The sequence below is a fragment of the Pseudomonas donghuensis genome (genome assembly GCF_000259195.1).
Taxonomy (GTDB): domain Bacteria; phylum Pseudomonadota; class Gammaproteobacteria; order Pseudomonadales; family Pseudomonadaceae; genus Aquipseudomonas; species Aquipseudomonas donghuensis.
This window is the reverse complement of the sequence record NZ_JH650772.1, coordinates 15,448-71,043: the sequence shown is the minus strand read 5'-3', so window position 1 is coordinate 71,043 and position 55,596 is coordinate 15,448. Positions and strand designations below refer to the sequence as shown.

The 55,596-nt window shown below is 61.5% G+C and carries 58 protein-coding genes and 1 pseudogene (1 of these 59 only partly in view); 49 read left to right on the top strand and 10 right to left on the bottom strand.

The genetic code is table 11. The features are described 5' to 3' along the window. From bamA to ispD, 15 genes are all read left to right on the top strand, one after another. Positions 1-2,192, top strand: partial view of an outer membrane protein assembly factor BamA gene (gene bamA, locus UW3_RS0119435; RefSeq protein ID WP_010224839.1) — the 3' portion only. Its footprint begins 157 nt before the window's first position; only the last 2,192 of its 2,349 coding nucleotides appear in the window; its start codon lies beyond the left edge, outside the window; the stop codon is at positions 2,190-2,192. A 44-nt stretch (positions 2,193-2,236) separates the two neighbouring features. Beyond that, on the top strand, positions 2,237-2,740 hold the full coding sequence (locus UW3_RS0119430; RefSeq protein WP_010224837.1) for an OmpH/Skp family outer membrane protein: 504 nt from the start codon (positions 2,237-2,239) through the stop codon (positions 2,738-2,740). Between the two features lie 2 nt (positions 2,741-2,742). Continuing rightward, complete coding sequence (lpxD, locus tag UW3_RS0119425) at positions 2,743-3,798, top strand: UDP-3-O-(3-hydroxymyristoyl)glucosamine N-acyltransferase (protein ID WP_010224835.1); 1,056 nt, start codon at positions 2,743-2,745, stop codon at positions 3,796-3,798. Between the two features lie 110 nt (positions 3,799-3,908). After that, positions 3,909-4,349 carry a 3-hydroxyacyl-ACP dehydratase FabZ gene (fabZ, locus tag UW3_RS0119420; RefSeq protein WP_010224833.1) on the top strand — a complete coding sequence of 147 codons (441 nt, stop codon included), beginning with the start codon at positions 3,909-3,911 and terminating at the stop codon, positions 4,347-4,349. Further along, positions 4,346-5,122 (top strand): acyl-ACP--UDP-N-acetylglucosamine O-acyltransferase, encoded by a 777-nt coding sequence (gene lpxA / locus UW3_RS0119415; protein ID WP_010224832.1) that lies wholly within the window; start codon positions 4,346-4,348, stop codon positions 5,120-5,122. Before fabZ ends, lpxA begins: the two co-directional genes overlap by 4 nt. A 1-nt stretch (position 5,123) precedes the next feature. Then, positions 5,124-6,248, top strand: coding sequence for a lipid-A-disaccharide synthase (gene lpxB, locus UW3_RS0119410; RefSeq protein ID WP_010224831.1), 1,125 nt, complete (start codon positions 5,124-5,126; stop codon positions 6,246-6,248). A 3-nt stretch (positions 6,249-6,251) separates the two neighbouring features. Continuing rightward, entirely contained in the window at positions 6,252-6,881 is a 630-nt protein-coding gene (gene rnhB / locus UW3_RS0119405; protein ID WP_010224830.1) for a ribonuclease HII, read from the top strand. 108 nt (positions 6,882-6,989) lie between these two features. Continuing rightward, positions 6,990-10,511, top strand: coding sequence for a DNA polymerase III subunit alpha (gene dnaE / locus UW3_RS0119400; protein ID WP_010224829.1), 3,522 nt, complete (start codon positions 6,990-6,992; stop codon positions 10,509-10,511). Between the two features lie 98 nt (positions 10,512-10,609). Further along, positions 10,610-11,557 (top strand): acetyl-CoA carboxylase carboxyltransferase subunit alpha, encoded by a 948-nt coding sequence (locus UW3_RS0119395; protein ID WP_010224828.1) that lies wholly within the window; start codon positions 10,610-10,612, stop codon positions 11,555-11,557. Positions 11,558-11,674: 117 nt separating this feature from the next. Further along, positions 11,675-12,970 carry a tRNA lysidine(34) synthetase TilS gene (gene tilS, locus UW3_RS0119390; protein WP_010224827.1) on the top strand — a complete coding sequence of 432 codons (1,296 nt, stop codon included), beginning with the start codon at positions 11,675-11,677 and terminating at the stop codon, positions 12,968-12,970. A gap of 271 nt (positions 12,971-13,241) precedes the next feature. Continuing rightward, entirely contained in the window at positions 13,242-14,870 is a 1,629-nt protein-coding gene (locus UW3_RS0119385) for a CTP synthase (RefSeq protein WP_010224826.1), read from the top strand. 3 nt (positions 14,871-14,873) lie between these two features. Further along, entirely contained in the window at positions 14,874-15,719 is an 846-nt protein-coding gene (gene kdsA, locus UW3_RS0119380; RefSeq protein ID WP_010224824.1) for a 3-deoxy-8-phosphooctulonate synthase, read from the top strand. A 153-nt stretch (positions 15,720-15,872) separates the two neighbouring features. Then, positions 15,873-17,162: a phosphopyruvate hydratase gene (gene eno / locus UW3_RS0119375; protein WP_010224822.1), complete on the top strand. Its 1,290-nt coding sequence runs from the start codon at positions 15,873-15,875 to the stop codon at positions 17,160-17,162. 161 nt (positions 17,163-17,323) lie between these two features. Next, positions 17,324-17,602 (top strand): cell division protein FtsB, encoded by a 279-nt coding sequence (ftsB, locus tag UW3_RS0119370; RefSeq protein ID WP_010224820.1) that lies wholly within the window; start codon positions 17,324-17,326, stop codon positions 17,600-17,602. Continuing rightward, complete coding sequence (gene ispD, locus UW3_RS0119365) at positions 17,599-18,306, top strand: 2-C-methyl-D-erythritol 4-phosphate cytidylyltransferase (protein ID WP_010224818.1); 708 nt, start codon at positions 17,599-17,601, stop codon at positions 18,304-18,306. Before ftsB ends, ispD begins: the two co-directional genes overlap by 4 nt. A 60-nt stretch (positions 18,307-18,366) precedes the next feature. Here ispD and UW3_RS0119360 read toward each other — a convergent pair whose 3' ends face one another. Next, entirely contained in the window at positions 18,367-19,263 is an 897-nt protein-coding gene (locus UW3_RS0119360) for a LysR substrate-binding domain-containing protein (protein ID WP_010224815.1), read from the bottom strand. A gap of 106 nt (positions 19,264-19,369) precedes the next feature. Between UW3_RS0119360 and UW3_RS0119355 the strand changes: the two genes are divergently transcribed. From UW3_RS0119355 to rpoS, 8 genes are all read left to right on the top strand, one after another. Then, positions 19,370-20,482, top strand: a complete 1,113-nt coding sequence (locus UW3_RS0119355; protein ID WP_010224814.1) for an S-(hydroxymethyl)glutathione dehydrogenase/class III alcohol dehydrogenase — start codon at positions 19,370-19,372, stop codon at positions 20,480-20,482. Positions 20,483-20,490: 8 nt separating this feature from the next. Beyond that, positions 20,491-21,345 carry an S-formylglutathione hydrolase gene (fghA, locus tag UW3_RS0119350; RefSeq protein ID WP_010224813.1) on the top strand — a complete coding sequence of 285 codons (855 nt, stop codon included), beginning with the start codon at positions 20,491-20,493 and terminating at the stop codon, positions 21,343-21,345. A gap of 71 nt (positions 21,346-21,416) precedes the next feature. Next, on the top strand, positions 21,417-21,890 hold the full coding sequence (gene ispF / locus UW3_RS0119345; RefSeq protein WP_010224812.1) for a 2-C-methyl-D-erythritol 2,4-cyclodiphosphate synthase: 474 nt from the start codon (positions 21,417-21,419) through the stop codon (positions 21,888-21,890). Continuing rightward, complete coding sequence (truD, locus tag UW3_RS0119340; RefSeq protein ID WP_010224811.1) at positions 21,887-22,945, top strand: tRNA pseudouridine(13) synthase TruD; 1,059 nt, start codon at positions 21,887-21,889, stop codon at positions 22,943-22,945. The genes ispF and truD overlap by 4 nt, the downstream gene beginning before the upstream one ends. Further along, complete coding sequence (surE, locus tag UW3_RS0119335; protein ID WP_010224810.1) at positions 22,933-23,682, top strand: 5'/3'-nucleotidase SurE; 750 nt, start codon at positions 22,933-22,935, stop codon at positions 23,680-23,682. The genes truD and surE overlap by 13 nt, the downstream gene beginning before the upstream one ends. After that, entirely contained in the window at positions 23,682-24,359 is a 678-nt protein-coding gene (locus UW3_RS0119330; protein ID WP_010224809.1) for a protein-L-isoaspartate(D-aspartate) O-methyltransferase, read from the top strand. The genes surE and UW3_RS0119330 overlap by 1 nt, the downstream gene beginning before the upstream one ends. A gap of 179 nt (positions 24,360-24,538) precedes the next feature. Then, a complete protein-coding gene (locus UW3_RS0119325) occupies positions 24,539-25,453 on the top strand; it encodes a peptidoglycan DD-metalloendopeptidase family protein (protein WP_010224808.1) in 915 nt (304 codons plus the stop codon). 106 nt (positions 25,454-25,559) lie between these two features. After that, positions 25,560-26,567 (top strand): RNA polymerase sigma factor RpoS, encoded by a 1,008-nt coding sequence (gene rpoS / locus UW3_RS0119320; RefSeq protein ID WP_010224806.1) that lies wholly within the window; start codon positions 25,560-25,562, stop codon positions 26,565-26,567. A gap of 535 nt (positions 26,568-27,102) precedes the next feature. Here rpoS and fdxA read toward each other — a convergent pair. Both fdxA and mutS read right to left on the bottom strand, forming a co-directional pair. Further along, positions 27,103-27,426, bottom strand: a complete 324-nt coding sequence (fdxA, locus tag UW3_RS0119315) for a ferredoxin FdxA (protein ID WP_010224804.1) — start codon at positions 27,424-27,426, stop codon at positions 27,103-27,105. 140 nt (positions 27,427-27,566) lie between these two features. Beyond that, positions 27,567-30,134, bottom strand: a complete 2,568-nt coding sequence (mutS, locus tag UW3_RS0119310; RefSeq protein WP_010224803.1) for a DNA mismatch repair protein MutS — start codon at positions 30,132-30,134, stop codon at positions 27,567-27,569. Between the two features lie 160 nt (positions 30,135-30,294). Here mutS and UW3_RS0119305 point away from each other — a divergent pair, with 160 nt between their 5' ends. The 21 genes from UW3_RS0119305 to recX all read left to right on the top strand — a co-directional run bounded on the left by UW3_RS0119305 (position 30,295) and on the right by recX (position 46,902). After that, positions 30,295-31,038 carry a LexA family transcriptional regulator gene (locus tag UW3_RS0119305; protein ID WP_026001408.1) on the top strand — a complete coding sequence of 248 codons (744 nt, stop codon included), beginning with the start codon at positions 30,295-30,297 and terminating at the stop codon, positions 31,036-31,038. 479 nt (positions 31,039-31,517) lie between these two features. Further along, positions 31,518-31,880: a phage holin family protein gene (locus UW3_RS0119300; protein WP_010224801.1), complete on the top strand. Its 363-nt coding sequence runs from the start codon at positions 31,518-31,520 to the stop codon at positions 31,878-31,880. Beyond that, positions 31,877-32,395: a hypothetical protein gene (locus UW3_RS0119295; protein WP_010224800.1), complete on the top strand. Its 519-nt coding sequence runs from the start codon at positions 31,877-31,879 to the stop codon at positions 32,393-32,395. The genes UW3_RS0119300 and UW3_RS0119295 overlap by 4 nt, the downstream gene beginning before the upstream one ends. Further along, positions 32,392-32,952 carry a phage baseplate assembly protein V gene (locus UW3_RS0119290; protein WP_010224799.1) on the top strand — a complete coding sequence of 187 codons (561 nt, stop codon included), beginning with the start codon at positions 32,392-32,394 and terminating at the stop codon, positions 32,950-32,952. The genes UW3_RS0119295 and UW3_RS0119290 overlap by 4 nt, the downstream gene beginning before the upstream one ends. 46 nt (positions 32,953-32,998) lie before the next feature. Continuing rightward, positions 32,999-33,325: a GPW/gp25 family protein gene (locus UW3_RS0119285; RefSeq protein ID WP_010224798.1), complete on the top strand. Its 327-nt coding sequence runs from the start codon at positions 32,999-33,001 to the stop codon at positions 33,323-33,325. Continuing rightward, the gene (locus UW3_RS0119280; protein ID WP_010224797.1) at positions 33,322-34,203 is read left to right on the top strand and encodes a baseplate J/gp47 family protein; all 882 of its coding nucleotides are present in this window, start codon (positions 33,322-33,324) and stop codon (positions 34,201-34,203) included. Before UW3_RS0119285 ends, UW3_RS0119280 begins: the two co-directional genes overlap by 4 nt. Before the next feature lies 1 nt (position 34,204). After that, positions 34,205-34,810: a phage tail protein I gene (locus tag UW3_RS0119275; protein ID WP_010224795.1), complete on the top strand. Its 606-nt coding sequence runs from the start codon at positions 34,205-34,207 to the stop codon at positions 34,808-34,810. Beyond that, positions 34,807-36,750, top strand: a complete 1,944-nt coding sequence (locus UW3_RS29140) for a phage tail protein (RefSeq protein WP_010224793.1) — start codon at positions 34,807-34,809, stop codon at positions 36,748-36,750. The genes UW3_RS0119275 and UW3_RS29140 overlap by 4 nt, the downstream gene beginning before the upstream one ends. Before the next feature lie 19 nt (positions 36,751-36,769). Further along, positions 36,770-37,219: a tail fiber assembly protein gene (locus UW3_RS28365; protein ID WP_010224791.1), complete on the top strand. Its 450-nt coding sequence runs from the start codon at positions 36,770-36,772 to the stop codon at positions 37,217-37,219. Positions 37,220-37,309: 90 nt separating this feature from the next. Further along, positions 37,310-38,476, top strand: a complete 1,167-nt coding sequence (locus UW3_RS0119265; RefSeq protein ID WP_010224789.1) for a phage tail sheath subtilisin-like domain-containing protein — start codon at positions 37,310-37,312, stop codon at positions 38,474-38,476. A 12-nt stretch (positions 38,477-38,488) separates the two neighbouring features. Then, the gene (locus UW3_RS0119260) at positions 38,489-38,998 is read left to right on the top strand and encodes a phage major tail tube protein (RefSeq protein WP_010224788.1); all 510 of its coding nucleotides are present in this window, start codon (positions 38,489-38,491) and stop codon (positions 38,996-38,998) included. Positions 38,999-39,007: 9 nt separating this feature from the next. Then, positions 39,008-39,310: a phage tail assembly protein gene (locus UW3_RS0119255; protein ID WP_010224786.1), complete on the top strand. Its 303-nt coding sequence runs from the start codon at positions 39,008-39,010 to the stop codon at positions 39,308-39,310. Positions 39,311-39,451: 141 nt separating this feature from the next. After that, entirely contained in the window at positions 39,452-41,500 is a 2,049-nt protein-coding gene (locus tag UW3_RS0119245; RefSeq protein WP_010224784.1) for a phage tail tape measure protein, read from the top strand. A 9-nt stretch (positions 41,501-41,509) separates the two neighbouring features. Continuing rightward, positions 41,510-42,355: a phage tail protein gene (locus UW3_RS0119240; protein ID WP_010224782.1), complete on the top strand. Its 846-nt coding sequence runs from the start codon at positions 41,510-41,512 to the stop codon at positions 42,353-42,355. Next, the gene (locus tag UW3_RS0119235; protein ID WP_026001407.1) at positions 42,330-42,536 is read left to right on the top strand and encodes a tail protein X; all 207 of its coding nucleotides are present in this window, start codon (positions 42,330-42,332) and stop codon (positions 42,534-42,536) included. The genes UW3_RS0119240 and UW3_RS0119235 overlap by 26 nt, the downstream gene beginning before the upstream one ends. 68 nt (positions 42,537-42,604) lie before the next feature. Continuing rightward, complete coding sequence (locus UW3_RS0119230; protein WP_010224778.1) at positions 42,605-43,636, top strand: phage late control D family protein; 1,032 nt, start codon at positions 42,605-42,607, stop codon at positions 43,634-43,636. A gap of 29 nt (positions 43,637-43,665) precedes the next feature. Next, a complete protein-coding gene (locus tag UW3_RS0119225; protein WP_010224777.1) occupies positions 43,666-44,217 on the top strand; it encodes a glycoside hydrolase family 19 protein in 552 nt (183 codons plus the stop codon). Continuing rightward, positions 44,214-44,714: a lysis system spanin subunit gene (locus UW3_RS0119220; protein WP_010224775.1), complete on the top strand. Its 501-nt coding sequence runs from the start codon at positions 44,214-44,216 to the stop codon at positions 44,712-44,714. Before UW3_RS0119225 ends, UW3_RS0119220 begins: the two co-directional genes overlap by 4 nt. A 59-nt stretch (positions 44,715-44,773) precedes the next feature. Beyond that, complete coding sequence (locus UW3_RS0119215; protein WP_010224772.1) at positions 44,774-45,256, top strand: CinA family protein; 483 nt, start codon at positions 44,774-44,776, stop codon at positions 45,254-45,256. Between the two features lie 102 nt (positions 45,257-45,358). Next, entirely contained in the window at positions 45,359-46,426 is a 1,068-nt protein-coding gene (gene recA / locus UW3_RS0119210; RefSeq protein WP_010224770.1) for a recombinase RecA, read from the top strand. 8 nt (positions 46,427-46,434) lie between these two features. Further along, positions 46,435-46,902, top strand: a complete 468-nt coding sequence (recX, locus tag UW3_RS0119205; RefSeq protein WP_010224769.1) for a recombination regulator RecX — start codon at positions 46,435-46,437, stop codon at positions 46,900-46,902. A 2-nt stretch (positions 46,903-46,904) separates the two neighbouring features. Here recX and UW3_RS0119200 read toward each other — a convergent pair whose 3' ends face one another. Further along, on the bottom strand, positions 46,905-48,023 hold the full coding sequence (locus UW3_RS0119200) for an LOG family protein (RefSeq protein WP_010224768.1): 1,119 nt from the start codon (positions 48,021-48,023) through the stop codon (positions 46,905-46,907). A 395-nt stretch (positions 48,024-48,418) separates the two neighbouring features. On the opposite strand from UW3_RS0119200, the gene UW3_RS0119195 reads away from it, so the two are divergent. After that, on the top strand, positions 48,419-48,619 hold the full coding sequence (locus UW3_RS0119195; protein ID WP_010224767.1) for a hypothetical protein: 201 nt from the start codon (positions 48,419-48,421) through the stop codon (positions 48,617-48,619). 5 nt (positions 48,620-48,624) lie between these two features. Here UW3_RS0119195 and UW3_RS0119190 read toward each other — a convergent pair whose 3' ends face one another. Beyond that, entirely contained in the window at positions 48,625-49,041 is a 417-nt protein-coding gene (locus UW3_RS0119190; protein ID WP_010224766.1) for a quorum-sensing-regulated virulence factor family protein, read from the bottom strand. 235 nt (positions 49,042-49,276) lie between these two features. On the opposite strand from UW3_RS0119190, the gene UW3_RS0119185 reads away from it, so the two are divergent. From UW3_RS0119185 to UW3_RS0119175, 3 genes are all read left to right on the top strand, one after another. Further along, positions 49,277-49,987 carry a tRNA-uridine aminocarboxypropyltransferase gene (locus UW3_RS0119185; protein WP_010224765.1) on the top strand — a complete coding sequence of 237 codons (711 nt, stop codon included), beginning with the start codon at positions 49,277-49,279 and terminating at the stop codon, positions 49,985-49,987. Positions 49,988-50,247: 260 nt separating this feature from the next. After that, entirely contained in the window at positions 50,248-50,898 is a 651-nt protein-coding gene (gene erdR, locus UW3_RS0119180) for a response regulator transcription factor ErdR (RefSeq protein ID WP_010224764.1), read from the top strand. 75 nt (positions 50,899-50,973) lie between these two features. Continuing rightward, positions 50,974-51,339 (top strand): diacylglycerol kinase, encoded by a 366-nt coding sequence (locus tag UW3_RS0119175; RefSeq protein WP_010224763.1) that lies wholly within the window; start codon positions 50,974-50,976, stop codon positions 51,337-51,339. Here UW3_RS0119175 and UW3_RS0119170 read toward each other — a convergent pair. Next, positions 51,336-52,262: a LysR family transcriptional regulator gene (locus tag UW3_RS0119170; RefSeq protein ID WP_010224761.1), complete on the bottom strand. Its 927-nt coding sequence runs from the start codon at positions 52,260-52,262 to the stop codon at positions 51,336-51,338. The two genes, UW3_RS0119175 and UW3_RS0119170, sit on opposite strands and share 4 nt — an antisense overlap. Before the next feature lie 119 nt (positions 52,263-52,381). Between UW3_RS0119170 and fpr the strand changes: the two genes are divergently transcribed. After that, positions 52,382-53,161 (top strand): ferredoxin-NADP reductase, encoded by a 780-nt coding sequence (gene fpr, locus UW3_RS0119165; protein ID WP_003222277.1) that lies wholly within the window; start codon positions 52,382-52,384, stop codon positions 53,159-53,161. Positions 53,162-53,384: 223 nt separating this feature from the next. On the opposite strand, the gene tsaA is transcribed toward fpr, so the two are convergent. From tsaA to UW3_RS30120, 4 genes and pseudogenes are all read right to left on the bottom strand, one after another. Then, positions 53,385-54,080 carry a tRNA (N6-threonylcarbamoyladenosine(37)-N6)-methyltransferase TrmO gene (gene tsaA, locus UW3_RS0119160; protein ID WP_010224757.1) on the bottom strand — a complete coding sequence of 232 codons (696 nt, stop codon included), beginning with the start codon at positions 54,078-54,080 and terminating at the stop codon, positions 53,385-53,387. 7 nt (positions 54,081-54,087) lie between these two features. Then, positions 54,088-54,549 (bottom strand): YehS family protein, encoded by a 462-nt coding sequence (locus tag UW3_RS0119155; RefSeq protein ID WP_010224755.1) that lies wholly within the window; start codon positions 54,547-54,549, stop codon positions 54,088-54,090. 49 nt (positions 54,550-54,598) lie between these two features. Next, complete coding sequence (locus UW3_RS0119150; RefSeq protein ID WP_010224753.1) at positions 54,599-55,309, bottom strand: rRNA pseudouridine synthase; 711 nt, start codon at positions 55,307-55,309, stop codon at positions 54,599-54,601. A 130-nt stretch (positions 55,310-55,439) separates the two neighbouring features. After that, a pseudogene (locus UW3_RS30120) lies at positions 55,440-55,596 on the bottom strand (GNAT family N-acetyltransferase); the annotation flags it as partial.

The following is a 55,596-nucleotide window of genomic DNA, read 5'->3' as shown; positions in this document are numbered from 1 at the left end:
CCGATGACCGGCGCCTGGTGGAATCCACCCGGTCCCTGTTCAAGACCGGTTTCTTCCAGGACATCCAACTGAGCCGGGACGGCAACGTCCTGATCATTACCGTGGTCGAGCGTCCTTCGGTGTCCAGCATCGAGATCGAAGGCAACAAGGCGATCAGCACTGAAGACCTGATGAAGGGGCTGAAGCAGTCCGGTCTGTCCGAAGGCGAGATCTTCCAGCGAGCCACCCTTGAGGGCGTGCGTAACGAACTGCAACGCCAGTACGTTGCCCAGGGCCGCTACTCGGCCGAGGTCGACACCGAAGTGGTGCCGCAGCCGCGCAACCGCGTGGGCCTGAAGATCAAGATCAACGAAGGCACCGTTGCTGCAATCCAGCACATCAACGTGGTCGGCAATACCGTCTTCCCTGACGAAGACCTGATCGGCCTGTTCGAGCTCAAGACCAGCAACTGGCTGTCGTTCTTCAAGAATGACGACAAGTACGCCCGGGAGAAACTCTCCGGTGACTTGGAGCGCCTGCGTTCCTACTACCTGGACCGTGGCTACATCAACATGGACATCGCTTCCACCCAGGTGTCGATCACCCCGGACAAGAAGCACGTCTACATCACCGTCAACGTCAACGAGGGCGAGAAGTACACCGTTCGTGACGTCAAGCTCTCCGGTGACCTCAAGGTGCCGGAAGACCAGGTCAAGTCGCTGCTGCTGGTGCAGCCAGGCCAGGTGTTCTCGCGCAAGGTGATGACCACCACGTCCGAGCTGATCACCCGTCGTCTGGGTAACGAAGGCTACACCTTCGCCAACGTCAACGGCGTGCCACAACCTCATGATGACGATCACACGGTCGACATCACCTTCGTGGTCGATCCGGGCAAGCGCGCCTATGTCAACCGCATCAACTTCCGTGGCAATACCAAGTCCGAAGACGAAGTGCTGCGTCGCGAAATGCGCCAGATGGAAGGTGGCTGGGCTTCGACCTACCTGATTGACCAGTCCAAGACCCGTCTGGAGCGCCTGGGCTTCTTCAAGGAAGTCAACGTCGAGACCCCGGCTGTCCCAGGTACCGACGACCAGGTCGACGTCAACTACAGCGTTGAAGAGCAAGCTTCCGGTTCGATTACCGCCAGCGTCGGTTTCGCCCAGAGCGCCGGTCTGATCCTCGGTGGTTCGATCAGCCAGACCAACTTCCTCGGTACTGGTAACAAGGTTTCCATCGGCCTGACCCGCAGCGAATACCAGAGCCGCTACAACTTCGGCTTCGTTGACCCCTACTGGACCGCCGACGGCGTCAGCCTGGGCTACAACGCTTTCTATCGCACCACCGACTACGATGACCTCGATGTCGACGTGGCCAGCTATGCGGTTGACAGCCTCGGTGCCGGTGTCAGTGTTGGCTACCCGATCAGCGAGACCTCGCGCCTGACCTTCGGCCTGACCGTACAGCAGGACGAGATCAAGACCGGCAAGTACACCGTTGACGAGATCTTCAAATTCGTCAACGAGGAAGGCGACAAGTACCTGAACTTCAAGGCCTCGGCCGGCTGGTCCGAGTCGACCCTGAACAAGGGCGTACTGGCCACCCGTGGTCACTCGCAAAGCCTGGTACTGGAAGCCACCACTCCGGGTAGCGACCTGTCGTTCTTCAAGCTGGACTACCGTGGCCAGATGTTCAAGCCGATCACCAACGACTACACCCTGCGCCTGCACACCGAGCTGGGCTATGGTGATGGTTTCGGCGGTACCTCGGGCCTGCCGTTCTACGAGAACTACTACGCCGGTGGTTTCAACTCGGTACGTGGCTTCAAGGACAGCAGCCTGGGGCCACGCAGCACCCCGAGTACCGGCAAGAACCCGGGTACCATCGCCGACCCGGATCAGGATCCACTGCCGTTCGGTGGTAATGTCCTCGTCCAGGGTGGTGTAGAGCTGCTGTTCCCGCTGCCGTTCGTCAAGGACCAACGCTCGTTGCGCACCTCGGTCTTCTGGGATGTGGGTAACGTTTTCGACACCAACTGCGGTTCCAAGCCCGATTGCGAAAAGGTCGGCCTGTCGGGCCTGGCCAGCTCCGTCGGCCTGGGCGTGACCTGGATTACCGCTCTCGGCCCGTTGAGCTTCAGCCTGGCAATGCCGGTGAAGAAACCGGACGAAGCCGATACCCAGGTGTTCCAATTCTCTCTGGGTCAGACCTTCTAAGGTCTGCCCCTTGCTAACGACAACGGATTCTGTAGGAGTGCATCGTGCGTAAGTTGACTCAACTGGCAGTACTGGCTGCGGCCCTGGTCGCAACCCCGGCTTTCGCCGAAATGAAAATTGCCGTCCTGAACTACCAAATGGCCCTGCTCGAGTCGGACGCGGCGAAGAAGTACGCCGTCGACGCCGAGAAGAAGTTCGGCCCACAGCTGACCAAGCTGAAGAACCTGGAAAGCAGCGCCAAGGGCATTGCCGACCGCATCCGTGCCGGTGGTGACAAGATGGCCCAGCCTGAGCGCGAGCGCCTGGAGCTTGAATACAAGCAGAAAGCCCGTGACTTCCAGTTCCAGTCCAAGGAACTGAACGAGTCCAAGGCCGTGGCCGACCGCGAAATGCTCAAGCAACTGAAGCCGAAACTGGACGGCGCGGTTGAAGAAGTGATCAAGAAAGGCGGTTTCGACCTGGTGCTTGAGCGTGGCGCGGTCATTGATGTCAAACCTCAGTACGACATCACCCGCCAGGTCATCGAGCGCATGAATCAGTCCCGTTGATCATGACCGTGACCATGAAACTCGGTCAGTTGGCCGAGTTCCTCGGAGCCACCCTGAGTGGCCCCGAGGAGCTGGAAATCACTGGCCTGGCGACCCTTCAGGAAGCCGGGCCGGGGCAGTTGAGCTTCCTGGCCAACCCGCAGTACCGCAAGTACCTGGGTGAAACCCACGCGGCAGCGATCCTGCTCAAGCCGGCCGACGCCGAAGGCTTTGCCGGTAACGCGCTGATCGTTCCCGACCCGTACCTCGCTTACGCACGCCTCTCCCACCTGTTCGATCCGAAGCCCAGGGCTGTAGCGGGAATTCATCCCAGCGCCGTGGTTGCCGCCGATGCCCAGGTTGATGCCAGTGCCAGCGTTGGTGCCTGCGCGGTGATCGAAAGCGGTGCGCAGGTCGGCCCGGGCGTGACCATCGGTGCCCAGTGCTTTATCGGCGCGCGTTGCGTGATCGGCGAGGGCGGCTGGCTGGCCCCGCGGGTGACCCTGTACCACGACGTACGTATCGGTAAACGTGTGGTTATTCAGTCTGGCGCGGTGATCGGTGGCGAAGGCTTCGGCTTTGCCAACGACAAGGGTGTCTGGCAGAAGATTGCCCAGATTGGCGGCGTGAGCATCGGTGATGATGTCGAGATCGGCGTCAATACTGCGGTTGACCGTGGTGCCCTGGCTGACACTCGCATCGGTGACGGGGTCAAGCTCGACAACCAGATCCAGATCGCCCATAACGTGCAGATCGGCGATCATACGGCGATGGCGGCATGTGTCGGGATTTCCGGCAGCACCAAGATTGGCAAGCATTGCACCATTGCCGGCGGTGTCGGCATGGTTGGACACATCGATGTCTGCGACAACGTTTTCGTCTCCGGGATGACCATGGTGACACGCTCGATCACCGAGCCAGGCGCCTATTCTTCCGGTACGGCAATGCAGCCGCTGGCCGAGTGGCGTAAAAGCGCCGCACGGATTCGCCAGCTGGACGAGATGTCAAAACGCCTTCAACAACTGGAAAAGCGTCTCGCCGCCGTGACCTCTGGCGATAAAGCTTCATCAGAAGGCTGATACCATTTCCTGATCAAGAGTGAACAGCCCTAGACTGACTCTTTGATTTGCTAAAGGAGCGCCGTGTGAAAACCGGCGCTCCCTATCTTTACTACAGGCTTCCCCCCGAAATGATGGACATCAACGAGATTCGCGAATACCTGCCTCACCGTTACCCGTTCCTGTTGGTGGACCGGGTGGTGGAACTGGACGTCGAGGCCCAGCGCATTCGTGCCTACAAGAATGTCAGCATCAACGAACCTTTCTTCAATGGTCACTTCCCCGCACATCCGATCATGCCGGGCGTGCTGATCATCGAGGCGATGGCCCAGGCGGCCGGCATCCTCGGCTTCAAGATGCTCGACGTCAAACCTGCGGACGGTACCCTGTACTACTTCGTCGGCTCCGACAAGCTGCGCTTCCGCCAGCCAGTGCTGCCGGGTGACCAACTGATCCTCGAAGCCAAGTTCATCAGTTGCAAGCGCCAGATCTGGAAGTTCGAGTGCCAGGCGTCGGTCGACGGCAAGCCGGTATGCTCGGCCGAGATCATCTGCGCGGAACGCAAACTATGAGTTTGATTGACCCTCGGGCAATCATCGATCCGTCGGCCAAGCTCGCCGACGGTGTCGAGGTAGGCCCTTGGTCGATCGTCGGTGCCGGGGTCGAGATCGGCGAGGGGACCGTTATCGGTCCGCATGTGATTCTCAAGGGGCCGACCCGCATCGGTCGGCACAACCGCATCTACCAGTTTTCCTCGGTAGGCGAAGACACCCCAGACCTCAAGTACAAGGGTGAAGCCACGCGCCTGGTGATCGGCGATCACAATGTGATCCGCGAGGGCGTGACCATCCACCGCGGCACCGTGCAGGACCGCTCGGAAACCACCCTGGGTGATCATAATCTGATCATGGCCTATGCCCACATCGGCCATGACAGTGTCATCGGCAACCATTGCATCCTGGTCAACAACACCGCACTGGCGGGCCATGTACATGTTGACGACTGGGCGATCCTTTCCGGTTTCACCCTGGTGCATCAGTTCTGTCGCATCGGTGCCCACAGCTTCTCCGGCATGGGGACCGCCATCGGCAAGGATGTTCCGGCTTACGTCACTGTATTCGGTAATCCGGCCGAGGCGCGCAGCATGAACTTCGAGGGCATGCGCCGTCGGGGTTTCAGCGAGGACGCCATTCACGCGCTGCGCCGGGCCTACAAGGTGGTCTACCGCCAGGGCCTGACCATCGAGCAGGCCATTGCCGAACTGGCGGAGCCTGCGACCCAGTACCCGGAAGTCGACGTGTTCCTCCAGTCGATCCAGAACTCCACCCGCGGCATCACCCGCTGATATGGCCGAGCTTTGTGTAGCGCTGGTGGCGGGTGAGGCCAGCGGCGATATTCTCGGCGCCGGGTTGATGCGCGCGCTCAAGGCACGCCACCCGCAGGTACGCTTCATTGGCGTCGGCGGGCCGTTGATGCAGGCCGAAGGCCTGACCTCGTACTTCCCCATGGAACGCCTGGCGGTGATGGGCCTGGTCGAGGTGCTAGGGCGCCTGCGCGAGTTGCTCAAGCGCCGCAAGGAGCTGATCCAGACCCTGATCGCCGAACGCCCGGATGTGTTCATCGGCATCGATGCCCCGGACTTCACCCTCAATATCGAACTGAACCTGCGCAAGGCCGGGATCAAGACCGTGCATTACGTCAGCCCGTCGGTCTGGGCCTGGCGGCAGAAGCGCGTGCTGAAGATTCGCGAAGGCTGCGACCTGATGCTCACGCTGTTTCCGTTCGAAGCCAGGTTCTATGAGGAGAAGGGCGTGCCGGTACGCTTTGTCGGCCATCCGCTGGCTGACAGCATTCCACTGGACGCCGACCGTGACGCTGCGCGCGAACAGCTCGGGCTGGGTGAAGGGCCGTTGGTTGCCTTGATGCCCGGCAGTCGGGGCGGCGAAGTCGGCCGCCTGGGCGCGCTGTTTCTCGATACCGCCCAGCGTCTGCGCGAGTTGGTGCCCGGGGTGCATTTCGTCTCGCCGTGCGCCAATGCCGAGCGTCGGGCCCAGCTTGAGCAGATGCTTCAAGGCCGCGACTTGCCGGTGACCCTGCTTGACGGTCGTTCGCACCAGGCCCTGGCCGCTTGCGATGCAGTACTGATCGCCTCGGGTACCGCGACCCTTGAGGCCTTGCTGTTCAAGCGGCCAATGGTCGTGGCGTATCGATTGGCACCGCTGACCTACTGGATTCTCAAACGCCTGGTAAAAAGCCCGTACGTGTCACTGCCCAACCTGCTGGCCCAGCGCATGCTGGTGCCCGAGTTGCTGCAGGAAGCGGCCACTGCCGATGCCCTGGCCCAGACCCTGGCGCCGCTGGTGCATGGCGGTGTGCAGCAGACCGAAGGCTTTGACCAGATTCACCGTACCTTGCGCCGCGATGCCTCGAACCAGGCAGCTGACGCGGTGTTGGCCTTGCTGGAAAACTGATAGATGCAAATGGGATTGGACTTCAACCTGGTCGAGGAGTTGGTCGCCGGCGTCGACGAAGTGGGCCGTGGCCCGCTGTGCGGCGCGGTGGTGACCGCTGCGGTTATTCTCGATCCAAAGCGGCCGATTCTGGGGCTCAACGACTCGAAGAAGCTCACCGAAGCCAAGCGTGAAAAGCTTTTTGACGAAATCTGTGAAAAAGCCCTGAGCTTTTGCATCGCCCGCGCCGAGGTCGAGGAAATCGACCAGCTCAACATCCTTCACGCCACCATGCTGGCCATGCAGCGTGCCGTCGAAGGCTTGAGCATCACGCCGAAACTGGCGCTGATCGACGGTAACCGCTGCCCGCAGTTGTCAGTACCGGCGGCGCCGGTGGTCAAGGGCGATAGCCAGGTGCCAGCCATTGCCGCTGCATCGATCCTGGCCAAGGTCACCCGTGATCGCGAGATGGCGGCGTTCGAGCTGATCTACCCCGGTTATGGCATCGGTGGGCACAAGGGCTACCCGACGCCGGTGCACCTCGAAGCCCTGGCGCGCCTGGGGCCGACGCCGATTCACCGGCGCTCGTTCGCACCGGTGCGCGCCGCCTTCGAAGCCCGTGACGCCATCAATGGCGGGTTTGCCGAGGTCTGACCAGGTGCGGCGGGCGTCAGTAGTCAGGATCGTCCCGCACTGGCTGTTGTTTTGATCAAGGCCCGGTACAATCCGGGCCTTGTTGTTTTGTGCTGCTATAGGATCATCATGTCGGCTTCTTTCGTTCATCTTCGCCTGCACACCGAATACTCGCTGGTCGATGGCCTGGTGCGGATCAAGCCGCTGGCCAAGGCATTGGTGGCGATGAACATGCCGGCGGTCGCGGTCACCGACCAGAGCAACATGTGCTCGCTGGTCAAGTTTTACAAGAACGCCATGGGCGCCGGCATCAAGCCGATCTGCGGCGCCGACCTGTGGCTGGCCAACAGCGACCCGGATGCGCCGCTGTCGCGCATCTGCCTGCTGGCGATGGACGCCAAGGGCTACCGCAACCTTACCGAGTTGATCTCCCGCGGCTGGGTCGACGGCCAGCGCAATGGCCTGGTGATCATCGAGCGGCCGTGGATCGCCGAGGCCAGCGAGGGGCTGATTGCCCTGTCTGCGGCAAAGGAAGGCGACATCGGCATGGCGTTGCTCAATGGCAACCCGGATGAAGCCGAAGCGTTGCTGCGCGACTGGCTGCAGATGTTCCCGGAGCGCTTTTACGTCGAGGTGCAGCGCACCAACCGCGCCGGTGACGAAGAATACCTGCACGCCGCCGTGGCCCTGGCCGACAAGCTGGACGCGCCGCTGGTGGCGACCAACGATGTGCGCTTCATCAAGCAGTCCGACTACGATGCCCACGAAACCCGTGTGTGCATCGGCGAAGGCCGTGCCCTGGACGATCCGCGCCGCTCGCGCAACTACAGCGATCAGCAGTACCTGAAAAGCCCTGAGGAAATGGCCGAGCTGTTCAGCGACCTGCCCGAGGCGATTGCCAACACCGTCGAGATCGCCAAGCGCTGCAATATCCAGGTACAGCTGGGCAAGCACTTCCTGCCCGACTTTCCGACGCCCAACGGCATGGGTATCGACGACTACCTGCGCCATGTTTCCCACGAAGGCCTGGAAGAGCGCCTGGCGGTGCTGTGGCCCAAAGACACCACACCGAATTACGAAGAGAAGCGCCAGGTCTACCTCGACCGCTTGAAGTTCGAGCTGGATATCATCATCCAGATGGGCTTCCCCGGTTACTTCCTGATCGTTATGGACTTCATCAAGTGGGCCAAGAACAACGGCGTGCCGGTTGGCCCGGGCCGGGGCTCGGGTGCCGGCTCGCTGGTCGCCTACGTGTTGAAGATTACCGACCTCGACCCGCTGGCCTATGACCTGCTGTTCGAACGTTTCCTCAACCCGGAACGGGTATCGATGCCCGACTTCGACGTCGACTTCTGCATGGATGGTCGTGACCGGGTCATCGAATACGTGGCCGACGCCTACGGGCGCAATGCCGTGAGCCAGATCATCACCTTCGGCACCATGGCCGCCAAGGCGGTGGTGCGGGACGTGGCGCGGGTGCAGGGCAAGTCCTACGGCCTGGCTGACCGTCTGTCGAAGATGATCCCCTTCGAAGTCGGCATGACCCTGGAAAAGGCCTACGAGCAGGAAGAGATTCTGCGCGATTTCCTCAAGAGCGACGAAGACGCCAAGGAAATCTGGGACATGGCCCTCAAGCTCGAGGGCGTCTGCCGCGGTACCGGTAAGCACGCCGGTGGTGTAGTTATCGCTCCGACCAAGCTCACCGACTTTTCGCCGATTGCCTGTGATGAAGAGGGCGGCGGCCTGGTCACCCAGTTCGACAAGGATGACGTTGAGGCTGCGGGCCTGGTGAAGTTCGACTTCCTCGGTCTGCGAACCCTGACGATCATCAAGTGGGCGATGGAAACCATCAACCGCGAGCAGGCCAAGAAAGGCCTGGATGACCTGAACATCGACTTCATCCCGCTGGATGACAAGAAAACCTACGACCTGCTGCAAAAAGCCGAAACCACGGCGGTGTTCCAGCTTGAATCGCGGGGCATGAAGGAGCTGATCAAGAAGCTCAAGCCCGACTGCCTGGAAGACCTGATCGCACTGGTGGCGCTGTTCCGTCCCGGCCCGTTGCAATCGGGCATGGTGGATGACTTCATCAACCGCAAGCACGGTCGTGCGGAACTTGCCTACCCGCATTCGGATTATCAGTACGAAGGCCTCAAGCCCGTTCTGGCGCCGACCTACGGCATCATCCTGTACCAGGAACAGGTGATGCAGATTGCCCAGGTCATGGCCGGTTACACCCTCGGCGGCGCGGACATGCTGCGTCGAGCCATGGGTAAGAAAAAGCCCGAGGAAATGGCCAAGCAGCGCGGCGGTTTCATCGAAGGTTGTGCCACGAACAACATCGATCCGGACCTCGCCGGTAACATTTTCGACCTGGTGGAGAAGTTCGCCGGTTACGGCTTCAACAAATCCCACTCCGCCGCCTATGGCCTGGTTTCCTACCAGACCGCCTGGCTCAAGACCCACCACCCGGCGCCGTTCATGGCTGCGGTGCTGTCGGCGGATATGCACAACACCGACAAGGTCGTGACCCTGATCGAGGAAGTGCGCAGCATGAAGCTGCGCCTCGATGCGCCGGACGTGAACACCTCCGACTTCAAGTTCACGGTCAATGACGATGGCCGCATCGTCTACGGCCTGGGGGCGATCAAGGGTGTGGGTGAGGGGCCGGTCGAGGCCATCGTCGAAGCCCGCGCTGCTGGCCCGTTCAAGGACCTGTTCGACTTCTGCGAGCGGGTCGACCTCAAGCGCATCAACAAACGCACCCTCGACGCACTGATCCGTAGCGGTGCGCTGGATCGCCTGGGCCCGTACTTCCATGACGAGCTCAAGGCCTACCAGGCCAATATCGACCGCAACCGGGCGGTACTGCTGGCGGCGATGGAAGAGGCCATCAAGTCTGCCGAGCAGACCGCGCGCACGGCCGATAGCGGCCATGCCGACCTGTTCGGCGGGTTGTTCGTCGAAGCGGATGCCGACGTTTATGCCAACCACCGCAAGGCTCGCGAGCTGACCCTCAAGGAGCGCCTGCGCGGTGAAAAAGACACCCTGGGCCTGTACCTGACCGGTCACCCGATCGATGAGTATGAAGGCGAGATCCGCCGCTTTGCCCGCCAGCGCATCATTGACCTGAAGCCTGCGCGCGACACCCAGACCGTTGCCGGGATGATCATTGCCCTGCGGGTGATGAAGAACAAGAAGGGCGACAAGATGGGCTTTGTCACCCTCGACGACCGCTCCGGGCGCATCGAGGCGTCGCTGTTCGCCGATGCCTTCATGGCTGCCCAGGCGCTGTTGCAGACCGATGCTATGGTGGTGGTTGAAGGCGAGGTCAGCAACGACGATTTCTCCGGTGGCCTGCGCCTGCGGGTCAAGCGGGTGATGAGCATGGAAGATGCCCGCACCAACCTTGCCGAAAGCCTGCGCCTGAAGGTGCATGCCGATGCCCTCAAGGGGGACCGGCTGAGCTGGCTGGGCGAGTTGTTCAAGCGCCATCGCGGCGCCTGCCCGATCACCATGGAATATACCGGCAGCGATGCCAAGGCCATGCTGCAGTTCGGCGAAAGCTGGCGTATCGACCCGGCCGATGGCCTGATTCAGGCCCTGCGTGACCAGTTCGGACGTGAGAACGTCTTTTTGCAATATCGATGAATTTTTAATCTCGACCTGAATGCGCCTGATCCCTTAAGGTAGGGCGCCAAACGGATCAACCGGCCGGCCGCCTGGCCGTAGACCCAAGACGGATGCCTATGAACCCGAATTTTCTGGATTTCGAACAGCCGATTGCTGACCTGCAAGCCAAGATCGAAGAGCTGCGCCTGGTCGGCAATGACAACTCGCTGAACATCGGCGATGAGATCGCCCGTCTGCAAGACAAGAGCAGCACCCTGACCGAGAGCATTTTCGGCAACCTGACCAGCTGGCAGATCGCCCGCCTGGCCCGTCACCCGCGCCGTCCGTACACCCTGGACTACATCGAGCACATCTTCACCGAGTTCGACGAGCTGCACGGCGACCGTCATTTCGCCGATGACGCTGCCATTGTCGGCGGTATCGCGCGCCTGGACGACAAGCCGGTGATGGTCATCGGTCACCAGAAAGGCCGCGAAGTACGCGAAAAGGTACGCCGCAACTTCGGCATGCCGCGCCCTGAAGGCTATCGCAAGGCGTGCCGCCTGATGGAAATGGCCGAACGCTTCAAGATGCCGATCCTGACCTTCATCGACACCCCGGGCGCCTACCCTGGCATCGACGCCGAAGAGCGCAACCAGAGCGAAGCCATTGCCTGGAACCTGCGAGTCATGGCGCGCCTGAAAACCCCGATCATCGCCACCGTTATCGGTGAGGGTGGTTCCGGTGGTGCGCTGGCCATTGGCGTGTGCGACCAGTTGAACATGCTGCAGTACTCGACCTACTCGGTGATTTCGCCGGAAGGTTGCGCCTCGATCCTGTGGAAGACTGCCGAAAAGGCCTCGGACGCAGCCGAAGCCATGGGTATCACCGCCGAGCGCCTGAAAGGCCTGGGCATCGTCGACAAGGTCATCGCCGAGCCTCTGGGCGGTGCGCACCGTGATCCGGCGAAGATGTCCGCCAGCGTTCGCGGCGAGTTGATCGAGCAGTTGGACATGCTCAAGAAGTTCGACAACGACGCGCTGCTCAAGCGCCGTTATGACCGCCTGATGAGCTACGGGCTCTGATCTGAGGTCCATCGCCGGCAAGGCCGGCTCCCACAGGCATTGGGTTCACTACCGGACCTGTGGGAGCTGGCCTTGCCAGCGAACGAGTGCGCAGCACTCGTAAAAGAGGTCCATCCGATGCTCGATCTCTACCCAAGGCTGTCCCCCTGGCTAACCGCCCCCTCCTGGTGCATCGCCCTCTCCGGCGGCCTGGACTCCAGCGTCCTCCTGCATCTGCTGGCAACCCTGTCCCGCCAGCAACGCTTGCCGCCACTGCGCGCCATCCACATCCATCACGGCCTGCAAGCTGCGGCTGATGCCTGGCCGGAGCATTGTCAGCGCCTGTGTGACGATCTGGGCGTCGATCTGCAGATCATTCGGGTCAAGGTCGCCCCCGGTGCCAGCATCGAGCAGGGCGCCCGTGACGCGCGCTATGCCGCACTCGCCGATTCGTTGCGCCGTGATGAAGTCCTGTTGACCGGCCAGCACCGCGAGGACCAGGCCGAAACCCTGCTGTTTCGCCTGTTGCGCGGTGCCGGCCTGCGCGGCCTGAGCGCGATGCCCGAGTGGCGTCCGCTCGGGCAGGGCATGCTGGTGCGGCCGTTGCTTGGCGTTTCGCGCCATCAGCTGCGGTGCTATGCCCAGGAGCAGCACCTGGCCTGGATTGAGGACCCGTCCAACAGCGACACCCGGTTCTCCCGTAACTACCTGCGTCACCAGGTGTTCCCGGCGCTGCTGCAACGTTGGCCGCAGGCGGCGCAAAACCTGGCGCGCAGCGCCGAGCACCTGAGCGAAGCCCAGGGCCTGCTCGATGAGCTGGCGCAGGCGGACCTGGCCCAGGCGGCGACCCCGGCACCGTTCGCCTGGCTTGGCCTCGACTCGCTGGACCTCGAGGTGCTGCGCCAGCTATCCCCGGCTCGCCAGCGCAACGCCCTGCAGTACTGGCTGGCGCCGCGCACACGCTTGCCCGATAGCCGCCACTGGGCCGGCTGGGAGACCCTGCGCGACGCGGCATCCGACGGACGGCCACTGTGGCGCCTGACCGACGGTGAACTGCAGCGCGCCAATGGACGAATCTGGTGGCTGGCCGGTGATTGGCTGAAGCAGCCGGCTGGCCAGCCGATCTGGCCTGATCCGGCCCAGCCGCTGGCGTTGAACCATAACGGCAGCGTCAGCCTCAGCGGCACGTTGCCGCAGGGCCCCTTGCACATTGCCTACCGCCAGGGCGGCGAAACCCTGGCAGTCAGCGGCCGTGGCCAGCGTGACCTGAAGCGCCTGCTCAACGAGTCGCAGCTGCCGTCATTCGCCCGTTCGCGCCTGCCGTTGCTGTATTGCGCCGAGCAATTGCTGGCGGTGGCCAACCTGCCGGGGCTGAGCCAGGGCGACTGGCAATTGCATTGGCATGCGCCGACGAGCGAGCAAGGTTTGAGATGAAAGGCACATTCGGGTAGACTACGCTCCCTTCTTGATACAGCTTCTGTGGCTTCCCCGAAATCACAGCAGTTGCCGATTACCAAGCAGTTTTTTGCTGGGCGATTCTAAAAATGTTTAGCGAGCTCCTAGCCGGGTATCCAACCCCCGGTGTGACCAGACGCGGCAGTTTTTTAAGATGCACTGTGATTGACGCAGGTGATCGGGGGCTTCGGCCTTCCTTCGCTTTCCCCGGCGGCACTGACCGCTTTAACGCAGACTTCTAGGGTTTTTCATGACGCGCTACATATTCGTCACGGGCGGTGTTGTTTCTTCATTGGGGAAAGGCATTGCCTCGGCTTCATTGGCGGCCATCCTGGAGGCGCGGGGGCTCAAGGTCACCATGCTCAAGCTGGACCCGTACATCAACGTCGACCCGGGCACCATGAGCCCGTTCCAGCACGGTGAAGTGTTCGTCACCCACGACGGCGCCGAGACCGACCTGGACCTGGGCCACTACGAGCGGTTCATCCGCACGACCATGACCCAGAACAACAACTTCACCACTGGCCGTATCTACGAGCACGTGCTGCGCAAGGAGCGCCGTGGTGATTACCTGGGCGCGACCATCCAGGTCATTCCGCACATCACCGACGAGATCAAGCGCCGCATCATCAAGGGTGCCGGCGATGCCGACGTGGCCCTGGTGGAAATCGGCGGTACCGTGGGTGACATCGAGTCGCAACCGTTCCTCGAGGCTATCCGCCAGCTGCGCGTCGAAGTGGGCTCCAAGCGCGCCATGCTGATGCACCTGACCCTGGTTCCGTACATCGCCACCGCTGGCGAGACCAAGACCAAGCCGACCCAGCACTCGGTCAAGGAGCTGCGCTCCATCGGCCTGCAGCCTGACGTACTGATCTGCCGCTCCGACCATCCGGTGGATGTCTCCTCGCGCCGCAAGATCGCCCTGTTCACCAACGTCGAAGAGCGTGCGGTGATCTCCCTGGAAGACGTCGACACCATCTACAAGATCCCGGCCGTATTGCACGCCCAGGGCCTGGATGACTTCGTCGTCGAGCGTTTCGGCCTGCAATGCAACGGTGCCGACCTGTCCGAGTGGGAAAAGGTCGTCGACGCCAAGCTCAACCCCGAGCACGAAGTCACCATCGCCATGGTCGGCAAGTACATGGAGCTGCTGGACGCCTACAAGTCGCTGATCGAAGCGATGAGCCATGCCGGCATCCAGAACCGCACCAAGGTCAACCTGCGCTACATCGACTCCGAAGACATCGAGAACCAGGGCACCAGCCTGCTCGAAGGCGCCGATGCGATCCTGGTTCCAGGCGGTTTCGGCCTGCGTGGCGTCGAAGGCAAGATCACTGCCGTGCAGTACGCTCGCGAGAACAAGGTTCCGTACCTGGGTATCTGCCTGGGCATGCAGGTGGCGGTCATCGAATTCGCTCGTAACGTCATGGGCTGGAAAGACGCCAACTCCACCGAGTTCGATCGCAACAGCGGTCACCCGGTCGTTGGCCTGATCACCGAGTGGGAAGACGCCACCGGCGCGGTCGAAACCCGTACCGAAGCCTCTGACCTGGGCGGCACCATGCGCCTGGGCGCCCAGGAGTGCCAGCTGGAAAGCGGCTCCAAGGTCCACGATTGCTACGCCAAGGACGTGATCGTCGAGCGTCACCGTCACCGTTACGAAGTGAACAACAACCTGCTGCCGCAACTGGTCGAAGCCGGCCTGAAAGTCTCCGGTCGTTCCGGCGACGGCGCGCTGGTCGAAGTGGTCGAGTCCCAGGATCATCCATGGTTCGTCGCTTGCCAGTTCCACCCAGAGTTCACCTCGACTCCGCGTGACGGCCATCCGCTGTTCAGCGGCTTCGTCAAGGCGGCACTGGCTCAAAAGAACAAGGCCTGATTCATGACCCAGAAGATCATTCGCGTCGGTAACATCGAGATCGCCAACGACAAGCCGTTCGTCCTGTTCGGCGGCATGAACGTGCTGGAATCCCGTGACCTGGCCATGAAGGTCTGCGAAGAGTACGTGCGGGTTACCGAGAAACTCGGTATCCCTTACGTGTTCAAGGCCAGCTTCGACAAGGCCAACCGTTCGTCGATCAACTCCTATCGTGGCCCGGGCCTGGAAGAGGGGATGAAGATCTTCGAAGAGATCAAGAAGACCTTCAACGTGCCGGTCATCACCGACGTGCACGAGCCAGAGCAGGCTGCCGCGGTGGCCAAGGTCTGCGACATCATCCAGTTGCCGGCGTTTCTCTCGCGCCAGACCGACCTGGTGGTGGCCATGGCCAAGACCGGCGCGGTGATCAACATCAAGAAAGCCCAGTTCCTCGCACCCCAGGAGATGAAACACATCCTGACCAAGTGCGAAGAGGCCGGTAACGATCAGTTGATCCTCTGCGAGCGTGGTTCGAGCTTTGGTTACAACAACCTGGTAGTGGACATGCTCGGCTTCGGCATCATGAAGCAGTTCCAGTACCCGGTGTTCTTCGACGTGACCCATTCCCTGCAGATGCCGGGTGGTCGCGCCGATTCCGCCGGTGGTCGCCGTGCCCAGGTCACCGACCTGGCCAAGGCGGGCCTGAGCCAGGGCCTGGCCGGCCTGTTCCTCGAGGCGCATCCGGATCCGGACAACGCCAAGTGTGACGGACCATGCGCTCTGCGCCTGGACAAACTGGAGCCTTTCCTGGCCCAGCTCAAGCAACTGGATGACCTGGTGAAGAGTTTTCCGACGGTAGAAACCGCGTAATCCTCGATTCTCCGGTAAAGTACCCCCCGTTCAACCTCTGACCCTCGGGTCAGGGGTCTGCTTTCGCCGGGCCTGCCTGTTTTACATTGCCCGGCGAGCGGCAAGATTTTTCTCAGCTGCGTTGTTTTCGTCAATTCTGGAGTGCTTACAACAATGGCAAAAATCGTCGACATCAAAGGTCGTGAAGTTCTCGATTCGCGTGGTAACCCTACCGTAGAAGCGGACGTGCTGCTCGACAACGGCATCATCGGCAGCGCCTGCGCGCCGTCCGGTGCTTCCACTGGCTCGCGCGAAGCGCTGGAGCTGCGTGATGGCGACAAGAGCCGTTACATGGGCAAGGGCGTACTCAAGGCAGTTGCCAACATCAACGGCCCGATCCGCGACCTGCTGCTGGGCAAGGACCCGGTTGACCAGAAAGCCCTCGACCGCGCCATGATCGAGCTGGACGGTACCGAGAACAAGGCCAAGCTGGGCGCCAACGCCATTCTCGCTGTGTCCCTGGCTGCCGCCAAGGCTGCTGCCCAGGACCAGGACCTGCCGCTGTACGCGCACATCGCCAACCTCAATGGCACCCCAGGCCAGTACTCGATGCCGGTTCCGATGATGAACATCATCAACGGCGGCGAGCACGCCGACAACAACGTCGACATCCAGGAGTTCATGGTTCAGCCGGTGGGCGCCAAGACTTTCTCCGACGCGCTGCGCATGGGCACCGAGATTTTCCATCACCTCAAGGCTGTGCTGAAGGCCCGTGGCCTGAACACCGCTGTCGGTGACGAAGGTGGTTTCGCGCCTAACCTGGCATCCAACGAAGACGCGCTGTCGGCCATCGCCGAAGCCGTCGCCAACGCCGGTTACAAGCTGGGCACTGACGTGACCCTGGCCCTGGACTGCGCGGCCAGCGAATTCTTCGAAGACGGCAAGTACAACCTGTCCGGCGAAGGCAAGTCGTTCGACGCTGCCGGTTTTGCCGACTACCTCAAAGGCCTGACCGAGCGCTTCCCGATCATCTCGATCGAAGATGGCCTGGACGAGTCCGACTGGGCTGGCTGGAAGATCCTCACCGACAAGATCGGCGACAAGGTGCAACTGGTCGGTGACGACCTGTTCGTGACCAACACCAAGATCCTGAAAGAAGGCATCGACAAGAAGATCGCCAACTCGATCCTGATCAAGTTCAACCAGATCGGTTCGCTGACCGAAACCCTGGAAGCCATCCAGATGGCCAAGGCTGCCGGTTACACTGCGGTGATCTCGCACCGTTCGGGCGAAACCGAAGACTCGACCATTGCCGACCTGGCCGTGGGTACCGCTGCCGGCCAGATCAAGACCGGTTCGCTGTGCCGTTCCGACCGCGTCTCCAAGTACAACCAGCTGCTGCGTATCGAAGAGCAACTGGGCAGCAAGGCTGTGTACCGTGGCCGTGCCGAGTTTCGCGGCTAAGCAAGAGATGGTAAAAAGACCGCAGCAAAGCGGCGCCGAACGGTCATACTGATCGTTCAGAAGCCTTTGCTGCAGGTGTCTGAACACAAAGCCTGGCTTCGGCCAGGCTTCGTGCCATCAGCGACCTGCAGATATGGCGGTCTTTTCCACTGGATACCCTGATGCGCAGTCCTTATTGGTTGTTCCTCGTCTTGCTCCTGCTGCTCGGTGGCCTGCAGTATCGTCTGTGGGTGGGCAATGGCAGCCTGGCCCAGGTCGCCGAACTCAAGCAACAAATCGCTGACCAGCACGCCGAAAACGAGCGTCTGCTGGAGCGTAACCGCGTGCTTGACGCCGAAGTGCTGGAGTTGAAGAAAGGTATGGAAACCGTCGAAGAACGGGCTCGCCACGAACTGGGTATGGTCAAGGAGGGTGAAACCCTCTACCAGCTTGCCCAATGAACCAGACCTTGCCGGCCTTCTGGGCCGTGATTCCCGCCGCGGGTGTTGGCGCCCGCATGGCTGCCGACCGTCCCAAGCAGTACCTGCAACTGGGCGGGCAGACCATTCTCGAGCATAGCCTCGACTGTTTTCTTGACCATCCCTGTGTCAAAGGGGTGGTGGTCAGCGTTGCCGCTGACGATCCTTACTGGCCCGGTTTGCGCTGCGCCAGCGATCCACGTATCCAGCGCGCCGAAGGCGGTCGGGAGCGTGCCGACTCGGTGCTCAATGCCTTGCTGCTGCTGCACGCCCAGGGCGCGGCGGACAGCGACTGGGTGCTGGTGCATGACGCCGCGCGGCCGAACCTTGCACGCAGTGACCTCGACCGTCTGCTGGCCGAGCTTGCCAATGATCCGGTCGGTGGGCTGCTGGCGGTGCCGGCGCGCGATACGCTCAAGCGCGCGGATGCCAATGGTCGGGTCAGCACCACGATCGATCGCAGTACCGTATGGCAGGCCTATACGCCGCAGATGTTCCGCCTCGGTGCCTTGCACAGGGCCCTGGCCGACAGCCTGGTGGCTGACGTGGCGATCACCGATGAGTCTTCGGCGATTGAATGGGCCGGGCAGGCGCCGCGCCTGATCGAAGGGCGCAGCGACAACATCAAGGTCACCCGCCCGGAAGACCTGGAGTGGCTGCGCCAGCGCTGGGCCAAGCGCGGTTGAGCACTCTTCGCGGGGCAAGCCCGCTCCTACTGTAGGAGCGGGCTTGCCCCGCGAAGCTTTTCAGGCACCTCGATACTCAGGCAACCCCGCCAACCCCTCGCGCAGATAGTCCACCAGCTTGCGCACCTTCGGCGACAGGTGGCGCTGCTGCGGGTACAGCGCCCACACTGCTGTATTGGGCGGTTGATGAGCTTCTAGCAGCGACACCAGCGCGCCACTTTTGAGGTGTTCGAGTACGTAATAGTCTGGCAGCTGACACAAACCCATCCCCTGCAACGCTGCATCCAGCACCGCCTGGCCACTGTTGCAGCGCCAGTTACCCTGAACCCGCTGGCCGATTTCCCGCCCATCCAGTTGCAAAGCCCAGCTGTCGGAGCTGCCAATCAGGCAGTTGTGCCGCGCCAGCTCCGAGAGGCTGTGCGGCCGGCCGTAGCGTTCCAGGTAGGCGGGCGATGCACACAGGTACATGCGCCGCGGCGCCAGGCGCGTTGCCACCAGCCGCGAGTCTTGCAAGCGGCCCAGGCGAATGGCCAGGTCCATACCTTCAAGCACCAGGTCCAGGGTGCGGTTGCTCAGTTCGATATCCACCCGCAGTTGTGGGTACTGCGCCATGAAACGGGTTACCAGGGGCACGATAAAACGCTCGCCGTAGGCCACGGCGCAAGTCATGCGCAGCAGGCCCTTCGGTTCGCTGGTCAGGTCGCCCATGGCGCGCAGGGCTTCCTCGCGGCCATCTTGCAGGCGTTGGCAGTGTTGCAGGAACGTCTGCCCGGCCTCGCTCAGGGTTACCCGCCGGGTGCTGCGATAGAGCAGGCGGGTTTGCAGGCGTTCTTCAAGGCGGGCGATCTGCCGGCTGACGTGGGACGACGATACCCCCAGGCGCTCGGCGGCCGCAGTGAACTGCCCGGACTCGGCGACGGCGACGAACTCGTCGATGCCTTCCCAGCGGTTGCTCATTGATTATCCCTGTGTGGCAATAATGTTTTGTCTTTGTCTGGATTATTCATCAAATGTCGATGAATTACACTGCCAGCTTGAACTGACCCTTTGCTGGAGAAGATTGATGATCAAGTCCCGTGCCGCCGTTGCCTTCGAGGCCAAGAAACCGCTGGAGATCGTCGAAGTCGACGTGGCCATGCCCAAGGCCGGCGAAGTGCTGCTGCGCGTGGTTGCCAGCGGCGTCTGCCATACCGATGCCTACACCCTGTCGGGTGCCGACCCGGAAGGCATCTTCCCGTCGATCCTCGGCCATGAAGGCGGTGCCATCGTCGAGGCCATCGGTGAGGGCGTGACCTCGGTTGCCGTTGGCGATCATGTGATCCCGCTGTACACCCCCGAGTGCGGCCAGTGCAAATTCTGCCGCTCCGGCAAGACCAACCTGTGCCAGGCCATCCGCGCCACTCAGGGCAAGGGCCTGATGCCCGACGGCACTACGCGTTTCTCCTACAAGGGCCAGCAACTGTTCCACTACATGGGCACCTCGACCTTTTCCGAGTACACCGTGCTGCCGGAAATCTCCGTGGCCAAGATCCAGAAGGAGGCACCGCTGGAGAAGGTCTGCCTGCTCGGTTGCGGCGTGACCACCGGTATCGGTGCAGTGCTCAACACCGCCAAGGTCAAGCCGGGTGACACCGTGGCCATCTTCGGCCTGGGCGGCATCGGCCTGTCGGCGATCATTGGTGCGGTCAAGGCCAAGGCCGCGCGAATCATTGCCGTGGACATCAACCCGGGCAAATTCGAGATCGCCAAACAGCTCGGCGCTACCGACTGCGTCAACCCGAAAGACTACGACCGTCCGATCCAGGAGGTGATTGTCGACCTCACCGACGGCGGTGTGGACTTCTCCTTCGAGTGCGTGGGTAACGTGCAACTGATGCGCGCGGCGCTGGAATGCTGTCACAAAGGCTGGGGTGAATCGGTGATCATCGGCGTTGCCGGTGCTGGCCAGGAAATCTCCACTCGTCCGTTCCAGCTGGTTACCGGCCGGGTCTGGCGCGGTTCTGCCTTCGGTGGCGTACGTGGCCGCAGCGAGCTGCCAAGCTACGTGGAAATGGCGGAAAAAGGCGAAATCCCGCTGGATACGTTCATCACCCACACCATGGGCCTGGAAGACATCAACAAGGCATTCGACCTGATGCACGAAGGCAAGAGCATTCGCAGCGTCATCCACTTCTGAGGTCTGCCATGAGCCTGGAAAACATCTCCTGTCAGAAGAGCTTTGGTGGCTGGCATAAACGCTACCGTCATCGCTCCCAGGTGCTCGGCTGCGACATGGTGTTTGCCGTCTACCTGCCGCCGCAGGCCGAGCAGGGCGGCAAGCTGCCGGTGCTGTACTGGCTGAGCGGCCTGACCTGCACCGATGAGAACTTCATGCAAAAGGCCGGCGCCCACAAGCTGGCGGCCGAACTGGGGCTGATCATCGTCGCCCCCGACACCAGCCCGCGTGGCCCGCAGGTTCCGGGCGATCCGGAGGGTGCCTGGGACTTTGGCCTGGGTGCCGGTTTCTACCTCAACGCTACCGAACAGCCGTGGGCGCAGCACTACCGCATGCACGACTATGTGGTTGAGGAGTTGCCGGCTTTGGTCGAGGCGCATTTCCCTGCGTCCGCGCAGCGCGGTATCAGTGGTCACTCCATGGGCGGCCATGGTGCGCTGGTGTGTGCCTTGCGTAACCCCGGCCGCTATCGTTCAGTGTCGGCATTCGCGCCGATCAGCAACCCGATGGATTGCCCCTGGGGGCAGAAGGCTTTTAGCCGCTACCTGGGTGAAGACCGCTCCCGCTGGCGCGAGTGGGATGCCAGCGTGTTGCTTGCCCAGGGCAGCGAGCGCTTGCCGTTGCTGGTCGACCAGGGCGATCGCGATGATTTTCTCGACAACCAGCTCAAGCCGCAGGTGCTCGAGCAGGCGGCCAAGGCAGCGGGCCATCCGCTGACGTTGCGGCTGCAGCCGGGGTATGACCACAGCTACTACTTCATCGCCAGCTTCATCGATGACCACTTGCGTCATCATGCCGCAGCGCTGATCGGTGCGGGTAACTGATCCTACAAATCAAGCCCAAGCACCGGCAAAGCAGGTAGAATCACGCCCTGACTCAATCAGGGCGTTTTTTTATGCGTATTGGCCACGGCTACGATGTGCACCGTTTCGCGGAAGGCGATTTCATCACCTTGGGTGGGGTGCGCATTGCGCACAAGTTCGGGCTGCTGGCCCATTCCGATGGCGACGTCCTGCTGCACGCCCTGAGCGATGCCCTGCTGGGCGCTGCGGCGCTGGGCGATATCGGCAGGCACTTCCCCGACACCGATCCGCAGTTCAAGGGTGTAGACAGCCGCGTGTTGTTGCGCCATATCGTCAAGATCGTCCAGGCCAAAGGCTGGAAGGTCGGCAATATCGACGCCACCATCGTTGCCCAGGCGCCGAAGATGGCCCCGCATATCGACACCATGCGCCAGTTGATCGCCCAGGACCTGCAGGTCGAGCTGGACCAGGTCAACGTCAAGGCCACCACCACCGAAAAGCTCGGCTTCACCGGGCGTGAGGAAGGCATTGCCGTTCACGCCGTTGCGCTGTTGCTGCCGGCATGACCGAACTCGAACTGCTGGGCCCGCGTGCCGCGGGCGAAGCGCTGGGCAGCGCGATTCTCAAGGCCACCGCCGAAGACTTCCAGGTCGATGAAGTGCTCGACATTCCCCTGAGCGGGGCCGGTGAGCACTTGTGGCTGTGGGTCGAAAAACGCGACCTCAACACCGAAGAGGCTGCCCGCCGTCTGGCCCGCGCCGCGGGTGTGCCGGTACGCAGCATCAGCTATGCCGGCCTCAAGGACCGTCAGGCCCTGACCCGCCAATGGTTCAGCCTGCATTTGCCGGGCAAGGCCGACCCGGACCTGAGCGCCGCTGAAAACGAAACCCTGAGCATCCTCAAGCAAACCCGTCACTCGCGCAAACTGCAGCGGGGCGCGCATTCGGCCAATGGTTTTACCTTGCGCCTGACGGGCCTTAAGGCCGAGCGCGCGGCGCTGGATGCGCGGCTTGAGCAGATCCGCAGCCAGGGCGTGCCGAACTATTTCGGCACCCAGCGTTTCGGTCACGGCGGCGGCAATGTTCACGATGCCCGCGACTGGGCCAGTCGCCAGGCGTTGCCGGAGCAGCGCAACGTCCGCTCGCGGCTGCTCTCCAGCGCCCGCAGTTACCTGTTCAACCAGGTGCTGGCCCAGCGCGTCGCCGACGGCAGCTGGCAGCAGGCGCAGGTCGGCGATCTGCTGGCGTTTACCGACAGCCGCAGCTTTTTTCCGGCAGGCGAGGCCGAATGTTCCGATCCGCGCCTGGCCATTCTCGATCTGCACCCCACTGGCCCGCTATGGGGCGAAGGGCAGTCGGGCGCCACGGGGGCGGCCGGCGCGCTCGAGCAACGCATCGGTGAACAGCACGCTGCCTTGTGCCAATGGCTGGCTCGGGCGGGCATGAGTCACGAACGACGCATTCTGCGACTGCCCATTAGCGGGCTGACGTGGCATTATCCTGAGCCTGATATCCTGCAACTGGAATTCGTCCTTCCGGCCGGATGCTTCGCCACCGTGGTGGTGCGCGAGCTTGTTGATCTGGTGCCGGCAGGGCAGACGGACAGCCCATGCGTATTCTGATTTCGAACGACGACGGGGTTACCGCACCCGGTCTCGCCGCGCTGCATGCTGCGCTGGCGGATTATGCCGAATGTGTGGTGATCGCCCCGGACCAGGACAAAAGCGGCGCCAGCAGTTCGCTGACGCTCGACCGGCCGTTGTGCCCGCAAACCCTGGCCAATGGTTTTATCAGCCTCAACGGCACGCCGACCGATTGCGTCCACCTGGGGCTCAATGGCCTGCTGGAGCACACCCCGGACATGGTGGTTTCAGGTATCAACCTGGGCGCCAACCTGGGCGATGATGTGCTGTATTCCGGCACGGTGGCTGCGGCGCTGGAAGGGCGCTTTCTGGGTGGTACCTCGTTTGCCTTCTCGTTGCTCTCGCGCTTGCCCGACAACCTGCCGACAGCCGCCTATTTCGCGCGTAAACTGGTTGAGGCCCACGCCAGTCTCGAACTGCCGCCGCGTACGGTGCTCAACGTCAACATCCCCAACCTGCCGCTGGAGCACATCCGTGGTATCCAGTTGACCCGCCTGGGCCATCGCGCCCGCGCGGCGGCGCCGACCAAGGTGGTCAACCCGCGGGGCAAGGAAGGTTACTGGATCGCCGTGGCCGGTGATGCCGAAGACGGTGGCCCGGGTACGGATTTTCATGCGGTGATGCAGGGCTATGTCTCGATCACGCCGCTGCAGCTTGACCGGACCTTCAACGATGCCTTCGAGCGCCTCGATGGCTGGCTGGAGGGGCTACTCTGATGCGCGAACAGGATGATCTGATGCGCCATGGTATCGGTTTTACCTCTGAGCGAACCCGTGAACGGCTGATCAAGCGCCTGATCGAGGAGGGGGTATCCAACCCCAAGGTGATCGACGTGCTGCGCCGTACGCCGCGGCACTTGTTTGTCGATGAGGCCCTGGCCCACCGCGCCTACGAAGACACGGCCCTGCCGATCGGCAACAACCAGACCATTTCGCAGCCGTTCATGGTTGCGCACATGAGCGAGCTGCTGCTCGAAGCCGGCCCGCTCGACAAGGTGCTGGAGATCGGTACCGGCTCGGGATACCAGACCGCGATACTGGCGCAACTGGTCGAGCGGGTGTTTTCCGTTGAGCGCATCAAGGTGTTGCAGGATCGCGCCAAGGAGCGCCTGATCGAGCTGAACCTGCGCAATGTGGTGTTTCGTTGGGGCGATGGCTGCGAAGGCTGGCCGGCGCTGGCACCGTACAATGGCATCATCGTTACTGCCGTGGCGCCAGAAGTGCCACAGGCCTTGCTCGACCAGCTCGCCCCGGGCGGGCGCATGGTCATTCCGGTGGGGCCGGCCGGCGAAACCCAGCACTTGATGCTGATCGTGCGCGAAGAGCACGGCTTCTCGCGGCGGGTACTGGGAGCCGTGCGTTTTGTGCCGTTGCTCACCGGGCCACTGGCCTGACCGGGCTTTTTTTTCGCCTGGGCGAATTTCGGCGGCATTGCCCTGTCTATCTGGCGGGCTACCATAGTCTGTTGCAGATCACCTTTGGCAATTGCCTGACGTCCGCATGGCGGTGCGCTCGGGTATAATTGCAACAATATTGCATTTTTTTCATCGGTCACCATTAGAGGGAGCGGCGGGTGGGTCACACAATCATTCGGCAGCGCAGGGATCCATCACGCTTCAAGCTTCTGCTGATTGCACTGGCCGTGGGTACGCTGGTGACGGGGTGCTCCAGCACGTCTTCCAACAGTGTCCGGGTGGTCGATCGCAACAACGCTGCCCCCAAGCGCCCTGTGGTCACCACCGGCCAGTACGTGGTGCGTCCCGGCGACACCCTGTTCTCCATTGCCTTTCGCTATGGTTGGGACTACAAGGCCCTGGCTGCACGCAATGGCATCACCCCGCCCTACACCATTCGCCCGGGACAGGCGATCCGTTTCGACGGCCGCTCCAGTGGCCCGGCGCCGGTAGCGGGCAGCACGGTGGTTGCCAGCACGCCGTCGTCCTCAATCAAGACCACTATCATCAAGCGACCGCTCGATAGCACTGGCAAGCCGATAGCGGCCCCTGCCACCACCGCGCCTGCCACCACAACGCCTGCAACCACGCCAACCACCCCGTCCGTTGCTCCGGTGGTGGCTACCACTGCGCCTGCGCAAGTCCCTCCTGCAGGGCGCTCGACGGCCGGTTGGGCCTGGCCGGCCAACGGTGTATTGATTGGGAAATTTGCTTCAAACGGTAGTTTGAATAAAGGCGTTGATATCGCCGGTGATTTGGGACAGCCTGTTTTTGCTGCATCTGATGGTTCGGTTGTCTACGCCGGGAGTGGCTTGCGGGGCTACGGCGAGTTGGTAATCATCAAGCACAACGATACCTACGTCAGTGCCTACGGCCACAACCGCAGGCTTTTGGTTCGGGAGGGACAGCAGGTCAAGGTAGGGCAGACAATTGCCGAAATGGGGTCCACGGGTACAGACCGGGTGAAGCTTCATTTTGAAATTCGCCGCCAGGGCAAACCTGTCGATCCACTGCAATTCCTGCCACGTCGTTGATTGCTAGGCCCAGCCTGTTCCTCGCGTAGAGGGGACGGGCTCCAGCGCTGCCAAGGATTAAGGCGTCGCTTGAGTCTGAGTTCGAACTCAGCAAAGGACTATAACAATGGCTCTCAGTAAAGAAGTGCCGGAGTTTGACATCGACGATGAGGTTCTCCTGATGGAGACCGGCATTGTTTTGGAAACGGATGTGATGTCAGACGAACCTGCTGTACCTACGGTTCGGACCAAGGCTAAACAGAGCTCTACGCTCAAACAGCACAAGTACATCGACTACACTCGGGCACTTGATGCGACCCAGCTTTACCTCAACGAAATCGGTTTTTCACCACTGCTCTCGCCGGAAGAAGAAGTGCACTTTGCGCGCCTGTCGCAACGTGGCGACCCGGCCGGGCGCAAGCGCATGATCGAAAGCAACCTGCGCCTGGTGGTAAAAATCGCCCGGCGTTATGTCAACCGGGGGCTTTCGCTGCTCGACCTGATCGAGGAGGGCAACCTCGGCCTGATCCGTGCGGTCGAGAAGTTCGATCCGGAACGTGGTTTCCGCTTTTCTACCTACGCCACCTGGTGGATCCGGCAGACCATTGAACGGGCGATCATGAACCAGACCCGTACCATTCGCTTGCCCATTCATGTGGTCAAGGAGCTCAACGTCTACCTGCGCGCCGCCCGCGAACTGACCCAGAAGCTCGATCACGAACCGTCCCCGGAAGAAATTGCCAGCCTGCTGGAAAAACCGGTCGGTGAGGTCAAGCGCATGCTTGGGCTCAACGAACGGGTCTCGTCGGTGGACGTATCCCTGGGGCCTGATTCGGACAAGACCCTGCTCGATACCCTCACCGACGACCGTCCAACCGATCCGTGCGAACTGCTTCAGGATGACGATCTGTCCCAGAGCATCGACCAGTGGCTGAGCGAGCTGACCGACAAGCAGCGTGAGGTGGTCATTCGCCGCTTCGGCCTGCGCGGTCACGAAAGCAGCACGCTGGAGGATGTTGGCCTGGAGATTGGTCTGACGCGGGAGCGCGTACGGCAGATTCAGGTAGAAGGGCTCAAGCGCCTGCGTGAGATCCTCGAGAAGAATGGGTTGTCCAGCGAGTCGCTTTTCCAGTAAAAAGCCGCGATATCGCAGTGAAGAACGCCCCGACCTTTCGGGGCGTTTTTGCATCTGGCTCAAGCGGAATACCTGAGAATGGTTTCCCGATGACGTTCTTGAAACATCAGGGTTTGGACGAGGTCCGACGGCGATGTTGGTACTGTTCTAGTTCGTGTAAGTCATCGCTTACCCGTGATGTAAGCCATAGCTGTACGCTGTAGTAAATCGTTGTCGTTTTCAGTGTGCGCTTTTGTTTAAGCTATTGATATATAACGACTATTTTGTTTGTGACAGTATGGTTACCGCAGCTTTTTGAGAGCTTTATGCGGTTGTCGTAAATCTTGGACGCGTTAGTATTTGTCCTGTGTCTACGGACTGACACAGGCTTTCAAGGATGAGGGCCAAGGACATCGCAGGATGCGATTCATCAGGATGATGAAAGGGAACAAAGGGACTACGGAAAAAATGTGGGCGGGTTAAACCGCCCCTTTTTTTTGCCCGCAACAAACATGAAAAAAGGCCCTTGAAGGGCCTTTTTTGTTGATCCTTGCGCTTAGCGCTCCAGATCGGCGATCTTGCCTGGCTTGCCATCCCACTCTGCGGCATCTGGCAACGAATCTTTCTTTTCAGTGATGTTCGGCCAGATTTCCGCCAGTTCAGCATTGAGCTCGATGAAGTTTTCCATGCCCGCAGGCACTTCGTCTTCCGAGAAAATGGCGACGGCGGGGCATTCAGGCTCGCACAGTGCACAGTCGATGCACTCGTCCGGGTGAATGACCAGGAAGTTCGGGCCTTCGTAGAAGCAGTCCACCGGACAGACTTCTACGCAGTCGGTGTACTTGCACTTGATGCAGTTGTCGGTGACGACGAAGGTCATTTCTAATTCTCTCCTCAGGCGACGGCAGCGGTGCCCTTCCAGACAGGGCCGCTCGGTTTGGTTGTTCGGCTGCAGGCCAGGCTAGTAACCTGCAGCGCCACCAAACCGCGCGGGATTCTATCAGCTTGTGCGGGCGCGCGTTATAACAGAGTCTTCAGTGTATAGAGCATTTCGATAGCATGACGCGGCGTCATGTTGTCCAGGTCCAGCTTTCCGAGCTTCTCGATGGCCGGATGCGGGAGGCTGGCAAACAGGTCGCTCTGGTGCGGAACGGCTGGCGCACCTTGCTGCAAGGCGGGTGTTTCGTGGGGCAGGCTGGCGGTTTCCAGCCGGCCGAGATGTTCGCGAGCACGCTGGATCACCGGCGACGGTACACCGGCAAGCTGCGCCACGGCCAGGCCGTAGCTCTGGCTGGCAGGGCCTGGCAGCACGTGGTGCAGGAACACGATGCGCTCGTTGTGCTCGGTGGCATTCAGGTGCACGTTGGCCACCAGCGGTTCGCTCTCCGGCAGTACCGTCAGCTCGAAGTAGTGGGTGGCGAACAGGGTATAGGCACGCAGCTGCGCCAGGCGCTCGGCGGCGGCCCAGGCCAGCGACAGGCCATCGAAGGTACTGGTGCCGCGGCCGACTTCGTCCATCAGCACCAGGCTGCGCTCGGTGGCGTTGTGCAGGATGTTGGCGGTTTCGCTCATCTCGACCATGAAGGTCGAACGGCCACCGGCCAGGTCGTCGCTGGAGCCGATGCGGGTGAAGATGCGGTCGACCAGCGACAGCTCGCAGGCCGCGGCCGGGACGAAGCTGCCGATATGCGCCATCAGCACGATCAGCGCGGTCTGGCGCATGTAGGTGGATTTACCGCCCATGTTCGGGCCGGTGATCACCAGCATCCGGGTGTTGTCATCCAGCGCCAGGTCGTTGGCCACGAACGGCGTGGTCAGCACTTGCTCGACCACCGGGTGACGACCTTGGCTGATGCGCATGCACGGCTCGTCGACGAAGCTTGGGCAGTTCAGGTCCAGGTTCAGCGCGCGCTCGGCAAGGTTGCTCAGTACGTCGAGCTCGGCCAGGGCCGCAGCGGTGTCCTGCAAGGGGGCCAGGTGGCCGATCAGGTTTTCCAGCAGCGCGTCGTAGAGCATCTTCTCGCGGGCAAGCGCGCGACTTTTGGCCGACAATGCCTTGTCTTCGAAGGTTTTCAGCTCTGGAGTGATAAAGCGCTCCGCGCCCTTGAGGGTCTGGCGGCGGATATAGTCGGCTGGCGCCTGCTCGGCCTGTTTGCTCGGCAGCTCGATGAAATAGCCGTGCACGCGGTTGTAGCCGACCTTGAGGTTGGCCAGGCCCGTGCGGGCTTTTTCACGCGCTTCCAGGTCGATCAGGAACTGCCCGGCGTTCTCGCTCATGGCCAGCAGTTCGTCCAGCTCGCTGTCGTAGCCGGTCTTGAGCACGCCGCCGTCGCGGATGACCGCCGGCGGGTTGTCGATGATGGCTTTTGCCAGCAGGTCGGCCAGCTCCGGGTAGGTGCCGGCGATGGCTGCCAGGCGCGCCAGGTGGGGCGCCTCAAGCTCGGCCATGGCGCTCTGCAGCTCGGGCAGGGCGCCGAGGGCATCGCGCAGGCGCGCCAGGTCCCGTGGACGGGCATTGCGCAGGCCGATGCGGGCGAGGATACGCTCGATGTCGCCGATTTCCTTGAGCTGCGGTTGCAGCTTCTCGAAGCGATAGCCGTCGAGCAGGCAACGAATCGAGCCCTGACGCGCCTGCAGCACTTTCAGGTCGCGCAACGGGCGGTTCAGCCAGCGGGTCAGCAAACGGCTGCCCATGGCGGTCTGGCAGCGGTCGATCACCGACTGCAGGGTGTTGTCGCGGCCACCGGCCAGGTTCACATCCAGCTCGAGGTTGCGCCGGCTGGCGCCGTCGAGCACCACGGTATCGTCCAGGCGTTCATGCTTGAGGCTGCGCAGGTGCGGCAGGGCGGTGCGCTGGGTTTCCTTGGCGTAGCCGAGCAGGCAGCCGGCGGCGCCGATGGCCAGGGTCAGTTTCTCGCAGCCAAAACCCTTGAGGTCCTGGGTGGCGAACTGTTGGCAAAGGCTTTTGCGTGCCGAATCGCGATCGAAATCCCAGGGCGCACGACGGCGCGCGCCGCGACGTTTTTCCGCTGGCAGGCCCTGGGGCCAATCATCGGGGATCAGCAACTCGACCGGGTTGATGCGTTCGAGCTCAGCCAGCAGGTTTTCCCAGCCCTTGATCTCGAGCACGCTGAAGTTGCCGCTGGTAATGTCCAGCACGGCCAGGCCGAACAGGCGCTCGTCACCCAGCACGGCGGCGATCAGGTTGTCGCGACGCTCGTCGAGCAGGGCTTCGTCACTGACTGTGCCGGGGGTGATGATCCGCACCACCTGGCGCTCCACCGGGCCCTTGCTGGTGGCCGGGTCGCCGATCTGCTCGCAGATCACCACCGACTCGCCCAGCTTCACCAGCTTGGCCAGGTAGCCCTCGGCCGCATGGAAGGGGATACCGCACATGGGGATCGACTGGCCCGCCGACTGGCCGCGGGCGGTCAGGGTGATGTCCAGGAGTTTGGCGGCCTTCTTCGCGTCTTCGTAGAAGATCTCGTAGAAATCGCCCATGCGGTAGAACATCAGCTGGTCCGGGTGCTGGTTTTTCAGCTTCCAGTACTGCTGCATCATCGGGGTGTGTGCGGAAAGATCGCTCATTGCAAAAACTTGGCTCGCAGTGTCGTTGTAGACCAAAGGCAAGCGGGCAATGGTACAGGGATTTTGCCTGGGCTGCCGAGGGCAAACGGGCGGGCGCGACCATTTGTCCGTGCATATCCATGCATAACGGTGTTTGCATTCTATTTAAGTCCCCGGCATTATGCATTTTATGCAAAAACGCAACGTAGCATCCGTCCTCAGAGCACTGCTCGATCGCCACGGTCTCTCCCCCACGGAGCTGCACCGGCGTACCGGCGTGCCGCAATCCACCCTGTCGCGCATTCTCAGCGAGAAGATCGTCGATCCGTCCGATAAGCATGTGTCGAAGATTGCTGAATATTTCGGCGTCAGCACTGATCAGCTACGCGGTCGCGTCGAGCTCGGTGAAAGCCGCGAAGCCGCGCCCGCGCGCAGCCACGCCGAGTTGCGCGACATCAGCCTGTGGGATGACGACACCCCCGTCGAGGACGACGAGGTGTCCATTCCGTTTCTTCGCGAGGTCGAGTTGGCAGCAGGATCAGGAAGATTCGTCATCGAAGAAAGCGAGAAGGCCAGCCTGCGTTTTGGCAAGCGCAGCCTGCGCCACAATGGCGTGCAGTTCGACCAGGCCAAGTGCGTGACGGTACGCGGCAATAGCATGTTGCCGGTACTGCGTGACGGTGCCACGGTCGGCGTCAACGCCGGCAAGAGCGGCATTGGCGACATCGTCGACGGTGACCTGTACGCCATCAACCACAATGGCCAGCTGCGGGTTAAGCAGCTCTATCGCCTGCCTACCGGCATTCGCCTGCGCAGCTTCAACCGCGACGAACACCCGGATGAAGACTACAGCTTCCAGCAGATGCAGGAAGAACAGATCAGCATCCTCGGCCATGTGTTCTGGTGGGGCATGTACGCGCGCTGAGTAGTCCGTGCCTTCTGAAAACCCGCTTCGGCGGGTTTTTTTTCGCCTTCAGAAAACCTCACCAACCCAGGCAGATCAAGGCTTACATGCGTAGGTGCATTTTCCTATGCATAAATATTTCCACAAATGCATTGACTGCATATGCGTCAATGCATAATCTTTGTCTCAAGCCGGTCGACACCGGTAGTGACAAAGGCAGCGATGAACAGGCCTGAACTGTTCAGAGGGTTGGCAACTGGCCCAGGTGTGCAGCGTAAAGCACCAGAAGCAGTTATCCGGCGGGCAGGTGGCCGCGGCCGGAGGAACAATTTGAAGCGGAGTCGCCCAGCGCACCAGTCGTGGCGGGCGGTTCGACAACGCATTACTGAAAAGCCTGGGGAGGCCGGGCTTTTTGGAATGCCGAGTGATCGGCGCTTGAACATCAGAACAACCCTGCGGGTCCTCGGGGCTATGTGGGATAACAAAAAGGAGACAGGACAGTGACAAACGAACAACAGACGTTGCTGGAAATGCCGATCTGGTTGGTGGTCGTCCTGGCGTTGCTGGGCGGAGTGTCCGGTGAGATGTGGCGTGCCGACAAGGCCGGTGCGCATGGCTGGGCATTGTTTCGGCGGTTGGTATTGCGCTCGGGAGCCTGCATGGTCTGTGGTGTTTCGACCGTGATGCTGCTGTATGCCAGCGGGTTGTCGATCTGGACGGCCAGTGCGTTTGGCTGCCTGACGGCGATGGCCGGTGCTGATGTCGCCATAGGCCTGTATGAGCGATGGGCGGCCAAGCGCTTGGGCCTGGAGCAACCGGCAGTGGGGCAGGCGGGCGATTGTGAGCGGGAGGACCGACAGTGAGCGAGTTACAGACGTTACACGAGGCCATCACCGCGACCATCACGGCCGCCATGCCTCAGCTTGAAACCGTTGCCGCCTATACCGCAGCGGATCAGAACCCAGCGCTGCCGGCGCTGTACCACGCCATGACCAATCTCAAGCCCGGAGCTGATCCGGGCGATGGCCGCTGTTGCCTCCTGGCAACCTTCGAAGCGCGCATCCTGGTCGATGCCAGTGTTGCGCAGGCGCCATTGCAGGTGGCGACTTTGGCAACGCAACTGACGGTTTTGTTGCGCCAGCAGTACTGGCAAATGAACTTTGTCGAAGCCGCGAAAAATGTCCTGGCTTCGGTGGTTCAACCCCCAGCAGGCTCGCCTTCACCGATCAGTTGGCTGGTGCAGTGGGAGCAGGTCCTGTACCTGGGGGCTGAGCAGTGGCCATGGCCCAATGAACCAGGCCCGCTGGCCTTTGCCTTCAGCCCCGACACCGGCCCGGGCTTTGAGGCGGATTACCAATCGCCGGAGGACATGCCATGAGCTACGCCAGCGCCATGCACGACCGTATGCTCGCCGGTCTGGTGATTCCCTGTCGAGTGGTGGCCGTTGACCTTACCGCCGCCCGAGTGCGGGTGTCCGACGGCGCCGGTTGGACCAGCGCCTGGTTGCGCTGGCACAGCCAGGCCGCCGGCAAGGCCCGCCACTGGCGTGCGCCCAGCCTCAACGAACAGGGGGTGCTGATCAGCCCGAGTGGCGAGCCGGCGCAAGGTACTTTTGTGCCGGGCCTGTACGGCAATGCCGGCGATCAGCCGGACAACCGCGAGCATGTCGAGGTCTGGCGCTTCGACGATGGTGGCTCGCTGGTCTACGACTGGCAGGCCCGCAGTTACAGCATCGAGTTGCCCAGCGGTACCGTCAGCATCAAGGTTGGCAGCAGTTCGGCAGTGGTGACCGATCAGGCCATCACTGCGAATGCCGCGAGCATCAGCCTGACCGGTGAGGTGCAGATCAGCGGGCCCCTACGGGTAACCGGTGACATCCTCGGCGGCGGCAAGATCATCGACACCGGCGGCAACACCGCCAATCACAAACACTGAAAACCAGCCCGCCCACTGCGGGCTTTTTTACGCCTGGAGAACATCAATGATCGGCATGGATCGCCGGAGCGGCCAGCCGTTATCCGGCATTGCACATTTGCGCCAATCCATCGAGGACATCCTCAGCACACCGCTCGGCAGCCGGCGCATGCGCCCGGAGTACGGCAGCAAGCTGCGCCGCTTCGTCGATTTGCCGGTCAATGAAGGCTGGAAAAGCGCGGTGCAGGCGGAGGTGGCGCGCGCACTGGGGCGGTGGGAGCCGCGTCTGAAGCTTGAGCGGGTCAGGGTGACTGGTGTGGTTGGCGGGCAGATCACTTTGCAGCTGAGCGGACGGTACCTGGGAGCCAACCAGACCTTGGAGGTAACGGCATGAGTAGTGTGGATCTTTCGGCGCTGCCCGCGCCGCAGGTGCTGGAAGACCTCGATTTCGAGGCGCTCTTCCAGACCGACCTGGCGACCTTCCGGTTGCATATGGGCGACAACTGGGACGCCGCAGTCGAAAGCGACCCGGTGAACAAACTGCTGGAAGTCGGTGCCTACCGCAAGCTGCTCAACCGCGCACGGGTCAACGACGCCGCCAAGGCGCTATTGCTGGCCTATGCGCAGGGTTCCGACCTGGATCAACTGGCGGCCAATGTGCAACTGCAGCGGCTGGTGGTGCAGGCCAGGGACACAAACACGGTGCCGCCAACGCCGCAGGTGCTCGAAGCAGACGATGCTCTGCGTGAGCGGGTGCAACTGGTCTATGAAGGGCTGACCACCGCGGGCCCGCGCAACAGTTACATCCTGCATGCCCGCAATGCGTCCGGACAGGTGGCTGATGCCACGGCCGAAAGCCCGTCGCCGGCTCAGGTGGTGGTGACGGTACTGGCGCTCGAAGGCGATGGCAGTGCCGCAGCAGAGCTGCTGGAAACCGTGCGGCTCAAGCTCAATGACGATGACGTGCGCCCGGTTGGCGACCGCTTGACGGTGCAAGGTGCGCAAATCCTGCGCTATCGCATTGATGCGGTGGTGCACATGAGCGGTAGCGGTCCGGAAATCGAAGCGACGCTTGCCGAGTGCAAACGCCGGTTGCAAGCCTGGATCAATCCGCGCCGGCGCCTGGGTGCTGAAGTGGCCCGCTCGGGCGTGGATGCCCAGTTGCATATCAACGGCGTCAGCCGGGTCGACCTGAGCAACTGGACCGACATCCGCCCGACTAAGGCGCAAGCGGCCTGGTGCGACGGGATCACCGTGACCCGGGGGAGCTGACATGGACAGCCTGCTCCCGCTCAACAGTACCGATCTCGAACATGCCATCGAGGCCGCCGGCGTTGAAACCACCGAAATCCCCCTGCGTGCGCTGTACAACCCCGACACCTGCCCGGCGCACCTGTTGCATCAGTTGGCCTGGGCCTGGTCGGTAGACCGCTGGGACGAAACCTGGCCTGAGGCAATCAAGCGCTCGGTAATCCGCTCGGCGTTCTATGTGCATGCGCACAAAGGGACCATCGGTGCGCTTCGCCGGGTGGTGGAGCCGCTGGGCTACCTGATCGACGTGAAGGAGTGGTGGCAGACGGTACCGCAAGGTGTGCCGGGCACCTTTGCGCTTCAGGTCGGGGTACTGGAGAACGGAATCTCCGAAGAGATGTACCTGGAGCTGACCCGGCTGATCGATGACGCCAAGCCGGTCAGCCGCCATCTGACGGGGCTTGCGATCACGCTCGCCAGCAGTGGCCATCTGCGCCTGGGAATAAGCCTTTCTGAAGGCGATGAAATCGACATTTATCCGCCGACCTCTCGCGACATTGAAGTCAGCGGCAGCTATGGCCATGTTGGCCGCGAACACCAAATTGAAACCCTGGACGTGTACTCATGACAGACCAGACAAGCCAGTTCTTCGCCATTCTCACGGCGGTGGGGGAGGCCAAGCAGGCCAATGCCAACGCCCTGGGCGTACCTTGGACCTTTGCGCAAATGGGGGTTGGCGATGCCAACCTGACCGACCCGATCCCGTCGAGGGATCAGAAAAAGCTCATCAATGAACGCCGCAGGGCGCCGCTCAACCAGGTCAAGGTCGACCCGGACAACGCCAGCGTCATCATCGCCGAGCAGGTGATACCGCCGGATGTGGGGGGGTGGTGGATTCGCGAAATCGGCCTGTATGACGCTGACGGTGACTTGGTTGCGGTGGCCAACTGTGCGCCGAGTTTCAAGCCGTTGCTCAATCAGGGCACCGGCAAGACTCAGGTGGTGCGGCTCAACATTATCGTGACCAGTACTGCCAATGTGCAGTTGAAGATTGACCCGGCCGTGGTGCTGGCAACTCGTGAGTATGTTGATTCGTCAATCTTGAGCGTGTTGCCGAAAAACAAGGTGGCAGGTACTTTCACCAAGATTAGAACCAGCGATCGCGGCATCGTGATCGAAGGGAGTAATCCGACGACTTTGGCGGGTTACGGCATAGGTGATGCGTTTACAAAAGCCGCTACGAGCGCGGCAATTCAGGCCGCGATTGACGGTGTGGTCAACGGCGCTCCAGGGTTGTTGAATCAACTGAACAAACTTGCGGCGGCAATTGATAACGATCCCAATTTTGCGGGCACGATGGTTAATGCCCTTGCAGGCAAGGCGTCGTTGGCTAGCCCCACATTTACGGGGGTGGTCAATGTGCCAACGGCTGCTGCTTCAACAAACAGCACACAAGCCGCAAGTACGGCATTCGTAAGAGCCGCTATTGCCGCACTTGTAGGATCTTCTCCGACTACATTGGACACGCTGAAAGAGCTTGCTGATGCGCTGGGTAACGATCCGAATTTTGCCGTTACCATGACCAATGCTCTGGCGACAAAGGCCGCCAAAGCCACGACGCTGGCAGGATATGGCATAACAGATGCGTACACCCAGGTGCAGGTCAACAACTTGTTGACCCCCAAAGCGCCATTGGTGAGCCCGACGTTTACCGGTACAGTGGTTGTGCCTACCCCTGTTGCTGGGGCAAGTAACAGTCAAGCAGCAAGCACCAAGTTTGTTACCGACGCTATCAGTAATCTGGTAGCGGCTGCACCAGCAGCACTAGATACGCTTAATGAGCTTGCTCTGGCACTGGGTAACGATCCGAACTTCGCCTCGACGATAACCAACGCTTTGGCGGGCAAGGCGGAAAAAGCCACGACTCTCATGGGGTATGGCATAACTGATGGTGTACGTGTTTCGAGTGATCAATTTCCGGAGTTTTATTCCAAAACGCCGGGGAATGACTGGCGGAACGGTGCCATTCAGATTCGTGAAACAGCACGTGTGGGTAACACACAAAGTGCTATCACTTACGCACCCGCTATTACGTTTCACTGGGGTGACAGGGTATTTCGTCAATTGCTGATGTCGGCGGCGGGTGACTTGCATTGGGGGCCCAATGCCAAGATCTACACCACGGAGCATACAGGTGCCGTTGGGCAATCGCTGATGGCAGCAGGCGACGTCCCTTCTGCACGAACTATTCTGGGAATCGCGAACACTTCCGCTTTCGGCGGTGCATCAGGTTTTTGGCGGGATGCTCAAACCGGCATGATCATCCAGTACGGCTCGGTCTTCACGCCGGCTGAAGCTAACTACTCTTCAGTATTCCATATGGCATTTCCCAATTACTGCCTCATGTGTATACCCACAACCGTCAATAGCGCTACGGGGGATGATGATTCATTTGCTCGTGTGATTGGGTGGACAAGGCAAAATGTCACATTCCGATCTGAAGGCGTTCCGAATGCTGGATTGTCGCCAAATGCTCGCAGCATCAGTTACATCGCAATCGGTTATTGATAAAGAGGAGCCGTACACCATGAGCGAATATGTTTTCTCTGCTAGTGAGCTGGCGTTTTACCCGGTGCAATTGCGCGGTATTTATGAAATCAGCAACACATGGCCGACAGATAGTGTGTCGATTTCGCCAGAACACCACGCACGTATTCTCAAAGAGCAATCGCAAGGTCGAGTGATTTACGCAGATGAAGACGGCAATCCACTGACCAGAGAGCGCCCACCTTTGCCGCCTGAGGCAATTGCTGGCACTGAACGAAAGTGGCGGGACGCCCAACTTCGGGGTACTGATGATGTGGTTGCTCGGCATCGTGACGAACTGGAGTCCGGGAAAACCACGCTGAGTTCGGAACAGTATCAAGAGCTCCAGTTCTATCGAGCCGAGTTGCGCGAATGGCCGCAGACAGAGCTCTTCCCTGAGCCACGACAGCGCCCAGTTGCACCCTCCTGGCTCACCACCCAAACCCAATAAAGCCCCGCACCGCCGGGGCTTTTTCATACCCGCAACAATCCCTTTGAAGGCCCCGCAGCGCGGGGCCTTCGCATTTCTGGAGACTTACCCATGAGTGGATTCTTCCACGGCGTTACCGTAACCAACGTCGACACCGGCGCACGCACCATCGCGCTGCCTTCTTCCTCGATCATCGGCCTGGTCGATACCTTCACTGAAGGCCCGGGTGCAAGCGCCAAGGCCAATGACCTGGTGCTGATCACCAGCGAACGTGAAGCCATCGCCGCGTTCGGCGCCGATGCGCCGATCACCCGGGCCTGCCAGGCCATCTACAGCCGCGCCAAGGCGGTTATCGTCGCCTGCGGCGTGGCCAAGCTCGAAGAGGAGGCGGCGCAGACCTCGGCAATCATCGGCGGCGTGCTGGCCGATGGCAAACGCACCGGCCTGCAGGCGCTGCTGGACGGCAAAAGCCGCTTCAACGCCCAGCCACGCCTGCTGGTAACGCCCAAGCACAGCTCCACCCTGGCGGTTGGCACCGCCCTGGTGGCCCTGGCCGACAAGCTGCGCGGCCTGGCCATTATCGATGGCCCGAACAGCACCGACGAAGCGGCGATCGCTTATGCCGAGAACTTCGGCGCCAAGCGCGCCTACCTGGTCGACCCGGGCGTGCAGTACTGGGACACCGGCAAGAACGCAACCCTAGATGCACCGGCTTCGGCCTGGGTTGCCGGCCTGTTCGCCTGGACCGACAGCGAGTACGGCTTCTGGGCCTCGCCGTCGAACAAGGCGTTCGTCGGCATCACCGGTACCAGCCGCTCGATCGAGTACCTGGATGGCGACGCGACCTGCCGGGCCAACCTGCTGAACAACGCCAACATCACCACCGTGATCCGCGATGACGGCTTGCGCCTGTGGGGCAACCGCACCCTGAGCAGCGACCCGAAGTGGGCCTTCGTTACCCGCGTGCGGACCATGGACATCGTCATGGACGCGATCCTCTACGGCCATAAGTGGGCGGTCGACCGCTCGATTACCGCGACCTACGTCAAGGATGTGACCGAAGGCCTGCAGGCGTTCATGCGTGATCTGAAAGCCCAGGGCGCGATCATCAATTTCGAAGTGTTCGCCGACCCCGAGCTGAACACCGCCAGCCAGCTGGAGCAAGGCAAGGTGTACTGGAACATCCGTTTCACCGACGTGCCGCCAGCCGAGAACCCGAATTTCCGTGTCGAGGTCACCAACCAGTGGTTGACCGAAGTCCTCGACCAAGCCGCTTAAGGAGCAATAACCATGGCAATGATTCCCGAAACCCTGGCGAACCTGAACCTGTTCGTCGATGGCGTCAGCTTTCAAGGTGACGTCCCCAGCCTGACCCTGCCAAAGCTCACCCTGAAGATGGAGGAGCACCGTGCCGGCGGCATGGACATGCCGGTCGAGATCGACATGGGCATGGAAAAGCAGGAAGCCGGTTTTGTCACCACTGGCGTTCGTCGCGAGTCGCTGAAGTTCTTCGGCCTGGCCGACGGCTCGGCGTTCAACGGTACCTTTCGCGGTGCCTTCAAAGGCCTCAAAGGCCAGATCACCCCGGTCATCGTCACCTTGCGCGGGGCGCTGAAAGAAGTCGACATGGGCGACTGGAAGCCAGGCGACAAGGCCGAGGTCAAACACAACGTGGCCGTGACCTATTACAAGCTCGAAGTCGATGGCCGCCTGGTCTACGAAATCGATCCGATCGGTATGAAGCGGGTCATCAATGGCGTCGATCAGCTCGCCGCCCAACGTTCGGCCCTGGGCCTGTAAGGAGCTGTCATGAATCAAGCAAACAAGACCCCGAGTTGGCTGGCCGTGAGCACCGAACGCGTTGTCGTGACGCTCAGTAAACCGTCCGAGGCCAATGGCGTGCAAGTCGACAGCCTGTCGCTGCGTGCACCGACCGTACGCGACATTCGTGCCGCGCAATCGGCCTCTAACAGTGACGATGAGCAACGGGAACTGAACCTCTTCGCCTCGCTGGCCGAAGTGGGAGTCAAGGACCTCGAAGGGCTTGCCCTGAAAGACTATGGCCGCTTGCAGGCCGGGTATTTTCGCCTGGTGCAAGACGACGAGGTTTGACCCCAATGGGCAGAAGGCGGCGGCAAAGCGATTGGCCAGGGAGCTGAACTTTTCCGCCGCCGAAATCATGAGCATGTCGTTCAGCGACATGCTCTGGTGGCTCACGGATTAAGCCTGTGGCGTGGCTATAGGGGGAATCAGATGACGAGCAATTCGGCATTGAAACTGGAACTCGGTGCCGCCGTCGCATTTACGGTAGGTATTGCGTTCAAGTCGATCGAAGACCGTATCAAGGAAAATACCAACGTTCTGGAGAGCATTTACGCTGAAGTCTTCAGCTTGCGCAACGGCGCAACGCCTGCACCGCAAGGCCGCCTGGACTGGCTGGGCGAGTTGCGCCCTTACCTGCAGGCAACGCTCAACCTGCTTGAGCGGCAGGTCGTTGCGCTGGGCAGGTTTCGTCAGCAGCAGATCGTGGTGGCTGTGGGCAAGGCCGGGCCGCCGGCAACGGATACAGCACCCAAACGGGACAACCTGAAGGTCATTGAGGACATTCCGCTCGTTGGCGAGGTATTGAAACGTTCGCGGGTGTTGCTGCTACCCACCCAGATCAGCGCTGAGTATCAGAAGATCACCCGCGATCTTGCCATTAGCGCAGGGGTGGCCGATGGTGCGGAACCTTCGGCGCAAGAGCAGGCAATCATCGCCAAGGTGACGACGATCACCGACGCAACAGGGATGGAGCGTAATCAGGCAGCTGAGCTGATCAAGCAGTTGTTCGACACGGGGATGGGCTTGAATAAAGCCCTTGCTTACGCCCCCGTGGCGGCCAGATTCGCGGTTGGCCAGGATGTGTCAGCCAAGGAGGCGGCACGCCTGGTCGGCGAGGTTCAGAAAAAACCTCAGGTGAGCGGGCCGGATGAGCTGGAGAAAGCGCTGGAGCACATAGTGTTTCAGCGCAAGGGAACGGGCGAAGGCGCTGCCGACAGTCTGTCCGCAGCGCAGAACCAAACGTTGGACAAGGCACTAGGCAGTACCGAAGCCTCGGGTGCCAAGGGCGTGCTCGACAGGGATTTGCTTGCACGCCGTGGAACTTCTGATCAGCGTTTGAGCGAAGCGTCCAACGCGGTCGATGAGGCGCTACGCAGCTTGGGTGATTCCCTGCGGCCGTTGGCGGATGGCTTGGCCTTGGGCGTGGCTGCCAAGGCCAAAGAATTCACGGCCGCTCCGGATGCGCTCAAGTGGTTGGTAGTGGGTGTCACGGTGCTCGGTACGACCTTGCTGGCACTCAAAGGTGGTGAAGCTGCCAAGGGCCTTTTGAACAGGCTCAAACGCAAGCCGACGCCGGAGGGGGCTGCGGGCGGTCCAGGGCAGGGCACTGACCTGTCGAACGTAAATGTGCTCAATAACCCGCTCAATGTGTTTGTCGTCAATGCCAGTGACATTGGCTGCTGCGTGAGGAAGCCGGGTCAGCGCCGCAAGCCGACCCGCAACGGGCGAAAGGCGCCGCAAGGCCGGACGTCGCAACGCAGGGCACCGCAACGCCAGCCTCGCGCATCGACTCGGCGGGCTCCGACGCGCCCGGCGCCTGCGCCACGTCCGTCCACACCGCCGCCAGCGCCTCCCGCCAGCCCGGTGGGTGCTGCCGGCAAGATTGGTGCGGCGATCAAGGGCGTTCGTGGCCCGGCCTTGCTCACGGCGGGTATCAATACTGTCGCAACGTTCATGACTGCCGACACCCCGGAAGAAAAAGCCGAGGGTTACGGTGCGGCTGCTGGCGGTCTGGTGGGGTCGGTCATTGGCGGCGTGGTGGGCTCGTTCGTCCCGGTAATCGGAACATCCATTGGCGCCATGCTCGGTGGGATGGCGGGTGATGCAATCGGTGGCTGGCTGGGCAAGCGCATGGTGTCTTGCGCTGAGGGAGAAAAGCCTGCCGACACCCAGGCGCAACCCACTAGACCGGTGGCTGCACAACCGGGTGAGGTGGCGCGTTCACTGGTGAGTGCAACGCCTGCAAACGACACCCTGCCAGCGCCGATAAAGCCGGTGGGCGAAGGGCTTGGCCAGCCGCAATCGGTTACCCAGCAATTCACCTTTACCCCCAGCATGCCAATCACGGTCCAGGGCAGCGTCACCGACCCGATGCTGCTCGCCCAGAACCTGCAGGCCATGGTCCGCCGTGAATTCGAGGAACTGATGCGCATGGCGAACTCTCGGCAGTTGTCCGACGTTCCCCATGTTTACGTTTAAGGAGAGTCCATGACCTACATGCAGCAGCTACAGTCGGCGCTGCGCTTCGTGGTGGCGGCAGGGCAGGCGGGGCGGCGTAGCGCCGATGACATGCTGGCACCGATGAACGGCGCTGTCAGCGACATCAGCGGCGCTGTTGCCGAGCTTGAGGCCATCCCTTTTGTCGGGCCGGTTATCGGGGCAAAGCTGCAACGTACGATGCGCGCCATCCATAGCGCACAAGCGGCCGTCAACCGCGTCTCGGCCAAATACGATCAGGGATTGGCAGTAGTGGTGCAGGTTCAGGAGCGGGTTCAGGCATTCGGCGAGCAGGCGGCCAAGGCAGCAGCGACGATCAACCGAATTGCCGGCAAGATCAGCCCATCGCTGGGCAATATTCTACCCACCGGCAGTTTCGCCCCTACCGTCACCCCAGCCGCGGAGGCGGTCAAACCTTTCCCGCACCTGTTGATCCTGCAACCGCTGGATGGTGAGTCGCCGGGTTACTACTTCAACCTCGACACGGCAGCCTTCGAAGAATTGCGGCGCCAGACCAGCTTTCGCTGGGTCGGCCAGGAGCGTCTCACGCGCAGTGCCGCCCAGCAGGCGGTGAGCCTGGGCGAGGAAAAAATCAATATTCGGGGCGTGATATTTCCCACCTTCAAGGGCGGCCTGGGTCAGTTACAGACGTTGCGCAGCATCGGACGGTTGTTGCGCCCCTTAAGTCTGATCACCGGTTACGGCGAGGTCCTGGGTAACTGGTGCCTGCTCAGCATCGATGAAGATCAGAGCAGCCTGTTGGCGGGGGGCATCCCCAGAAAGCAGGGCTTTACATTGGAGTTTGTGAGCTATGGCGACGACCTGCAGAACCTCTGAAGGAGACGTGCTCGATACCCTTTGCCAACACTACTACGGGCATCTCAATGGCAGCGTCGAGGCGGTGCTCAATGCCAATCAGGGGCTGGCCGGCGAACCCCAGCCTTTTCGCGCCGGGGTGCTGGTTCAATTGCCAGACCTGATCGCCGCTACCGATGTCACGGTACAGCTATGGGACTGACACCCCGGCCTGCCGTGCAACCAGCAGCCCCCGCCCCGTGCGGGGGCTGCTTTTCTGGAGCATGAGCCATGCAACCTGTTTTTCGTGTTGTCGCCGATGGCAACGACATTACCACCGTGATCAATGATCGCTTGTTGCTACTGCGCACCTCGGACAAGCCTGGCATGGAGTCGGATGATTTCGAGCTGCGTATCGATGATCGCGACGGTGCGGTGACCTTGCCCGCGCGTGGCGCGCTGATCGAGATTCACCTGGGGTACGCCAGCCAGACGTTGACCCGTCTGGGGTGCTACACCGTGGATGAAGTCGAGTTGACCGGGCCGCCCGACAGCGTGGTCATTCGTGGCAAGGCCAGCGATATGCGCGGTACCGGCAAGACCACGCGCAGCGGCAGCTGGGAGAACATCCCGTTGCAGCAGATCGTGCGTGATATCGCCGCGCGTAACGGCTGGCAACCGGCGTGTCCGGTGTTGACCAGGGTGCTGCGGGTCGATCAGTTCAACGAATCGGACTTCAACTTCATCACGCGTTTGGCCAAACAGTACGACTGCACGGCCAAGGTCGGCGACGGCATCCTGCTGGTGCTACCGCGTCAGGGTGGTAAGAGCGCTAGTGGCAAGGCGCTTGGCGTTGTCGGCGTGCGTCGGGCGGATGTCACGCGCTGGCAGTTTCGCCTGGCCGACAAGGGGACCTACAAGGCGGTCCAGACTCGTCATCAGGACAAGCGTAGTGGCCAGCTCATGGTGGTCGACCTGGCGAACGCCGAGACACCACAGGGGCTGGCGCCGGTTCACACCGATCGCCACCTTTACCCCGACAAGGCCTGCGCCGAGCAGGTGGCCAAAGCCAAGCTGGCGGCGCTCAACCGCAGTACCGCCAGTGTCCGACTGGATATGCCCGGGCGTACAGATCTGTTCACCGAACGGAGCGTGGAGTTGAAGGGCTTCAAGATCGGGCTCGATGGTGAGTACCTGGTGGAGTCGGTGGAGCAAGTGTTCACGGCGTCCGGCTGGACGACCACGGTCGAATGCAATGGTGGCAAGCAGGGCAAGGCTCGGGCCAAGGGCGCCAGGCCGCGCAAAGGCGGTGTCTCTCGTTGAATGGATTAAGCAATACGTATGAGGTATCAATGGCGCTAACTGAAAAAACGCTGCAGTTGATGTTCCCCAACGCCCGCCAGCAAGCGGGCGTTTTTGTTTCTGCGTTAAATGCCGCCATGGTCCGTTGGGAAATCGATACCCCGCGGCGTCAAGCGGCCTTCCTCGCCCAGGTCGGCCATGAGTCCGGCCAGTTACGCTACGTCAAGGAGCTGGGCAATGACCGCTACCTGGCGCGCTACGACACTGGCACCCTGGCCCTGCGCCTGGGCAATACCGCCGAGGCGGATGGCGACGGTCAACTGTACTGCGGCCGGGGCCTGATCCAGGTCACCGGGCGCAACAACTACCGGGCCTGCAGCATGGCCCTGTTTGGCGACGAGCGCTTGCTCAAGCAGCCGCAATTGCTGGAGCAACCGCAATGGGCAGCCGAGTCTGCTGCCTGGTTCTGGCACTCGCGCGGCCTCAATCAACTGGCTGACCGCAGCGAGTTCAACCGCATCACCCGGCATATCAACGGCGGGCTCAATGGCCTGGAGGATCGCCTGAAACTCTGGGCGAGGGCCCGTGAGGTGCTGTGTTGAGCCGCTTGCAGTCGGGGGCATGCCTGCTGCTGACGCTGCTGGCCTGTGCGCTGACCTGGCAGGTCCAGGGCTGGCGCATGGGCCGGCAACTGGCGGAGCAAGCCGAACAGCATGGTCGGGAGTGGCAAGCCCAGGCCGAGTCCGCTGCCGCGCAACTGGTCGCCGAACGCCTGCAACGCCAGGGGCTGGCGCAACGGCTGGAGCTCAGTGAGCAACAACATTATCAGGAGCTACTCGATGGCCAACAGACTCAGGCACGCCTGCGTGATCGCCTGGCTACTGCTGACTTGCGGCTGTCGGTCCTGGTCGAGCGCGACGCCGCCGGTTGCGCCGGCGTGCCTGCCGCCGCCGGCACCGGCAGCCTGGATCATGACCCCGTACGCGCCCGACTTGACCCGGCGCATGCTCGACGAATTGTCGCCATCACCGACGACGGTGACCGCGGACTGATCGCCTTGCGCGCTTGCCAGGCCTATGTGCGGGCGCTGGCGCAATGAGGCTGTGTAGCTGATCGCGGCTGGTGTAGGGTAGGCGGCAGACTTTCAAGGAGCCTGCCATGGACCCGATCACTGCGCTTTCCGCCCGCCTGGGGGAACATTTGCGCCGCTTCAATGCCCAAGTGAGCACTGCCGAATCCTGCACCGGGGGCGGCATCGCCGAGGCTATCACCCGCACTTCGGGCAGTTCGGCGTGGTTCGAAGCCGGTTACGTGACCTACTCCAACAGCCAGAAGACTCGCCAACTGGCGGTGCCCGAGGCGTTGTTCGGCCAGGTCGGGGCGGTCAGCCAGGAAGTGGTCGAGGCCATGGTCCGCGGCGCCCAAGCGGCCAGCGGCGCGCGCTTTGCCGTGGCGGTCAGCGGCGTGGCCGGGCCCGATGGCGGCTCGCCGGCAAAACCGGTGGGTACCGTATGGCTGGCCTGGGCCGACGGCAGCCATGTCAGCAGCGAGCGCCGGCACTTCGACGGCGACCGTGATGCGGTACGCCGACAAACGGTAATCGCCGCGCTAGAGGGCTTGTTACAGCTTGGTGCAGAGTAAATGCACATCGGGGGTAGGCGGGAAGAAAACCCTGTGGAATAATACTGGCTACTTATACAGGTGTTCTGGCCGTCAGGCCCTATCGATTACGTGAGGACTTCAATGGACGACAACAAGAAGCGCGCCTTGGCTGCGGCCCTGGGGCAAATCGAGCGTCAATTCGGTAAAGGCGCGGTCATGCGCATGGGCGACCACGAGCGCCAGGCGATTCCGGCCATTTCCACCGGCTCCCTGGGCCTGGACATTGCCCTGGGCATTGGCGGTCTGCCTAAAGGCCGTATCGTCGAAATCTACGGCCCTGAGTCGTCCGGTAAAACCACCCTGACCCTGTCGGTGATCGCCCAGGCGCAGAAGATGGGCGCTACCTGTGCCTTCGTTGACGCCGAGCACGCCCTGGACCCGGAATACGCCGGCAAGCTGGGCGTCAACGTCGACGACCTGCTGGTCTCGCAGCCGGATACCGGCGAACAGGCTCTGGAAATCACCGACATGCTGGTGCGTTCCAACGCCGTTGACGTGATCATCGTCGACTCCGTGGCGGCCCTGGTACCCAAGGCCGAAATCGAAGGCGAAATGGGCGACATGCACGTGGGCCTGCAGGCGCGTCTGATGTCCCAGGCGCTGCGTAAAATCACTGGTAACATCAAGAACGCCAACTGCCTGGTAATCTTCATCAACCAGATCCGCATGAAGATCGGCGTGATGTTCGGCAGCCCGGAAACCACCACCGGTGGTAACGCGCTGAAGTTCTATGCTTCGGTCCGTCTCGACATCCGCCGTACCGGCGCGGTGAAGGAAGGCGACGAAGTGGTCGGCAGCGAAACCCGGGTCAAGATCGTCAAGAACAAGGTTGCGCCACCATTCCGTCAGGCTGAATTCCAGATCCTTTACGGCAAGGGCATCTACCTCAACGGCGAGATCATCGACCTCGGCGTGCTGCACGGCTTCCTGGAAAAATCCGGTGCCTGGTACAGCTACCAGGGCAGCAAGATCGGTCAGGGCAAGGCCAACTCGGCCAAGTTCCTCCAGGAGAACCCGGAGATCGCTGCCACCCTTGAGAAGCAGATCCGCGACAAGCTGCTCAACGCCGGTGCTGTCGAAGCCGCCGGTAAAGCGGCAGTAGCCGAGGCTGAGCCGGAAGACCTGGCTGACGCTAACGCTGATTATTGATCGCACCCATGTCCGCCGTACTCGATACTCCCGTCGCCGTAAGGCGGACAGCCATGGACCTGCTCGCACGTCGCGAGCACGGTCGAGTCGAGCTGACGCGCAAGTTGCGTCAGCGCGGTGCTCCCCCCGAACTGATTGACCAGGAGCTCGACCGTCTGACGGAAGAGGGCCTGCTCAGCGAAGCCCGTTATCTGGAAAGCTTCATCAGCTACCGTTCACGTTCGGGCTATGGTCCGGCGCGTATTCGTGAAGAGCTGGGCCAGCGCGGGCTGCACCGTGGCGATATCGATCAGGCCCTGCGTGAATGTGGTGTGGACTGGTCGGCGCGGTTGCTGGACGTCTGGCAACGCAAGTTCGCTGGCCAGTTGCCGACCGATCCGCGCAGCCGCGCACAGCAAACCCGTTTTCTGGTTTACCGTGGTTTTTCCATGGAAGCTGTCGGCCGCTTGTTAAGCGGCCGAGGGCTGGATGACTGACCCTAGGTAACTTTCAGCGCTTCACGTGCGCGCTGGGTGGTGTGCATGGGTTCAGGCTTGGCCCAGTTTTCCGACAGGTTGATGTAATCCACCAATTCACGCAGGCGGCCCTGGTCGCGACCGTTGAAGGCAAACGCCAGACGCGTCAGGTGGCTGAAGCGCGGCTCGTCATGGTGTTCGCCGCCATAAGCGTGCTGATGGAAGTGGCCACTCAGGCGCAAGTCCGCAAAACCTTCCTGCAAATCAAACAGCGCTGCTTCGCTGAGCGGATGCTGCATGCGGATCACGAACTGGTTCTTCAGCCAACGGCTGGAGTGATAGTTGCTGTAGAACTGGTTGATTTCCTCCACGGCCTCGTCGGCGCTGTACACCAGGCGTAGCAGCTTCATATCACTGGGCAGGATGTAGCGATTCTCTTCCAACTGGCGGGTGATGAAATTCAAGGCATCCTGCCAGAAGGTGCCGCCTGGTGAGTCCAGCAGCACCACTGGCACCAGCGGACTTTTGCCGGTCTGGATCAGGGTGAGTACTTCCAGCGCTTCATCCAGCGTGCCGAACCCACCCGGGCACAGCACCAGGGCATCGGCTTCCTTGACGAAGAACAGCTTGCGAATGAAGAAAAAGTGGAACGGCAGCAACTTGTCGGTGCCATCCACGGTGGGATTGGCATGTTGCTCGAACGGCAGGGTGATATTGAAGCCCAGGCTGCGCTCCACGCCTGCGCCTTCATGGGCGGCGGCCATGATGCCGCCACCGGCGCCGGTGATAACCATCAGGTCGGAGCGCGCCAGGGTTGCGCCCAGTTCGCGGGCCAGGGCATACATCGGGTGTTCGATTGGGGTGCGGGCCGAGCCAAACACCGTGACCTTGCGTCGACCCTTGTACTGTTCCAGGGTGCGAAAGGCGTGATCAAGCTCGCGCAGGGCCTGCAGGGTAATCTTGGCGTTCCAGCGGTTGCGGTCGTCGTGGGCCATGCGCAGGACCGTCAGCATCATATCGCGGTACAGCGGCAGGTTAGGGCTGTTGGGCGCAACCAGGTCCAGTTGTTCTTCAATCTTGCTCAGGTCGATTCCGTTGTCCTTGAAGTGGTTCGAAAGCAGTTCGTTCGGTTGGTAAGGCATTCAAGCGTCTCCTTCTGCAGCAAAACCTCTGACCGGGCTTCAATGGGCTGCCCGGCCGCGACACTGCATGTGTCGCTGGCTGCCGTGGCTCGAGTGTGACCCCCGAGCAGTGCAGTAGACCTGCAAGGTCTCAGTGCAGTGGTAATGGGTCCATATAACTTATTGTTCTTCATGTGCGCAAAGCGTCGCTGGGCAACCCCCTTTGCTTGCCCGAAAAATGAAGGGTGGTTGCTATCAATCTAGACCCTGGCACGCGTTTATGCCGAATGATACGAGCGAGACACGCCGTCAGGCCGCGCTTAAGCACAGACCGCTCGTCAGCTGGGATCCAATCATTGCGCGAGGGTGGTTAACTGAAGTTCAGAGCGACAGTCGCGGTGCAGGGAGGCTGCAATATGCAACGGCTTGATCTAGAGCTCGACGAGCAGCTATACCAGTTGCTGGAGCGTGCAGCCCAGGCCAATAACCTGAGCCTTGAACAGGAGTGCCTGCGGCGGTTGGGGGGAGGGGAGCGGCACTCGCGGTACATCCAGGCCCTGGTGGCCGAACTGCGCGCCGATGAAAAACAACGGCGCGACAGGGAGCGGGTTGCCTAAGGCGGTTACTTCTTGACGGTCAGGCCACAACTGGCGGCATTGAACGCTTGTTCACCCACCATGCGGTTGCTCTTGTACTCGGTGAAGCGATAGGTCAACACCGCGCCTTTGGCCAGCAACTGGCGAAAACCGCTGTTCTTGCACACGCTGGCGCCCAACTGGTCGCGAACCTTGTCCGGGTTGGCCTGCATTTGCTGGGCGTGGCTGGCGCGTACGCTGAGGTGGTTGATCAGTTGTTTGCCTTCAACGGTGTAGCCTTGGTCGAGGATGTCTTCGTTGATCGCCCGCGGCGTGCCCACGCTGCTCTGCGTGGCAACTTTTTGCAGCATCTGGCTCAGCTCGTATTCCTGCTTGGACGCGGCATTGGCCGCCAGGGGCAGGGCGAGCAACAGGCTCAGGGACGGGACGATGAAACGCAGCATGTATCTCTCCTGGTTCGGTAACTGGCAATTGGACCAACAACGGCGCACGGTGTTCCGTCACGGCGCAACGGCAATGCCAGCGGGTAGCGACAGGTTGAAGATTATAGGGAGTCGCCGCTATAGCTGCACGGCAATTCCCCTCAACCCGTAAGCAGGCTCTGATAAACTGCGTGGGTTTCCCGTCTTGCCGAGTCCGTGCAGTGCCATCCCTTTCTTGCTTACGTTGCGCCCAGTCATGAGCCATGCCGTATCGCGCCTGCGCGCCGAACGCTTGGCACGCAGTGTCAAACCCTTCGTTGCCCGCGGTTCTCGGGCGCCACGCTGCCCGCAGTGCCGGGTCATTTTCAGCTATTGCCTGTGCGCCTGGCGCCCGCAAGTGCCGGCCGACTCGGGCATTTGCCTGTTGATGCATGACACCGAGCCACTCAAGCCGACCAATACCGGTTGGCTGATCGCCGACCTGATTGCCGACACCTCGGCATTCGGCTGGCAGCGAACGGCCGTCGACGAGTCACTGCTGGCCTTGCTCGATCAGCCGTACTGGCAGCCTTACATCGTCTTCCCCGGCGAGTTCGTCGAGCCTGGGCGGGTGGTCAACGAGGTGGTACGTACGCCGGGCAAGCGTCCGCTGTTCATTCTGCTGGATGCCACCTGGACCGAAGCACGCAAGATGTTTCGCAAGAGCCCGTACCTCAACCGCTTCCCGGTGCTGAGCCTGCAACCTGAGCAGATATCGCGCTATCGCCTGCGCCGCTCCAAGCGTGACGATCACTTCTGCACCGCCGAAGTGGCGGCCATGTGCCTGGAACTGGCTGGCGATCAGCGCGCAGCGCAAGCGCTGGACGCCTACCTGGATGTGTTTACCACCCATTACCTGAGTGCCAAGCATCAATTGCCGCTGGATGAGCAGGATACCGTGCACCAGCGTTTGCATACCTTCCTATAGTACAAGGGGCAGGCGCGGGACTTTGTTGCATAATGGGCAGATTGGTGGCCAGGGTCGGCGAGCGCGGCGGGTATTGAACTTGACCACCCGGTCCGGGCTCGGCATCCTTGGCGCCGATTCGGGCACGACGAAGGCTTGAAACGCTGTTTTTCCTGGCCTCGATGTGCCTGTTGGGCATACGGCGTCGCCGTAGCCCCGAGTTGCCCGCCAGGCGCCTATTCTTCCTTCCTGCGCCTGCACAGAACAGGATCATTAGATCGATGGCCACATACGAAATCCTGATTGCCGATGACCACCCGCTGTTTCGCAGCGCGCTGCGCCAGGCCGTTACCCTGGGCCTGGGCCCGGATGTACGTCTGGTTGAAGTGGCAAGCATCGCCGAACTGGAAACCCGCCTGACTGAAAAGGCCGACTGGGACCTGGTGCTGCTGGATCTGAACATGCCTGGAGCCTACGGGTTCTCCGGACTGGTCCTGCTGCGCGGTCAGTATCCGCAGATTCCGGTGGTGATGGTTTCGGCTCAGGAAGAAGCCGCGGTCGTGGTGAAGTCCCGTGAATTCGGCGCTAGTGGCTTCATTCCCAAGTCCAGCCCCCTGGAAGTGATTCAGGACGCAGTGCAGAAGGTCCTCGACGGTGAAGTCTGGTGGCCGCCGCAGGCTTTCGAGAAAGTCGATGTGTCTGCTGAGGCCAAGGCCGCCAGTGAAGGCCTTGCGAGCCTGACGCCGCAACAGTTCCGGGTGCTGACCATGGTCTGTGAAGGTTTGTTGAACAAGCAGATTGCCTACGAGCTGAGCGTCTCGGAAGCCACCATCAAGGCCCACGTCACGGCGATCTTCCGTAAGCTCGGCGTACGTACCCGGACCCAGGCCGCCTTGCTGCTGCAACAACTGGAATCGGTTTCAGCCGGTTAAGGCCTTTGGCCTTCACGCTTTTTTAACCCCGCCTACACTAGGCTGCAGCGTTTTCAGTGGATGAAGTGACCTTCTATGTCGTCGCCTTTCAAGGGCCAGACCGGCCTTAAACGTATTTTCAATGCCGCCGGCTATTCGTTCGATGGCCTGCGCGCCGCGTTCACCGGCGAGGCAGCGTTCCGCCAGCTGGTGCTGCTCAACGTCTTGTTGATCCCGATGGCGTTCTGGCTGGATGTCAGCCGCGCCGAGCGGGCGATCCTGATCGCCGTGTGCTTGCTGGGGCTGATTGTCGAATTGCTCAATTCAGCGGTAGAGGCAGCGATCGACCGTATTTCCCTCGATCGCCACCCCTTGTCGAAGAACGCCAAGGACATGGGCAGTGCCGCCCAGCTCGTCGCCCTGAGCATGGTCGGCCTGGTCTGGGCGGTGATCCTGCTTTAAGCGATGGTCGGCAGCACGATCTCGTCGCTGCGGCTGACACCGGCAGTAAAGCTTCTGCACAGTTCGAGAAACTCGCGCATGGCGGAAGTCTGGTACTTCTGCTTGTGCCAAATGAAGAAAAACTGTCGGGCCAGGTCCAGTTCCGGGGTTTCCACCGGCACCAGGCTGCCGCGACGAAAGGCATCGCGCAGGGCCAGGCGCGAGATGCAGCCGATGCCCAGGCCCGACTCGACCGCGCGCTTGATCGCCTCGGTGTGCTCCAGTTCTAGGCGAATGTTGAGGTTGGAGCGGTGGTGACGCATGGCCTGGTCAAAGGTCAGGCGGGTGCCCGAGCCCTGTTCACGCAGGATCCAGGCCTCGTGGGTGAGCTCCTCCATGCTCGCCTGGCCGCGTTTGGCCAAGGGGTGCTGAGGCGCGCAGAACACCACCAGCTCATCTTCAACCCAGGGCTGGACCTCCAGGTCGGGGTGGTTGCAGTCGCCTTCGATTAGACCCAGATCAATTTCGTAGTGAGCAACCTGTTGCACGATATGCGCAGTGTTCTGTACATGCAGCTTGACCTGGCTTTCCGGGTGGATCTGCATGAAGCTGCCGATCAACAGGGTGGCCAGGTAATTGCCGATAGTGAGCGTTGCACCCACTGCCAGCGAGCCGAAACCGGACTTGCCATTGAGCAGGTCCTCGATTTCCTTGGCCTGGTCGAGCAGGGCTACCGCTTGGGGCAGCAGTTGATGGCCCAGGGCGTTGAGGCTCAGGCGTTTGCCGGCGCGGTCGAACAGCTGGCAGCTGGACTGGCGCTCAAGTTCGGTGATCGATGTACTGGCGGCCGATTGCGATAACGCCAGTATCCCGGCGGCCCGCGAGACGCTTTGGTACTGGGCCACGGCAACGAACACCTGGAGCTGACGAAGGGTAAATCGCATATCTATATAACCGATAAGACATATCTTGATAATTCATTTAACAGATATTGTCGCTGGCACTAAACTATTGCGCAATCGCGCTCTCGCTTAGCGCCGCGTTTTTCTTCAGGAGCCCGTACATGAGCAACATGAACCACGAACGTGTCCTCAGTGTTCACCACTGGAACGACACCCTGTTCAGCTTCAAGTGCACCCGTGATCCGGGCCTGCGCTTCGAGAACGGTCAGTTCGTGATGATCGGCCTGCAACAGCCAAACGGCCGCCCGCTCATGCGCGCCTACTCGATCGCCAGCCCTAACTGGGAAGAGCATCTGGAGTTCTTCAGCATCAAGGTGCCGGATGGCCCGCTGACCTCCCAGCTGCAGCACCTGAAGGAAGGCGATGAAATCATCATCAGCAAGAAGCCTACCGGCACCCTGGTACTCGACGACCTGAACCCGGGCAAGCACCTGTACCTGCTGAGCACCGGCACTGGCCTGGCGCCGTTCATGAGCGTCATCCAGGACCCGGAAACCTACGAGCGCTTCGAAAAAGTCATCCTGGTCCACGGCGTGCGCTACGTCAACGAAGTCGCCTACCGCGAATTCATCACCGAGCACCTGCCGCAGAACGAGTTCTTCGGTGAGGCCCTGCGTGACAAGCTGATCTACTACCCGACCGTGACCCGCGAGCCGTTCGAGAACCAGGGCCGTCTGACCGACCTGATGCGCAGCGGCAAGCTGTTCAGCGACATCGGCCTGCCACCGATCAACCCGCAGGACGACCGCGCGATGATCTGCGGTAGCCCGAGCATGCTCGACGAGACCAGCGAAGTGCTCGATAGCTTCGGCCTGAAGATCTCGGCACGTATGCGCGAGCCAGGCGATTACCTGATCGAGCGTGCATTCGTCGAGAAGTAAGCGGCGCTGAAAACAAAAAAGCAGGCTTCGGCCTGCTTTTTTTGTGCCTGAAGTAGCGGCTCTGCATGCCGCGGACTTGTGGGCGCGGGCCTTGCCCCGCGATCGAGCGCGAAGCGGTCGCAATCCAGGCGATACCTGATGTGCTGGCTGTACTGGCCTCATCGCGGGTCAAGCCCGCTCCCACTGGCTCGCCAGCCAGGCCCAATGAAGCGCAGGACGCTACCTACAGGTCCATCACCACTTCCAGCACCCGGATCTGATCCGGCTGCGGGTAGTGCCAACGCACCTGCACATCCCAGAACTTCACCCCGTACACGCGCTCGGGCGGTGGTACCTGGTAGGCGGGGCGCGGGTCCTGGGCCAGGCACTGCTCGATCAGCTCCACCAGCGGCTCGGCAAGGCGCAAGGCGTGCTCGCGGGCCTGGGGCAGGGCAGCATCACTCCAGTGTACCGCTATCGCCTCAGGCGGCGCGTCGGCCATCTGGTTGACTGCCCCGGCCACGGCGTCGGCGTAGGGGACATAGGGCTTGATGTCGAGCACCGGCGTGCCATCGAGCAAGTCGATGCCAGACAGCCAAAGGCGCCCTGCCTCGACTTTCTCCAGCCTTACCACGGACTGGCCAATGCCATTGGGCCTATGCGTCGCACGGGTAGCGAACACGCCCATGGACTTGTTGCCGCCCAGCCGTGGCGGGCGCACCTTCAGCCGTGGCTTGTCTTCCAGGGCCTGGTGGAACAGGAACAGCAGCCAGACATGGCTGACCTGCTCCAGGCCGGCCACCGCCTCGCCGTTGTCGTAGGGTGGCAGCAGCTCCAGCACCCCGCGGGCAGCCGGCGCCAGCTGTGGCTGGCGCGGAATGGCGAATTTTTCCTTGAAGCAGGAGCGGACGTAGCCGATCGGTGCGACGCTGTAGTTCATCGCCGCTTCAGCCACGAACCCGCAGGGTCAAGCCCTTGAGGAAGTTGCGCAGCAGCTGGTCGCCGCAAGGGCGGTAATTGTTGTGCCCGACCTTGCGGAACAGCGCGCTGAGTTCCGGCTTGGACACCGGGAAGTCGGCGGCCTTGAGAATAGCGTGCAGGTCGTCTTCCTTCAGCTCGAAGGCCACGCGCAGCTTCTTCATGACGATGTTGTTGGTCACCGGCAGTTCGATCGGCAGCGGCGGGCGGCTGTCGTCCTTGCCACGCTTGAAAATCACCAGGCCGTCGAGGAAATAGGCGATGACCTCGTCCGGGCAGCGCACGAAACCTTCTTCGTCTTCCTTCTTGAGGTAGGCGGCGATATCGGCAGTGGACACCTCGAAGCCGGTCAGCTTGATGATATCGGTGAGCTTGGCGTCGTTGACGTCCAGCAGGTAGCGCAGGCTGCGCAGTACATCGTTGTGAATCATTGGGACAATCCTGTTCAGGGGCGCCGCCCGGGTGACGGCGCCGTGTTGCTTAGAATCTTTCGCTGGTTGCCAGGTAGCGCCACTGGCCTAGTGGCAGCTTGCTCATGGCGACGCCGCCCAGGCGGATCCGGCGCATGCTCACCGGGGTGACCCCGACGCTGCTGCAGAGCAGGTTGATGAGCCCGGCGGGCGGGTTCTTCAGGACCATGCGCAAGCGCGTTTCGTTCTGCCAACTGGCCTTGATCTTTGGCAGTTCATTGCCCTTCCAGTTGAAGCCACGGTTCAGCCGTTCGAGGCCGTGGGCAATCATCTCGCCGCTGACTTCGACGATGTATTCCTGCTCGAGCTTGGCCAGGTCGGCATTGAGCTTGCGGGTCACGCGCCAGTCCTGGGTGAACACCTGCAGGCCACTGGCGCCTTCTTGCAATGGCGCGGCGCAGCTCAGGCGGGCGAAGTGGCCCTTGAGCGGGCGACGGCTGTAGCTGTGCTCTTGCGAGAGGGTGTCGGCGCTGATGCTGGCACAGGCGCTGTCGACGTCCAGTTCGGCGGGCTGGTTGAGCAGCAGGGTGACCGGCTCCAGGGCTTCGGCTTTGGCACCCTGGCGCAGTTCGACCTTGTGCTCGGTGACCTTGAACTGCGGCTCGTCGATCACGGTGCCGTTCACCGTGACCCAGCCGCCCTCGATGTACAGCTCGGCCTCCCGCCGGGAGCAACCGACCAGTTCGATGAGGCGTTTGGAAAGGCGAATGGGTTCAGACATGACGACAGCCGTAGGCACAGGGAAAGGTGCCTATTGTAACTGCCCCGGCTGGCTTGGGGCCGGGAACATTCGTCGATCCGACCATTAATCTGCTATTTCGCGGCATTTCAGAGGAAGATTACACAAGCCTTCAGCCGGAGCGGGCAGACTGCGTACGAATTAGCCTCATATGAAGTAGGGGGTAGGGCTGGCCCATGCCGTCCGTTTCCGAGCGGCCGACCACCTCAAAGCCCTGGTGCAGGTAGAAGCCAAGGGCCTGGGCGTTCTGCTCATTGACGTCCAGTTGC

Bases quoted from the DNA above. Each gene is read 5' to 3' on its own strand.
- rpoS (WP_010224806.1), top strand. From the start codon at position 25,560: ATGGCTCTCAGTAAAGAAGTGCCGGAGTTTGACATCGACGATGAGGTT.
- truD (WP_010224811.1), top strand. From the start codon at position 21,887: ATGACCGAACTCGAACTGCTGGGCCCGCGTGCCGCGGGCGAAGCGCTG.
- tsaA (WP_010224757.1), bottom strand. From the start codon at position 54,080: ATGAACTACAGCGTCGCACCGATCGGCTACGTCCGCTCCTGCTTCAAG.
- lpxA (WP_010224832.1), top strand. From the start codon at position 4,346: ATGAGTTTGATTGACCCTCGGGCAATCATCGATCCGTCGGCCAAGCTC.
- UW3_RS0119395 (WP_010224828.1), top strand. From the start codon at position 10,610: ATGAACCCGAATTTTCTGGATTTCGAACAGCCGATTGCTGACCTGCAA.
- UW3_RS28365 (WP_010224791.1), top strand. From the start codon at position 36,770: ATGAGCGAATATGTTTTCTCTGCTAGTGAGCTGGCGTTTTACCCGGTG.
- UW3_RS0119330 (WP_010224809.1), top strand. From the start codon at position 23,682: ATGCGCGAACAGGATGATCTGATGCGCCATGGTATCGGTTTTACCTCT.
- UW3_RS0119185 (WP_010224765.1), top strand. From the start codon at position 49,277: ATGAGCCATGCCGTATCGCGCCTGCGCGCCGAACGCTTGGCACGCAGT.
- eno (WP_010224822.1), top strand. From the start codon at position 15,873: ATGGCAAAAATCGTCGACATCAAAGGTCGTGAAGTTCTCGATTCGCGT.
- UW3_RS0119215 (WP_010224772.1), top strand. From the start codon at position 44,774: ATGGACCCGATCACTGCGCTTTCCGCCCGCCTGGGGGAACATTTGCGC.
- fdxA (WP_010224804.1), bottom strand. From the start codon at position 27,426: ATGACCTTCGTCGTCACCGACAACTGCATCAAGTGCAAGTACACCGAC.
- UW3_RS0119360 (WP_010224815.1), bottom strand. From the start codon at position 19,263: ATGAGCAACCGCTGGGAAGGCATCGACGAGTTCGTCGCCGTCGCCGAG.
- lpxD (WP_010224835.1), top strand. From the start codon at position 2,743: ATGACCGTGACCATGAAACTCGGTCAGTTGGCCGAGTTCCTCGGAGCC.
- UW3_RS0119155 (WP_010224755.1), bottom strand. From the start codon at position 54,549: ATGATTCACAACGATGTACTGCGCAGCCTGCGCTACCTGCTGGACGTC.
- UW3_RS0119230 (WP_010224778.1), top strand. From the start codon at position 42,605: ATGCAACCTGTTTTTCGTGTTGTCGCCGATGGCAACGACATTACCACC.
- UW3_RS0119305 (WP_026001408.1), top strand. From the start codon at position 30,295: ATGCATTTTATGCAAAAACGCAACGTAGCATCCGTCCTCAGAGCACTG.
- UW3_RS0119235 (WP_026001407.1), top strand. From the start codon at position 42,330: ATGGCGACGACCTGCAGAACCTCTGAAGGAGACGTGCTCGATACCCTT.
- UW3_RS0119225 (WP_010224777.1), top strand. From the start codon at position 43,666: ATGGCGCTAACTGAAAAAACGCTGCAGTTGATGTTCCCCAACGCCCGC.
- UW3_RS0119175 (WP_010224763.1), top strand. From the start codon at position 50,974: ATGTCGTCGCCTTTCAAGGGCCAGACCGGCCTTAAACGTATTTTCAAT.
- fpr (WP_003222277.1), top strand. From the start codon at position 52,382: ATGAGCAACATGAACCACGAACGTGTCCTCAGTGTTCACCACTGGAAC.
- recX (WP_010224769.1), top strand. From the start codon at position 46,435: ATGTCCGCCGTACTCGATACTCCCGTCGCCGTAAGGCGGACAGCCATG.
- UW3_RS0119385 (WP_010224826.1), top strand. From the start codon at position 13,242: ATGACGCGCTACATATTCGTCACGGGCGGTGTTGTTTCTTCATTGGGG.
- lpxB (WP_010224831.1), top strand. From the start codon at position 5,124: ATGGCCGAGCTTTGTGTAGCGCTGGTGGCGGGTGAGGCCAGCGGCGAT.
- erdR (WP_010224764.1), top strand. From the start codon at position 50,248: ATGGCCACATACGAAATCCTGATTGCCGATGACCACCCGCTGTTTCGC.
- UW3_RS0119190 (WP_010224766.1), bottom strand. From the start codon at position 49,041: ATGCTGCGTTTCATCGTCCCGTCCCTGAGCCTGTTGCTCGCCCTGCCC.
- UW3_RS0119240 (WP_010224782.1), top strand. From the start codon at position 41,510: ATGACCTACATGCAGCAGCTACAGTCGGCGCTGCGCTTCGTGGTGGCG.
- ispD (WP_010224818.1), top strand. From the start codon at position 17,599: ATGAACCAGACCTTGCCGGCCTTCTGGGCCGTGATTCCCGCCGCGGGT.
- UW3_RS0119290 (WP_010224799.1), top strand. From the start codon at position 32,392: ATGAGCTACGCCAGCGCCATGCACGACCGTATGCTCGCCGGTCTGGTG.
- surE (WP_010224810.1), top strand. From the start codon at position 22,933: ATGCGTATTCTGATTTCGAACGACGACGGGGTTACCGCACCCGGTCTC.
- UW3_RS0119355 (WP_010224814.1), top strand. From the start codon at position 19,370: ATGATCAAGTCCCGTGCCGCCGTTGCCTTCGAGGCCAAGAAACCGCTG.
- UW3_RS0119255 (WP_010224786.1), top strand. From the start codon at position 39,008: ATGAATCAAGCAAACAAGACCCCGAGTTGGCTGGCCGTGAGCACCGAA.
- fabZ (WP_010224833.1), top strand. From the start codon at position 3,909: ATGATGGACATCAACGAGATTCGCGAATACCTGCCTCACCGTTACCCG.
- ispF (WP_010224812.1), top strand. From the start codon at position 21,417: ATGCGTATTGGCCACGGCTACGATGTGCACCGTTTCGCGGAAGGCGAT.
- mutS (WP_010224803.1), bottom strand. From the start codon at position 30,134: ATGAGCGATCTTTCCGCACACACCCCGATGATGCAGCAGTACTGGAAG.
- UW3_RS0119265 (WP_010224789.1), top strand. From the start codon at position 37,310: ATGAGTGGATTCTTCCACGGCGTTACCGTAACCAACGTCGACACCGGC.
- ftsB (WP_010224820.1), top strand. From the start codon at position 17,324: ATGCGCAGTCCTTATTGGTTGTTCCTCGTCTTGCTCCTGCTGCTCGGT.
- UW3_RS0119150 (WP_010224753.1), bottom strand. From the start codon at position 55,309: ATGTCTGAACCCATTCGCCTTTCCAAACGCCTCATCGAACTGGTCGGT.
- dnaE (WP_010224829.1), top strand. From the start codon at position 6,990: ATGTCGGCTTCTTTCGTTCATCTTCGCCTGCACACCGAATACTCGCTG.
- recA (WP_010224770.1), top strand. From the start codon at position 45,359: ATGGACGACAACAAGAAGCGCGCCTTGGCTGCGGCCCTGGGGCAAATC.
- UW3_RS0119280 (WP_010224797.1), top strand. From the start codon at position 33,322: ATGAGTAGTGTGGATCTTTCGGCGCTGCCCGCGCCGCAGGTGCTGGAA.
- rnhB (WP_010224830.1), top strand. From the start codon at position 6,252: ATGCAAATGGGATTGGACTTCAACCTGGTCGAGGAGTTGGTCGCCGGC.
- UW3_RS0119260 (WP_010224788.1), top strand. From the start codon at position 38,489: ATGGCAATGATTCCCGAAACCCTGGCGAACCTGAACCTGTTCGTCGAT.
- tilS (WP_010224827.1), top strand. From the start codon at position 11,675: ATGCTCGATCTCTACCCAAGGCTGTCCCCCTGGCTAACCGCCCCCTCC.
- UW3_RS0119285 (WP_010224798.1), top strand. From the start codon at position 32,999: ATGATCGGCATGGATCGCCGGAGCGGCCAGCCGTTATCCGGCATTGCA.
- UW3_RS0119275 (WP_010224795.1), top strand. From the start codon at position 34,205: ATGGACAGCCTGCTCCCGCTCAACAGTACCGATCTCGAACATGCCATC.
- fghA (WP_010224813.1), top strand. From the start codon at position 20,491: ATGAGCCTGGAAAACATCTCCTGTCAGAAGAGCTTTGGTGGCTGGCAT.
- kdsA (WP_010224824.1), top strand. From the start codon at position 14,874: ATGACCCAGAAGATCATTCGCGTCGGTAACATCGAGATCGCCAACGAC.
- UW3_RS0119245 (WP_010224784.1), top strand. From the start codon at position 39,452: ATGACGAGCAATTCGGCATTGAAACTGGAACTCGGTGCCGCCGTCGCA.
- UW3_RS0119170 (WP_010224761.1), bottom strand. From the start codon at position 52,262: ATGCGATTTACCCTTCGTCAGCTCCAGGTGTTCGTTGCCGTGGCCCAG.
- UW3_RS0119200 (WP_010224768.1), bottom strand. From the start codon at position 48,023: ATGCCTTACCAACCGAACGAACTGCTTTCGAACCACTTCAAGGACAAC.
- UW3_RS29140 (WP_010224793.1), top strand. From the start codon at position 34,807: ATGACAGACCAGACAAGCCAGTTCTTCGCCATTCTCACGGCGGTGGGG.
- UW3_RS0119195 (WP_010224767.1), top strand. From the start codon at position 48,419: ATGCAACGGCTTGATCTAGAGCTCGACGAGCAGCTATACCAGTTGCTG.